The organism is Citrobacter sp. Cb031, from assembly GCF_030336725.1.
Lineage (GTDB): Bacteria > Pseudomonadota > Gammaproteobacteria > Enterobacterales > Enterobacteriaceae > Citrobacter > Citrobacter braakii.
The window spans coordinates 321,692-379,362 of sequence record NZ_JAOWDA010000035.1 but is presented as its reverse complement, the minus strand read 5'-3'; the positions used below and the strand labels follow the sequence as shown (position 1 = coordinate 379,362).

The window sequence follows — 57,671 nt, the reverse complement described above, 5'->3', positions numbered from 1 at the left end:
GAGGAGATGATGTCGTTGTCATCGATAATCTGGCGAACGCCAGCCGAATCTCGCTGGACAGGGTCGCGGAACTCACAGGAAGGGAACCCATTGTCTATATCGCTGATGTTCTCGACAGGCAGGCATTAAAAAACATTTTCGCCAACCATAACATCACCGATGTCATTCATTTTGCGGGCCTCAAATCGGTTTCCGAGTCGATAAAAGAACCCCTTGCTTACTACGAAAACAACGTCACTGGAACGCTGGTTTTACTGGATGAGATGCTGGCCGCAGGCGTTAATCGATTCATTTTTAGCTCATCAGCTACGGTATACGGTAATCCGGAAAGCGTGCCGCTGAGCGAGCAATCGCGTACGGGGGGAACCACCAATCCGTACGGTACCTCTAAATTAATGGTCGAACAGATTCTGGCCGATTTCTCCCGCGCGCAGCCCGATTTCCGCATTACCTGCCTGCGCTATTTCAACCCGGTAGGCGCCCATCCATCGGGTCGGATTGGTGAGGCTCCCAACGGTATCCCCAATAACCTGGTGCCGTACATCTCCCAGGTTGCGATTGGTAAGCTGAAAACCGTGTCGGTGTACGGTAATGACTATCCAACCCCCGACGGCACCGGCGTTCGTGATTATATCCACGTCATGGATTTGGCGACCGGCCATTTAGCCGCGCTGGATAGCCAGAATAAAGGCGCTGCCTATAAGGTGATTAATCTCGGTACCGGGGTCGGTTATTCTGTGATTAATCTGATTGATGCGTTTGAAAAAGCGGCGCAGAAAAAAATAAGCTATCAGTTTGTCGACAGAAGGCCCGGCGACATTGCCGAATGTTGGTCTGACCCGTCACTGGCATACAAAGAGTTAGGTTGGAAGGCCATCTACAACCTTGATGAAATGATGCGTGACACCTGGAACTGGCAAAAAAACAACCCGAATGGTTATAACATCTGATGTACCCGGCAACGAGCCTGAGCCTCAGGCTCTTTGCCGTGACGGGCTAGCGTGCCGTTATCGTTGATACGCGATACCAGCCGCTGCTTTGCTTTCCTTCGTTGGCAAAGTTAATTCTTGCCGCCCCGGATTTATCCAGCATCGAAACCTCAATGGCGTATTGCCCTTTCGCCAGTCGGCCCGGCATGGGCAATGCGTAGCTAACCTGATAAACGCCAGGGAGCCAACGTCGTATATCATCCGCCGCATTCCCCTGCGCCACCACCTTATTGGCGCTATCCACCACACGAAATGCCAGCGTGTAGGGCAGATAAATCGGTGCGATACCTTCGTTATACCAGGTACTGTTCAACCTCAACGTTTGTCCGCCGTCCCACACGGACTCATGGCTCAGAGACGCTAAGCGAAACCGATAGCCCAGTTTGGTCAGCGCATCATCAACAATCGGTCGATAATCGCTGGGTATCGCTCTCGATTTCAGGTTGATCGTGCTGGCGTGCTGCTTGACCGCCCAGTCAAAAATGCCCTGCACTTCGGCACGCGTATAGTGGAAGGTGTTCTTCCAGTCCTGCATATATGAACAGATTTCCAGACTGACCGGCGCACGTTTCCAGGCATCGTTAAACCCCGAATAGCTCTGCTGTGCTGCCAGTAATCGCTGCGGGTAATCATCGGCCATATGGCTCCAGGAGTCCGAAAATACGCGCAGGTCACCCCAGCAATCCGCCCGCCATCCAGCCCCTCGCGCCACCGCATTCGCCAGGCTTTGCCCACCGCTCATCAACATTATTTTCGGCGTCGAAGGGAAGGCAGAAAAGTGCATTGCGACGTAGCGGTCTAACTGCGCGGTGGTGTACTGCTCCAACAGTGGTTTCAGATCAAGGAAATTGCTGTTATGCCATTCACCCCAGGCCCCCACCATGCCGATATCCACAAAAGCGAGATTCTCATTACCGTCGTAGCGTTTTCCGAATGCGTTCAGCAGACGCTGGCTGTACTCAATAAACAGCGGGTCGCTTAAATCCGGAATAAATGTTTTATTATCGGGCGTCCAGCGGCCTTTCACGCCTTTTTTAATCAGCCAATCGGGAATTTTGGTGCCATCCCCCGGATCGGCAAGCACCATAAAGCGCAGCCCGACATTCATCGCGGGACGATGCGCTGCCGCGTATTTGAAGGCATCATCCACCAGCGCAAAATTATACTGACCTTCAACAGGTTCCAGCTCTCGCCAGTAAAATCGCTCGTATTCAAATCCGGTATTGGGATAATCCGCCAGACCCAGCGTTTCACCGTACCCCTGATGAAAACTTGCCACGCCAATCCCCGGATTGGTTAGCGGGCCCGTTAATGCTTTGGGGGTTACGGTCGTTAATGCGGACATAACCGCCAACGGAAAGGACATCAACAACAGCGCAGAAACCCATTTACACTTCATCGCAGTGACGCCCTCCACAGGTTTGTTTACGCTAGCGGTTTTTCAGACTTAACCACCAGTCCCATATACCCACATGAAAATTTTGGAACACATCAATACCTAATGCTGATTTGATCATATACAGCGTCAGCAATACGCAGCAGGTAACGAACAACACGGCTATCAGCAGCAAAAAAGTGAGCAATATTCTCGACAGGGTCGACTCCTGACGATGCTGCCGACGCAAATCTCTGCCAAACAAAAAAACCAGATAATAGCGTTTACTGAAAAAGGGAAAGCTTCGGCGAATATCGATCTGATGCCGCGAAGTCAGAGTCGAGGCCAGGATCGCTTTTTCCACCCCTTCTTTTTGTTCAGGGGTCAACCCTTGCGCAATCGGCTCGTCAAGATGAGCATAAAATCGTTCGATGACGGGAGGACGATTTTGAGGACTGGTCAAAATTAACCTATATCTTTATCAATTGAGTGATAGACGTTAATTGTCTTTTTGGCGATTTCATGCCAGTTATAGTTTTGCAAATATACACGATAGTCCACGCTATTGGTTGCCGCCCACTCGGTTAATTTTTCGGCCAGGCTGGTCACATCCCCCACCTTAAAATAGGCCTCGGACGGCAGTTGAACTTCGAGGTTAGCCGGAATATCACTGACGACGGCAGGAAGAGAAAATGACATTGCTTCCAGCAGCGCAATGGGCAATCCTTCATGGTATGAAGGCATCACAAACAGCTGTGCCTGGGAAAACACCGCCTGAAGCTCATCACCACGCAAGAACCCCGTCATCACAACGCCAGGGGTGTCCGCGGCAAGCTTTTTGAGGCGAATGCTGTATTCGGTCGGATGATCCGCATCGCCAATTAACACTAACGGCATAGTTAAACCGCTGCGCTGATAAGCGGCAATAGCATCATGCATCCCTTTTTCTTCCACAAATCGCCCAACCACCACGAGGTAGTTTTTCGGCTGCAGCCCAAAGCGGGAGAGCGTATTGTCGATGGTCAACGCAGATAACGACCGCGGCTCGTTGACGCCATTGTGAATTAAATGCGCATCATAGCGGCCATGTTTTTTCTGGATCAGTTGATTAATAACGTCTGAAATCACAATCACTTCGTTGGCATATCTCACCGCCCAACGCTCACCCAGCAGCAATATTTTTTTGGCAACGAATCCCCATTTTTGACGATCGTAATCAGGTCCATGGTGGGTGAAAACCACCTTTTTCCCTAACATACGTAATAATGGGATCACAAGCCCGGGTCCGATAGCATGGACATGCACAATATCCGAATGGTCGATACTTGTCCTAAATGCCGATAAAACAGAATGGACAATCGCTTCCAGCGAGCGCTTTTTGGGTGCCCACAGCGCGTAGGTTTCAACTTTCTTATATAACGATCGTTTGTAATTTACATACGGCGAGCGTGCAATCACGCAAATATCAACGTCCAACTGCTGCTTAATGGCAGGATATAGATTCTGACAGTGTGTCTCCACCCCACCCAATACATCGGGAATACCACGCGTACCAAAAACCGTTATTTTTTTACTCATACTATGGCCTGCTCAGCAGTTCTTTATAGAGCGCCAGTAGGGTATCCATATGTTTACTCAGCGCATATTTTTCACTCAATCGCGCACGCCCCTGTAAGCCCATGACCCGCGCCTTCTCTGGCGAGTCGGCCAGTGCATCCATCGCATTTGCTAACTCCTGCGCATTGCCAGGTTCGAATAAAATCCCTTCGATACCATCACGAATTTGTTCCGGGATGCCGCCGATGCGCGATCCAATCACTGGCTTGCCTAAGGACATCGCCTCTAATATCGCCATAGAACAGTTTTCATAGCATTCTGAAGGAAGGATCACTGCCCGTGCATGCTTAATAAGGTTATCGAGAGCTTCCCCTTGTTGCACATAACCTAAAAACTCAACGTCCGGGTATTGGGCGACTAATTCGTCGTGCAGGGGACCGTGACCCACAATTTTCAGCGGCGCTTTGTTCTGCATTTTCTCATGCGCCGCCAATAACGTTGCCACGCCCTTTTCACGGCTCAGGCGACCGAAGTACAGCATATAGCCCGCATCGCTTACCTCATCCAGAGGACGGCTGTCATCAACGCCATTGACGATGACATCAATGCGCGAATTCGGCAGCGTACGCAACAATACGCCGCGTAAAAAGACGCTCGGCGAAACGATCACATCCAGCGCCTGGTAATTTTGCGCAATATATTGCCAGGTCGCCTCTAAAGAGAGCAGGAGGCTTTTTGAAGCAGAGCCTTCCTGGCAACGATACCTGAAGGCATTGAAAACCGTCCCGGTAATACAGGAATCACACACTTTACCGTCGCGCAGCATGGAATAGGCAGGACAGACGATCTTATAGTCATGCGCGGTCAGCACCGTTTTGCAGCCAAAATTGCGGGCCACTTTAATCAACGCCGGCGTCAACTGATGGTAAATGTTATGGAAGTGGACGATATCCGGACGCTCTTTTTGTAGTAGCGCCAGCATCTTTTTGCAGGCCTGCGAATTATGAATAAAGTTAACCGCCGTTTTGAGCCCGCCCAGCAGATTGCTCTCTTGGTGGTAGTCCACATTGCCGACGAAATAATCCGCATAGTCCGAAGGGAAATTATTCTCATGCTGCATCGAGAAATCAATAACCTGTACTCCGGCCTGTTTCAGCATCTCGCGCTCTTGAAAATAAACGGTTTCCGCGCCGCCTTTAATGAAAAAAAATTTATTCACTAATAAAACTTTCATTGCGCCAGCCTTAGTTATTCATGAATGATTTTACTGTCAGGCGGAGTCAACGGATCGCGTACTGGTTTAGTCAACCCTTTAACAAGTCCCGCAGAAAGCACGGCCAGGTTCATTACGCTCTGCAATCCGTTCAATAACGATCGATTCTGCACGGTTTTCAAGATAATAAAGGCTAGCAAGGGTAGAAATGCAATATCGAAAAGTTCGAGATTGAAGGTCACCGCCGCAATAAACAAGGCAATCAGATACACAGAAAAAATCGCCTCGTTCTTAACCATTTTTAACGCTTTGCCGAAATAAGGTTTTCCCCACGCACAACGTAAAAGCTCGCCCGGTGCCTGATAGTATCCACTTTTCCAGCGGTGCTTCAGCATCTGAAAGGTCGGCATGGTATGCGAAGTATGAATAAAATACGGAATATTCAGGCGGCGTAGTTTATAACCCGCATCGAGCAAACGCAGGCCCAGTTCGGCTTCTTCATAAGCGTGCAAATTACGGTTGGTGAGATAACCAATTTTCTCAATCGCAGAGCGGCGATATAACCCACCACCGCCTAAATGGTCGCTATCTCCAAGCGGATAGATTTTACTAATACGCTGCTTACGCGATTTAAATTCATAGTTAACGGCATCGTCCATTTCAACGGTTCCCGCGACACCTGCATATTCCGGCTCAGCCTGCAAAAAAGCGACAGCCTGATCCACAAAGCCCTCTTCCAGCTCCATGTCGCCGTCCATCAGCAACAGATATTCCCCTTCACTATACAGATAACCTAACTGATGCCCGACGCCGCAGCAGCGATCGCCTGGGTCAGTTAAAGAGACCACGGTCACCCCTTTATCGATCGCAAGCTGTTGGGTGTTATCCGTTGACAGGCTATCTGCCACTATAATTTTATGTGGATAATCAACAAGCTGTCTGCGGATACTGTCTATCGTTTTCTCAATACATTCAGATTCATTGAGTGTTTTAATACTCACTGAAATAAACGGTTTTTGGTCCATACAATTACCCTACACAGCGAAGGACGGTTCGACGAATCACTAAACTTGATCCTAGTGATAAATAGAACAGGAATTGTAACATCGGTGTAATCATCAGTATCTGGCTGTAAGGTAAGCTAATTAAGCAACTGATAGCAAAAGCGTTAAACGCCGGTGCAAAGCTCAGCAACTGAAGATCCTGCTGGTCCAGTTGTTCAAGCGTCAGTAATGGCTTTGGCTGACAAACTTTCAGGATATAAATGAATAAGCTAATAAAAAGTAACGTGCCGATCACCCCGACTTCCCACAGCAGCATACTCAGGGAAGTCGAGTCGAGAATTAAGTTATAAATGATATTCAAAAAGCCCGGCGACACCGTACTCCCGCTGTTAGTGGCGTTGAGCCCGTAGCCAAATAATGTTCCTGAAAGCCCCCACAGATCGTTATTTTTCAACCAGAACAGGAACGTCGTAAAGCGCCCTAACTCCCCGGTAGACATGATGTAGTTTGGGTCAAAAATATAGCTTAAGGAGTCGATGAAAATGCTTAACGAGCTTTTCGACGGATCGCCGCCAAACGCGGAAGAATAATAGTACGCGAGGATCACTATCGACAGGCTAATAAGCAGCAGCATGCCCGCCACAATAACCAACAGCGTCTTCAGATTAACCTTACTGACGTCTTTGACGTAGCTCGGTGAGATCCACACCCACGCGAGGAACAGAGGTGACAGCAGAATAACGAACTTCACTTCACCAATAATACATAGCCCGATCCCAAGAACAATGTGCAGCGCCATGGACTTGAACGTGGTCAATCCGTGCTTATACTCAGAGACTTTTAACAACATAATCAACAAGCAAAACAGGCCCATCGCAGCAGTGTTACCGCCCCCCATGGGGTCACCGCCAAACGTACCAACCACGGAGTCCCATTTCTCATCTTCGCCACGCACTGCAACGCGCTGGGGAACGACCAGCAAAACCTGATAAATCATTACCGGGATTTGCGCGTAAAACACCCAGTACAGATAGCGCGTTGCACGGTAAATCTGCGACTCCCGGCAAAATCCCAGCAGCAAACAGATCATCACCAGTGACAATGCGATTTCATTTTTAAATGCCACAATCGCGACGGTGATCCCACCCTGAATCAGCGTCGATGTTCCGGCCAGTATCAGGAACGAAAAATACAATGCCAGGACAATCGTCTCCTGCGCATCCAGCTGCAGCGAGCCATCACGCGTCTGCATCACCAATAATCCCACCATCAACAGGGTCAGGAAAAAGGGGATCCACAGCACCGACTGCATGCCGGTAAAGTATTGCACCAGGCCACACAGGATCAGCGTGATAAAGCTAAAAACCTGTAAATAGTATCCGGTATTCAGCGTCATAGTATCACCGGCTTGTCTTTCAGAAGATTGGCTCGCTTATTCATTTTCAGATAAATGAAGGCGTAGCGAATAAATGTCAGTGAAGAAAACAGGATAACCGACGTGGCATAATCTTTATGAAAATAGGGAATGACGACAAATGCGAATAACACAATCGCCAGCTGTTCCAGTTGGATACGCAGAAAATAGCGGTGGGAACCAAAAATAAGCTCAATCACCGTCAGAGGGCTTATCGCCAGCGCCGGGAATAAATAGGGCAACATGTAGCGCGACGTCTCAATGGAGTTAATCCAGTCTTCGCTAAAGCCCAGACGCATCACTATTGGATAGAAAATAAACACCCCGAGAGTACAGACAACCCCCAGAACCAACAATAGCATCCGCACCCTGGTATATTCCTGATAATTAAAGGTGTTATTTCTGAAGTCGATAGACCACTTGGAAAAAATAGTATTGCGCACTGCGTTGCCGATGATCACCACCGGCGCCAGGCAAAAGCGGCTAACCACGGAAAAATAACCTGCCGTCAGCGCCGAGAACCAAAAGTTAATCAACATAATCGGCAAATTGCTGCTGGCCATCGCCAGCACTTCCGCACTACCGACTTTGGTAATGTGATGGATATTTTGTTTGAAAAAATGCCAGTTACTGGCAGGTCGCAAATGTCTGGCCGCCACGGAACGAATATCAAACGAATGCAAAATACAGCTTATGGTCAGCACCATCGTCGCGCAGGCCCATGACCAATAAAACAGTTGCACCTGATGCGTAACCAGAACCGAAAGTAATACCACCACAGAGACAGAGATGCGCTGGAAAATCAGAAAACGAAAATTGGCCGTGCGCAGCGACAGGTTTTCCGAGATTAAAACCCACGCCGTCGCCAGCGTCAGCAAATAAAGGAACAGGATATTCTGGTGAAACAGCCACGCTGTCAGTACGGCGTACGGTAAGGCAATGATCGTGCTTTGGAGCAGGCAAAATACGACGTTCTGTACCAGTTCGTCGTCGTGCTGTTTTGGAATTAAAAGCTGCGATGCAAAGGTACACACCTGCGCGCCCACCACGGCGATGCTGTAATTGAGCGCATAAAGCCCCACCTCAGACATATCGTACTTGTGTGAAATCAACCAGATAGACAGCGCACCAATCAACTGCGAGATGACTGATGAACCGGCTATCGTGGAAGCGCTCTTCAGTAGACTCATACCCGGCCTGGCGTCGTCATCAGTTGATCGGTACTGAAGTTAAGTGAACGCAGACCCTCCTGGGTTTCAAGATCTTTTTCTTCAACCGCATTGAGTACCGCGCCAATCACCACGCCGTTATTTTCCTCAATCTTATCCAGCGCGCTGGCGATGTGTCCCGCCGACTCCACCCCGGCTTTCACTATGAAAACAACCCCATCGACGGCACGTTTGATCAGTTGAACATCCTGACTCTGATTCACAGCAGCAACATCAATAATGATGCGCTGATAATGCGATTTCAGTTCGCGCATTAAGGGTTCAACGTGCTCCGACGACAACATCAGTAAAGAAGAGATGGTGCTCTTGCCGTGCGCAATAAAGTCGAGATTATCACTGAGCGTGATCCGCGCCTGTTCCAGCTGAGTCTCTCCGCGCAGCAGCTCAGCCAGGCCTGCGGATGTGGCTGATGCCAGTTCAGAAGAAAGCCCGCCCGTATTAAAGAAATCCGCATCAATAAGCAGCGTTTTCTGGTCAAAACTAAAGGAGTTCGCTAACAGATTCGCCAACAAAGAACGCCCATCACCGTGTTCCGTCGATGCCACGGCGAGCGTCTGTAATGGACGATTATCCAGCATAATCCGGGTACGGATACCGTGCACAATATCGGCATTCAGCGGGTTCTTCAGGATCATGTCCCGCACTTGCGCACGCCCTGAGGTTCCACTAAAACGACGGATTTCGCCCAGCGGGGTAACGTTGAGGCGCCTTTTCATGCGACTCAGGCTAGCGATTGAGTTATCCATCGCCGCTTTGACAATGAAATACATGATGCTGAACACAACCACCAGCATGACCACCATCACCAACAGCAGTGATTTATTCGGCTTCGCCGGTTTTAATGCAGGAACTGCGGGATCGTATAACACCGCATCGGCATTCACGCCGGACAGCGACAACTCCTGAGTACGCTGATAGAGCGATTTATACAGGTCTTCCATTTTATCTAACGACAGTTTTTGGCCGTTCCAGGCATCCCGTTTTGACGCCATTTTCTGGAAGATCTCTTTCTGCTGTTCCACCTGTTGCTGATAGTTCTTTTCATCCGCCAGCGCCGCCAGATATTGCTGACGTAAGCCGACTTTCAGCTCACCCAACACCCGTCCGGTTTGGCTTTGGATCGACTGAACATCGGCCTGTGCTTTTAAAATGGCGGGGTTTTTTGGCCCATAAACTTTGCGCAGTTCAGACAACGTACGCTGCGCCTGAATCAACGCAATGCGCAGATCCTGAATCTGAGCATGGTTAGAGACCGAAGGCAGCGAGATAACGCTCTCGGCGGACTTCCCTGCTCCATTCACTTCGTTATAAACGGATTCAGCGGCAACACGACGTTGGGTCGCGTCGGCCAGACGATTGGTCACGATACTTAACTGCTCGGTTTCAAAACCATCGATACCGCGAAAGGTCAACAGCCCGGCATTTTTCAGATAGCTTTCCATCTCTTCTTTTTGCTTCGCTATCGACTTCTGAATCTCTTCCATTTTTTCATAATTCAGTTCGCGGGCTTTCTCTACTTTCTGACGCTTTTGCTCCAGCGTATAGTTGATGAAAGCCTGCGCGACGCCGTTGGCGATATCAGCCGCAACCTGGGGCGAAGTCGATTCATAGGTAATAGAGGCGAGGTTCGTTGTCCGAATACCGATGACATTCAGGTTTTTCGACAACGTTTTCAGTGCCAGCTCCATTCTCAGTTGCCGACTTTCACTGCTATCAGCGCCCTGATCATCGGCTTTTTCCCCGGTAAATGCCGGATTTTCATCCAGCTTCATATCGCGAACGGCTTGCTCGAGCACAATTCGTGAATGCATCAACGCATATTGCGTTTCGTAGTAACCACTGCGCGTTGAATCGAAACCATCAACCTGTGGGAACGGAGAAACGTTATCGGCCTGCGCCTTAATCAGCACCGTCGCCGTTGATACATACTTTGAGGACATCATGCTGATTAACGGATAAGCCACGACCCCGGCAACGATACCGGCCAGCGCGATTTTCCAGGCGTTCTTTTTCAGCGCTTTGGCAAAGCGGGAGAATTCAACAGTGCTTTCTCGTTTTTTGCCGTTTTCCACTATTGATAGTTTCATCGTCAGAAGAACCCCATGCCAATAATCACGACATCCCCAGGATGAACAGAGTGCGTTAAATCAACATTCTCAAGCAGCTGATTGCTACCTGACAGGCGAATGTTGATATCTTGACGGTCAGCACGATCTGTAAATCCCCCCGCCTGCGCAATAGATTTCTCGACGGTAAGTCCTGGCTCATAAGCGAATCCATTCGGACTTTTCACCTCGCCAGAAACATAGTATTTACGGAACTCGGCAATACTCACCGTCACCATCGGAGTAGTAAAATAATCTCCAGTCAGGCGTTGAGTTAATTCGTTAGTCACCTGTTCAACAGTTTTATCTTTTAATATAAGAGCACCAACAAACGGGAAATTAATCTCCCCACTCTTATCCAAAATAAACCGCATCGTCATATCGGGTTGACCATGAACAGCGATATTGACAGTATCCCCTGCCCCAAGTCGGTAATCCTGCTGAACAGTAGCAGGATCGTCCATTAATCTCGGGCTGGACGTTGTGCATCCGACCATCAGGATACTGAATAGCAAAACCGCGCACAGTTCTATTATTTTCATTTTAGATCTGAACCTTAGCTTTAAGCATAATCATAGAATTATCATAACCCAACGTTCTGATGACTTCCTGATTGTCGTTGGGACCGATATAAAACGAATCAGTATCCTTATTCGAATTCAACGTATCTATTTGATATTTAATCTCAAAATTGACCGACGGCGTGTAGTCATAGCTCATGGTTACGCTAAATACCCCATCTTTATCATGCCGATCTTTATTCTGTTTTTTATAGTCTTCTGAAGTGTATGAGTAATCCAGCAAGGTAGAAAAACGGTTGCCTAACCAGAAGTGCTGGTAAGAAAGACCATACTGGGTGACTAAAATATATCCCCCAACTTCCGATGGGTCTTTAATGCTTTGCGCTGAGTGCACCGTGAAAACAGACTGCTGTAACGGCTTCCACTCCCCTTTTATATCCCAGTTTAGACCATTAAAATCATGCGAGTTTGCGTTGTTTTCAAATGTCTTGTACAACCATGAAATATTCATGTCGACATTGGTTTTTCCCGTCAACTGTGACTTCAGGCCATACAGTAAATAATACTCATTAGTGTCTTTTTCTGAGTTGTTATCATAGTGACGCTGGTTAGTAATAAAGCTATAGCGAAAACGCGTTCTGGATGTGTATTGGTCAAAAATTTCTGCCACCAGGCTATTTTCGTGCCATTCCTGTTCCTGAATGTAATTGTAGAAATCTTCACTACTCTCCTGGGCGTCAGACGTATTGCCGAACGTCAGTTTTTTGTATAACAACGCCAGTTCCGCTTTCCCGCGCCCATCCGGCGCGCCATAGCTGTAGCGCAATTCACTGTTGATAAAATTCGTCGTCAGCGGAGATTTAATCCCATACTGCTCGAATTGACCCGGTAGAAAACCCTCAGTGATCCCTCGACCGCGCGATTCGTGCCCAAGCGTATCCTCCAGATTGAGTGTTAAGCCGTGCTTGAGCCCATAGCGCCAGGCACCGTTAAAACGGAAAAAATGATCGTTATAGTTATCAGCGGAATCGCTTGAGTAGTTACGATAATCACCGGAGTACATCAGTAAATACTTATCCTGACCGCGCTCTCCGATCATACTCAAAACGGGCGCTGCGCTCTGAAACGAGGAACCGATAGCATCTCTGCTATGTGGCTGATAAGACACGTTATCATTATAACCATAGTCCACAGCGACCTTGCCCTGGAAGTCGATCCCCGCAAAGCCAATGTGTGATTTCGGTGTTAAATCAGCCCATACGGGCTGCGATATCACGATTCCGGTAATCACGAGTAATTTAGTATGCATTCTTACCGATAAATCCTTTGAAAATAGTTTTAATAATAATTTTTATATCCAACCATAAAGACCAGTTTTGAATGTACTCAATATCGTACTGAACCCTTTTTTCCATCTTATAAAGCGCATCGATTTCCCCGCGGAAACCGTTGATTTGCGCAAGCCCGGTGATCCCAGGCTTAACTTTATGGCGGATCATGTAATTTTCGACCTGTTTACGGTACTGCTCATTATGCGTAACCGCATGAGGTCTGGGACCGACAATCGACATACTTCCCTGCAATACATTGATAAACTGCGGCAGTTCATCCAGTGAGGTGCGGCGTAAGAAACTACCAAACTTGGTTACCCGCGGATCGTTTTTAGTGGCCTGAATAACCGTATCGGCGTTCTCCATAACGCGCATCGAGCGAAACTTCCAGACCTTAATTTTTTGCCCGCTAAGACCATACCGATCTTGTTTGAAAAAGACTGGCCCGCGGGAAGTGAGTTTGATTCCAATGGCAATGGCCAACATTAGCGAAGAAATCATCACCATAATGATGCTGCCAAGCACCAAATCTTCCGCCCGCTTGATAAACGACCCCGCCCCTTCAAACGGCGAACTAAAAATTCCAATAGTTTGCAGGTTGTGAATGGAGCGCAGCTTGGACATGTTGTTACTGTAGGTGTAGAAGTCAGGAACAATGTACGTATCTACGGTGGTGTCTGACATCATCGCCAAAAAATGACGAATGCGTTGTAAAGCTACCATCGGTAAAGCGATGTAGATTTCGTCTATATTTCCCTGCCGGGCTTCCTCAACCAGATTGATCACCGGCCCACGAAAGGGGCTTTTTACCTTATCGACGATATCGCCACAGCGGGATAAGGCGCGCTCATCATAAAAAGCCAGATCCAATGTGATATTAGCGTATTCATCCATTAACGCGTTTTCTGCAGCCAGACCATTGTCGGTCAGACCAATAATCGCCACGCGCATACTCTTTTTCGTTGAATATTTAAAAATGAAAAAGCGAATGTAATAAAGAAAAGGTAATGGGATGAAGTACCAGTAAATAATCGCTGAATAAAAGGGGGAAGGCAGTTTGTCTAAGTAGCCGAGAGACTCGGGTTCAGCCACCGTCATGCTGACCAGTTCGTTCAGAAAAATCGCCAGCAGCGTACAAAAAACCAACCGTTTTTGATTACGTAAACCGATCGTCTTAATCTTTTGTTGATAAATTTTAATGTATTCAGCAAACAGTAAGAAAAAGACTGAGAAGAGAATACTCAGAATGGCAATGGTGTTAAATGGCGCCAGACCTAACAGATGGGCGCTAAAAATTAACGTCGCATTGATTACAATGAAATCGACCAGCTTTAAAAAGACTGGATATCCCTGGCTGCTAATCTTTAGCGATTTTTTAAGCATATCTCAGCCCATTATTTATTGATCTTTAATTGTTTTTTTCTCATTTATGTTGCTAATTATATCACAAGTCTTAAAAACGCAATGGCACACTGTCAGTAAATGTAAAAAACAATGTAATACAATGTGATGGGTTTCGCACCATACAAATGCAACCCAATGATTTAGATGATTATTTATTGGTAATATTTTTTAATTTCATCCTTAAAAAACATGATTAATTGCAACATAAACGTCATTGACAGATCACAATTCATAAGCTACCAGTGGCTAGAATCACATGATGAGCGCCTGACAACGGGTTAACCTTACAAAAAGCAATACTTTGTCCAAACCTCGTTGCACTACGCTCAGTGATGAGAGTCCTGGAGAGCGACAAGAAGAAATCAATAAGTGTATTTATAATTCCCACCATAAAAATAACTTAGTAACACATTTACAAAGCAATGATTAGCAACCTTATTATAAATAAGGTATTTTACGAAGAGTCTGCGATTGCTTTCATTTTCACGCTCAAATTTCAAAAAAAAACGAATAGTAAAAAAATTTAGTTTAAATAATTGTAGCAACTCCGATGAGTAGAAGCGGCAAGCATGGCTTAAATTAAAACGATAGCCAATCATTGAGAAAATGCGTGTTACATATTACTAATGTCAACATTCTGCATGAACACACCTTTAACATCAGAGTTTACAGCGCTTACCAACACATCAATTTAAAATAAAGAGAAGAGAATAAATGACAGCATTAAAATTTTGTTAAAAGCAGCGTAAATCGCCCCAACGAATTATTGATAACAATGTATACACTTTTGTTAAGATATATATAAAAACACCTTCCAAAGCCATTCAATCATGCCAAAAAATTTTGTTTACTTATTTTTCGCAAATAAATAATATCCGCGCCGGATTACTTGTTGAGCAATTTACGCACGTTAATCATTTCTTTCAAATGAAGTCCTACATCATTTTTTGACGTTGATGAACTCCAGCTGAATCTGTGCCTCTGACAAGTACTTTTCTGGGTAAATAATAAATTTAACGGAGTTATGATGATGAAAACTGCACTTACCAGCAGTGTACTGGTCGCTTTGTTTGCCGCTAATGCTGGCGCAGCAGCGAATTACGTTACCACTGCCGCAACAGGTTCTAAAGCCACCGCGACGGTCCATTTTACCGGAGAAATTGTTGCCAGTACCTGCGTGGTGAGCACAGCAAACCAGTCAGGTAAAACAGTGGCATTGCCACAAGTTACCAACCAGCTATTTAGCGGCGCGGGCTCTAGCACCGGTAATACTCCGTTTACGTTGCAATTTAGCGGCTGTAGTGGGGTAACTGGAGGAAGCGGCTATGTGGTGGTCTTTACCGGTAAAACCCCTGGCAGTAACGCAGCACTTCTGCAAGCGACTCGTGGTTCGACTCCTGCCACCGATGTTGGCATCGAAGTGGATCAAGCGGGTCATGCCCTTAATTTCGCTTCAGGTAGTAATGAGGTGATATTAACACCAGATCATAATGGCGATGCACAAATCGATCTGGTCGCCAAATATCAGCAAATTGGCGCAGCGCTGCCTGCAGCTGGCACGATCACTGCGGATATGAATTACACCGTCATTTATAAATAACGGACGTTGATTGCTATGGATGGCACTCTTCCCTGAACCTGGAAAGTGCACCTGATGAATAAAATATTCTTTTACCTGTTGCTGTGTGTGGTTAGCACCGCTCACAGCGCAATTAATTTGGGTCAAACGCGCGTTATTTATAATGAGAACGATAAAGCGGCGATGTTTGACGTCAACAATAATACAGACAAGCCATATATGGTACAGACGTGGCTGGATAATGGTAATCCGGATGAGACGCCTGCCAATCTGCCAATGTTAATTACGCCCCCGATCCTGAAACTTGACGGCCATAAATCAGCCGTGTTGCGAGCTATTTATCAGGGCAACGGCTTTCCTGAGGATGTTGAATCTGTAGTGTGGATTAATGTGCAGGAAATCCCCACCATCGAGAATGAAGAAAATACCTTACAGCTGGCGCAGCGTATTCGCATCAAACTATTTTATCGCCCTGTTGGGCTGAATATGACGCTACCTGAAGCCGTTGAGAAATTACAGTGGCAGTGCCACGGTCATACTCTGCGGGCGGTCAATGCGACGCCGTTACATATCTCCCTGACGCAATTACATATTAACGGCCAAAACATTGATGCCGACATGATTGATCCGCATGGCGAACGCACGTTTGCGTTGCCACAGCAAAAAGTCAGCCATATCGGTTTTAGCTGGGTAGATGATTACGGCGGCACTAACTCGGTTAATAACGTCCCGGTATCTTGCAATTAAGCTGGGGTTGCACATGATGAAAAAAAATAAGCACCCGCAACGGTACACCCTCTTTACGCTGTCAACGCTGGCCGTGTGCATACCTGCATACGCCAGCAGCACGCCGCAGTTTAATACCCGTTTTGTACATGGTACGCAAAATATTACCTCCGTAGTGCAAATAGCCCGTAATGACGGACTTAGCGAAGGTACGTTTGAATACGATATATATCTTGACCATAGCTTCGTCGAAACGCGCAATGTTGACTTTAAAAGACGTCAACCACAAGGCAAGCCGCAACCTTGCCTGAGCGCGGACGATCTGCGCAAATACGGGATTAAAATCCCCGAGGGTAACGCCGATACCTGCGTGGAGCTCACGGCTCTGATCGCAAACAGCCGCCTGACGGCAGATGCAAACTACCAGCGCATTGATATTTCAGTACCAGAAGCGTTTCTGCTTTCGACTGCGCATGACGCCGTGCCTGAATCGGCCTATGACGATGGGATTAATGCCGCTTTTGTCGGCTACAACGCCAATACGACGCACCTGATTGAACAGGGCCAGGATCATGACTCTGTTTTTGCCAGTTTTGCCAACGGTATAAACCTGGCGGGATGGCATTTTCGCAACCAGTCTACTTTCAGCTATGCCAGCGGTTCAGGCCGTCAATGGCAGGCGGTTTCCACGTGGGTGGAACGTAATATTATTGCGCTGCGTAGCCGCTTGCGTTTCGGGCAAACCTATACGGACGACGATGTATTTGACAGCATCCAGTTTACCGGGGCACAGCTCACCAGCGATGAAAACATGTTGCCTGATAGCCAACGCGATTTTGCGCCAGTCGTTCGCGGCGTCGCCAATAGCAATGCCACAATCGAAATCCGTCAAAATGGCTATCTGATTTACAGTAAAAACGTCGCGCCGGGCGCATTTGACATTGATGATATCAACCCCAGCAACCAAAGCGGCGACCTGAACGTCAGCGTTATTGAAGCCGATGGCAGTCGGCGTAATTTCAGTGTGCCTTATTCGGCGGTCCCGAACATGCTGCGTGCAGGTAATAACCGCTTTCAGTTTACGGCAGGGGAATACCGCGACGGTTACAGCGGCGGCTGGCGGCCACGCTTTGTTCAAGGCACATTGAGTTATGGTCTCAGCTTTGGCTCCACGTTGTACGGTGGTTTCCTGACCGCAGAAAGCTATAATGCGATTGCCACCGGGATCGCGCAGGATCTGCACCAGTTCGGCGCGATCTCTTTCGATATCACTACCGCCAGAGCGCAGCTCGCCAGTGGAGATGCGTCCACAGGACAAAGTTATCGTTTCTTATACTCCAAATCGCTGAACCAGTACGGTACGGATTTCCGTCTGGTTGGCTACCGCTACAATACCTCCGGTTATTACAGCTTTAGCGACACCATTAACGAGCATAACAGCTGGTCCTCGGGCTATTACGACATCGCCTATGACGACCCGAATCAACAGCTGCGTTTTCCTGGCGAAGAGCACAACAAAAAGCATTACTACACCACTAACTACAATAATCGCCGCCAACGTTTTGAGGTCTCTGTTAACCAGCGTTTGTGGGATAATGCCTCTCTTTACGTCAGCGCCAGCCAGCAAAACTACTGGCACAACGGGAGTCACGACCGCACGATACAGCTGGGTTACAACGATACACTGGGGAAAATCAACTGGAGCGTTTATGTACAGGATACCCGTAACCAGTACGACTACCAGGACCGCAGTATCAACCTGACGCTTTCCATTCCATTCGATTTCATGGATAGCCGCGGCTTTGTCTCCACCAACATCATGCATAGCCAGCAGAATGGCGACAGCTACTCCACCAGCTACAGCAATACAGCATTTGACGATCGTCTGAGCTGGGGCGTTCAGGGCAGTACCACCGATCGACAGGATTCCTCTGCCGGGGTTAACGCCGCCTGGCAAGGTGACAAGATGAATGTTCAGGGGGGCTACAGCGCAGGACGCAACTACCAGAATATGAATATGGGCATCAGCGGCGGGGCAATGCTGCACGCAGGCGGCGTGACGCTCATGCACTCTCCTGGCGATACCATGGTGTTGGTCGAAGCCAAAAATGCCGACGGTGTCCATATCCAGCAACAAAATGGCGTGGCAATTGACGGTAACGGCTATGCGGTCCTTACCGCCGCAGACGCATGGCATTACAACGTGGTGAGTCTGAATACCGCTGATATTGGTGCCGGGCTGGATATTCCGCAGGCACAGAAAAAAATTGTTCCAACAGAGAAAGCCATCGGCAAAGTGGTGTTTGAAACCTTCAGCGGCCGCAACTATCTGGTCAATGCCGTCATGCCCGGCAATATTGCCCCCCCGGTCGGCGCGAACGTACGAGATACGAAAGGTCGTAGCCACGGTCTGGTCGGTATGCATGGCGCACTGTATGCCAGCGGCGTGGAGGACAATTCTCGCCTGGAAGTGCGCTGGGGCTCCCACGCAAATGAACACTGCTTTATTCAAATGCCGGATAACCATAACCAGCCGGTGAAGAAAATCGGATATACACAAATTACCGCCCAGTGCGTCGGCTCGTAAGGTGCAATCAATGAATCCGTTAAAAATAGTTAAACTCGTGGTGCTGCTTTGTTTGCCGATATTCAGTTGTGCAAGCTATGCGGTTACCTGTACAGCAAACAGCGTCTCCGTACACGTTGATCCCATTAAAATCAGCCACAGTACCACCGCTGGGGACACCGTTTGGGTGTCCAATCCACAAACCGTTAGCGTCACTTGCCGCGACACAGACTATATGCCCCACGGCGAAGCCGCCAGAATCTACATCGACCCTGATCATGAGTTTGCGCATTTTCTGCAGGGAACCAATATGAAACTGGTGGTGAGCATTGATGGTCGCCCCTACGATCAAAGCGCCCAGGCCGTCACCACCCAATATCAGGCAACGTTGCCCCGAGCAGGTTCAGACAACTACTGCAGGAGTAATAACCACAGCCATACCAGTGACTGCCAGGCGCGCCCACAAACATTTTCTTTCACCTTTAACCTCAGTCTGGTCGCTACCGGAAAACTCCCGGATCCTTTGCCTGCGCTGGCCGGTCGCACCATCAACAAAGTTTTCGTCGTCGACGGTATTGGCAGCATTAACGCCTGCGGTTCGCATTGCTCCACCAGCAATCCGGCAAAAAACTTTGGCCCCGCGCTTAATGGCCTGAATAACATCAGTTATATCAACTGCGAACCGATCGTCTCTATCAGCTCTGACAAAGGAACGGATACCGTCGAGTTTGGCAGGATCAGCATTACCGAAGCAAAAGTGGGAAAAGATAACAGCCACAGTAAACAGTTTGCCGTTATTGCCGCAGAAGCCGCCGGGAAGCATGAATGTCGCGGCATCAACTACGCGGTAACGTTTACCGGCACCACGAGCAACAGCGGCGCAGTTTTTACCGGTCAGGGTACGCCAGATATCGGCGTTACGCTCCAGGATGCTGCACACCCCGGCTCCGGGGACATTATCAGCGGCAACCGTATCGATTTTGCCAGCAGCGCGTTTACCAACCAGAGCGACAGCCGACGCAAAGAGTTCATGGCAACCCTGTTCTGGCTGAAGAATCCTCCCCAACCCGGCACATTTAGTATCCCTGTCAATGCAACGGTGACCTTTAAATAACAGGCGCAGGACGATGCTGATCGTCCTGAGCGTCTCGCACCAGGCATAAAAACCGCAGTCGTACGCTTAACCCGCCTAATGTTTCACTCCGTGATAGCTGAGGGTGCGTGCGGTGCAGACGAGCAATGTCGTTGACCAGCGCCAGGCCTATCCCGGCGCCAGGGACATTACCGACGTTATCAAGGCGATGAAACGGTAGCAGCGCCTGGTGCACCATCTGCTCATCGATACCCGGCCCGCTATCTTCAACCACCAGCACCACCGCCTCTCCTTTTCGCAGCAGACGGGCGGTTACCACACCATGCGGCGGCGTATATTTCAGTGCGTTATCCAGCAGATTCCCGCACAGTTCGCCAAGCAGGACTTCATCGCCCTCAATCCACACCGCATCCTGTTCCCCTTCATAGCCCAGATCGATCCCTTTACTGCGCGCCTGCGCCAGTCGCGTGAAACAACTGCTTTGCACCACCTCATACAAATTAACCGGCGAGAAGTGCCTTTCTCCTTGCTCTTTGCGCTTCACAGCCGACAGCTGTAACAGCCTTTCCGTCAGTTGAATGGTGTTGTCCAGCGTGGAGCTCATGGCTTGCAGACTCTCATACCATTGCTGCGGCTGCTGGCTGGCGAGGGCCACCGACGCCTGAGTTTTTAGCACCGCCAGCGGCGTTTTAAGCTGATGGGAAGCATCCGCGCTGAAGCGCTCCTGGCGAGAGATCAGGCCGCGAAGTCGGTCCAGATAACGGTTGAATGCCACAATCAACAGACGGGTTTCCGACCACGGCAGCAGCTCCGGCAGCGGCGTCAGCAGCCCAGGCTCGCGACGCACCATCAGCGATGACAGCTGGCGCATCGGGCGTAACACCCGACGCAGCAGCCAGCCGACCAGCACCAGCGTGAGCAGCACCAGCAGCCCTTGCGAAACCCACGAGGAAAACAGCAGCTGTCGCGCCAGGTAACGTCGCGATTGCAGCGTTTCGGCGACATAAATCTCGGCCATGCCGATAATGCCGCCCTCGTTGACGGGCTGCAGCAGACGCGCCACGCGAATTGCCTCCCCGCGATATTCAGTGTGATAAAACCACGCCAGCGCCGGATAAAGCCGCGTACGCGATGTCGCAGGCGGCATCGCAGGTAAATCGTCATAACCTGAGATAACCTTCCCCGCCGGATCGACCACCTTGTAATACAACCTGTCGTTCATATTCAGCTCAAAGCTGTCCAGCACCACCCACGGCACATTCACTTCCAGCTGTTTGTTGTGCACCACCAGTCGCTCGGAGACGGTTCTGGCAGACGAGAGCAGCGTCCGGTCATACGCCTGCGTCGCCGCCTGTAGCGCGCTGACATAGCTGTTAAATGCCGACAACCCCCACAACAACATGAGCGGCAAACCCAGAAACATCAGCAGTTGCAGGTACAACGATTGGGGTTTAACCCACTTCATCGCTACGCTCCAGCACATAGCCCAGCCCGCGCAGCGTGGCGATGCGCACATCGCTTCCCTGTAGCTTTTTACGCAGACGATGGATGTACAATTCAATGCTTTCGGGGCTGACCTCATCGTTTAGACTGAAGACCTGTTCAAACAACTGCTGACGCGAAACCGGTCGCAATCGACGGTACATCAGCACCGTCAGCAATGCCTGTTCGCGCGGCGTGAGCGCCAGCGGCTGCCCCTGCAACAGAAAATAGCCCTCATCGTGAAACGCCAGTTCGCCCAGTTGCTGTATGCCCTGCACCTGCCCCGCACTGCGGCGTAGCAAAGCCCTCAGCCGCGCATCCAGCTCCTCGATTTCAAACGGTTTTGCCAGATAATCATCGGCCCCGACGTTCAATCCTTTCACCCGATCGGCCACCGCGCTGCGCGCCGTCAGCAGCAGAACAGGAAGCGTCTGCCCGCGTTTGCGCAGGCGCTGAACGACGTCAAGACCATCCAGTCCCGGCATATTGATATCCAGCACCGCCAGCGCGTACGTTTCGCTATGTAAAAGATGGTCGGCCGCCAGCCCATCAAAAACGCAGTCGACGGCAAAACCGTTTTGCACCAGCGCTTTCTCCAGCCAGTGAGCTAACTCACGGTTATCTTCCGCTAATAAGAGACGCATATCACATCCTGTAAAGTTTCTGCCGCATTGAAAGGGAATTGAAAGGTTAATGTTTTAACAATCATGCAACCGAACTGCTACACATCGGCTCACATAATCACAAAAATCTTCTTCCGTACCCGAAAATCCGGTTTTCCGGCGTGAGGATAAACAATGAAAAAACAGTTACTTCGTACCCTTACTGCAAGCATTTTACTGATGAGTACCTCTGTTCTGGCGGAACAAGCGCCATCGCGCACAGAATGTATCGCCCCTGCTAAACCTGGCGGTGGTTTCGATCTCACCTGTAAGTTGATTCAAGTGAGCATGATGGAAACCGGCGCTATCGAAAAACCGATGCGCGTAACCTACATGCCCGGCGGCGTTGGCGCCGTGGCCTATAACGCGATCGTCGCGCAACGTCCGGCTGAAGCGGGTACCGTAGTGGCATTCTCCGGCGGCTCGCTGCTGAACCTGTCACAAGGGAAGTTTGGTCGCTACGGCGTTGATGATGTCCGCTGGCTGGCAAGTGTGGGCACTGACTACGGCATGATTGCCGTACGCCAGGACTCACCATGGAAAACGCTGAAAGATCTGCTGACGGCTATGGAGAAAGATCCTAACAGCGTGGTCATTGGCGCAGGCGCCTCTATCGGTAGTCAGGACTGGATGAAGTCGGCGCTGCTGGCGCAAAAAGCCAACGTCGATCCACACAAGATGCGCTATGTGGCCTTTGAGGGCGGCGGCGAACCGGTCACCGCGCTGATGGGGAATCACGTCCAGGTGGTTTCCGGCGATCTCAGCGAGATGGTGCCTTATCTTAGCGGCGACAAAATCCGCGTGCTCGCCGTGTTCTCTGATCAACGTCTGCCAGGCCAGTTAGCTAACGTGCCAACCGCCAAAGAGCAGGGTTATGACCTCGTGTGGCCCATCATTCGTGGTTTCTACGTTGGACCAAAAGTCAGCGACGCCGAGTATCAGTGGTGGGTTGATGCCTTTAACAAACTCCAGCAGACCGATGAGTTTAAAAAGCAGCGCGATCTGCGCGGCCTGTTTGAATTCAACATGAGCGGTAAGCAGCTCGACGAATACGTGAAAAAGCAGGTCACGGATTACCGTGAGCAGGCGAAAGCCTTCGGTCTGGCGAAATAAGCGCAGAGGCAAAGATGATGAGCGATCGTATTTTTGCAGGTATCTGGCTGTTGCTCTGCATAGCCGGGCTGTTCGTGGCCTGGCAAATCACCAGCGAATACAGCTATGAGCCGGTTGGGCCGCGTCCCTTTCCGCTTGGCATTATCAGCCTGATGCTGGTATGCGCCGTGGCGCTGCTGTTGCGCCATCCCGACACCATCAGTTGGCCCCGCCGTCACGTGCTGCAAAAGCTGCTGACGATGGTGATTGTTCTGTTGATGTACGCCTGGGGTTTCGAATGGCTCGGTTTTCCCATCTCCACCGCCATTCTCACCGTGGTAATTGGCATGCTGTTCGGCGCAACCATTCCGGCTGCGGGTATTTCCGGCGCGGTACTCGGCATTCTGCTGTGGTATGCCTTTGACCGACTGCTTGACGTCACCTTACCACTCGGCGCCTGGCTGGGTTAACGGAGAAACGATGGATACCTGGATTTATCTTTCTCAGGGTTTCGCGGTGGCCATGACGCCGGAAAACCTGGTCATCGCCCTGATTGGCTGTTTTGTCGGTACCATTGTCGGACTGTTGCCTGGTCTTGGACCCATTAACGGCGTGGCGATCCTCCTGCCTCTGGCCTTCGCTTTGCATCTGCCTGCAGAATCTGCGCTGATCCTGCTGGCTACGGTCTACATAGGTTGCGAATACGGCGGACGTATCTCCTCCATCTTGCTGAATGTTCCCGGCGATGCGGCGGCGATTATGACCGCGCTGGATGGCTACCCGATGGCGCAGCAAGGCCGCGGCGGCGTTGCGCTCTCTATCTCGGCGGTCAGCTCTTTCATTGGTTCGCTTATCGCTATCGGCGGCATCATTCTGTTTGCCCCGGCGTTAGCCCAATGGTCGCTGGCCTTCGGTCCGGCGGAATACTTTGCCTTAATGGTTTTCGCCATTGCCTGCCTCGGCAGCATGATGGCGCAAAACCCGCTGAAATCATTTCTGGCAGCGCTTATCGGTCTCGGCCTTGCGACCGTCGGCGTAGACGCCAATACCGGGGTTTATCGCTTTACCTTTGACAGCGTTCATCTCTCCGACGGTGTGCAGTTTATCGTGGTAGTGATTGGGCTGTTCTCAGTCTCTGAAATACTGTTAATGCTGGAACATACCAGCAGTGGCCAGACGCTGGTGCGTAAAACGGGCCGCATGTTATTTAACGCCAAAGAAGGTGCGCAGTGCGTTGGCGCAACCCTGCGTTCATCGGTGATTGGCTTTTTCGTCGGCGTCCTGCCCGGCGCGGGCGCAACCATTGCCAGCGCTATCACCTATATGACCGAGAAAAAGCTCAGCGGCAATAGCGAAAGCTTCGGCAAAGGGGATATACGCGGCGTGGCGGCCCCCGAAGCCGCCAACAACGCCTCGGCCTGTGGCTCCTTTATCCCGATGCTGACGCTCGGCGTACCGGGCTCCGGCACCACGGCGGTGATGATGGGCGCGCTGACGCTGTACAATATCACCCCGGGTCCGGCCATGTTCACCGAACAGCCGGACATCGTCTGGGGGCTGATTGCGGCGCTGCTGATTGCTAACGTGATGCTGCTGGTGATGAACATCCCGTTGATCGGCCTGTTTACCCGTATGCTGACCATCCCCTTGTGGTTTTTGGTACCGGCTATCGCGGCAGTCTCCGCGGTGGGCGTGTATGCCGTCCACAGCACCACTTTCGATCTGGTGCTGATGGTTGCCCTCGGCGTGCTGGGCTACATATTGCGCAAAATGCACTTCCCGATGTCGCCGTTGATTTTAGGCTTCGTTCTCGGGGAAATGCTGGAGCAGAACCTGCGTCGGGCGCTGTCTATCAGTAACGGTAATATGGATATTCTGTGGGCCAGCGGCGTGGCGAAAGTGCTGCTGGTGATGGCGGTACTGGTTATCGTGGTCCCACCAGTGCTACGCCTGATTCGTAAACGTAACAGCAAACCGCAGGTGGATATCAGTTAATAATATGCCGGATAGCGGCGCTGACGCGCCTTATCCGGCATTTTCATCTTAATTCCTGAACGGCACTGAGTACATGCTCAACAAACCGCGTCAGCTTAGGCAGCGGACGCAAATCTTGTCGCCACAGTAGATGAATCGGCCGCGGCTGCGGCGTAAACTTTTCCAGTATCCGAATCAGTTTCCCGGTAGCCAACTCTTGCGCCAGCAGCACCTCCGGTTGCAATAACAGTCCGGCCCCCGCTACCGCCGCCATACGCAGGCCATGACCATCGTTACAGCGCAGGATCGCATCGCGCTTCCATCTGACTTCGCCCGTCACGCCAGGCAGTATCCATTCGTTGCGAGCCGTCCACACGGTATGGGACAGGCACAGATGATCCACCAGATCCGCAGGCGTAAGGGGCGTGCCATGACGGGCAAGATAATCCTTTGATGCACAGATCGCCATACGGTAAGGACACAGGTATTTCGCCACCACATCAGTCTGATGGATATCGCCAATACGGATCGCCAGGTCGACGCCTTCATTCACCAGATCAACCATCCGGTTGGTCAGATCCAGCTCAATGCGCACGTCTGGCCAGGCCTGTAAAAACGCAGCGGCCAGCGGCGAGATAACGCAAGCGCCAAAAGAAGTAGGCGCGCTAATGCGCAGCGTCCCCGCAGGGGCCAGCCGCAGACGCTCTACCGAACGCTCGGCTATCGACACCTGCTCCAGCACGCGGCGGGCTTCTTCAAAATAGACACGCCCGGCATCGGTCAGGCTCTGGCGGCGAGTATTGCGCTCCAGCAGACGCGTGCCAAGCTGTGCTTCCAGTTGGGTGATATATTTTCCCACCATCACCGCAGACATCTCGAGTCTTGTTGCCGCGGAGGTAAAGCTTCCGCTCTCCACCACGGCGATAAACGTTTCCATGCCGCGCAGCTTATCCATATTACAAACCTCTGGTTAGTAATCATCTAACTTATAGCCAGTTTATCCGATTTCATTTTCATTAAAGAATAGCGGCTCACACTATTCTGGAGGTGGTTATGAAAATCGTCATTATTGGTGCCAGCGGTACAGTGGGGCGCGCAGTCACAGAAACGTTAAGCCGTAAACATGAGGTGATCCGCGTAGGTCGCACGCAGGGAGATTACCAGGTCGATATCACCTCGCAGGAGAGTGTCGAGGCATTGTTTGAAAAAGTCGGTCGGGTAGATGCGATCGTTTCCGCCACCGGCAACCTGTTCTTTGGCCCGCTGTCGACAATGACCGACGAGGACTTTAATCAGGGATTACAGGATAAGCTGTTAGGCCAAATACGTCTGGCATTAACCGGGCAACATTTCCTCAATGATGGCGGCTCGATTACGCTAATTAGCGGCATTATCGCCCATGAACCCATCGCACAAGGGGCGAATGCGGCAACGATCAATGCCGGACTGGAAGGATTTGTGCGCGCTGCTGCCTGTGAGCTAGGTCGTGGTCAGCGCATAAACCTGATAAGCCCAACCGTACTCAGTGAATCCGCCGAAGCATACGATGGTTTCTTCCCAGGCTTTGAAAGCGTCCCCGCCGCTACCGTTGCCAATGCCTATCGCCGCAGCGTGGAAGGCATCCAAACCGGACGCATTTATAAAGTCGGTTACTGATTTTGCTGCTGCCGTTGAGTTACCCTCAGCGGCAGAATAATTAACTCTTTGTTTTAAAATAACATTACCTGTCCTCCCTTTTCCTCTCCGTACTTAACCTCACTTTTTATAATGTTAAATAATTGTTGTTTTTGATCACAAATAATAAACAAACAAGCCCATTCTGTGCGCGTTTTTCAAAAATGTAGATATTTTTAATTTATGGCTACGAAACGAGCTGCGCCATATCTCCCTGACAATCTACTGAGAGGAACGATTTGATGAACGCACTGACTGCCGTAAAACCGAACGCTGATGATCCAGCCCAGCACTACAGCGGTTTCACGTTGAAACCATCAGCCCAGTCCCCACGCCTGCTGGAGCTGACTTTTTCCGCTGAAACCACTGAGCAATTTCTGAAAGCCGTAGCGCAGTGGCCGGTGCAGGCACTGGAATACAAATCCTTCCTGCGCTTCAAAGTGGGCAAGATCCTCGACGACCTGTGCGGCAATCAGTTGCAGCCTTTGCTGCTGAAAACGTTGCTCGATCGTGCCGAAGGCGCACTGCTGATCAACGCTGTTGGCGTAGATGATGTGGCACAGGCTGAAGAGATGGTCAAGCTGGCGACGGCGGTAGCGCATCTTATCGGGCGCTCCAATTTTGATGCGATGAGCGGTCAATACTATGCCCGTTTTGTGGTGAAAAACGTTGATAACTCAGACAGCTATCTGCGCCAGCCGCACCGTGTAATGGAGCTGCATAACGACGGAACCTACCTCGAAGAAATCACCGACTATGTGCTGATGATGAAGATTGACGAGCAGAACATGACCGGCGGTAACTCGCTGCTGCTGCACCTCGACGACTGGGAACATCTGGATCAGTACTTTACCCACCCGCTGGCGCGTCGCGCCATGCGCTTTGCCGCACCGCCAAGCAAAAACGTCAGCCAGGAAGTGTTCCATCCGGTGTTTGACGTTGACCAGCAGGGCCGCCCGGTGATGCGCTACATCGACCAGTTCGTCCAGCCTAAAGATTATGAAGAAGGCGTCTGGCTGAGCGATTTGTCCGATGCGTTGGAAACCAGCAAGGCCATTATTTCCGTTCCGGTTTCAGTCGGTAAATTCCTGCTAATCAACAACCTGTTCTGGTTGCACGGTCGCGATCGCTTCACCTCGCATCCTGACCTGCGCCGCGAACTGATGCGCCAGCGTGGTTATTTCGCTTACGCGACAAACCACTACCAGACCCATCAGTAAGCGCGAAGGAAAAAAGCGGATGTATGATTTTGTGATTATTGGCGGCGGCATTATCGGCATGTCGACCGCCATGCAGCTGATTGATGTCTATCCGGACGCCAGAATCGCGCTGCTGGAAAAAGAGTCCGGCCCGGCCTGTCACCAGACGGGCCACAACAGCGGCGTAATTCATGCCGGGGTCTATTACACCCCCGGCAGCCTGAAGGCGCAGTTTTGCCTGGCCGGAAATCGCGCCACAAAAGCCTTTTGCGACCAAAACGGCATCCGCTACGACGTCTGCGGAAAAATGCTGGTTGCCACCTCCGAACTGGAAATGGAGCGCATGCGCGCGCTGTGGGATCGCACCGCCGCTAACGGCCTTGAGCGCGAATGGCTGAATGCGCAGGAGCTTCGCGAGCGTGAACCCAACATCACCGGGCTGGGCGGTATTTTTGTTCCGTCGAGCGGGATCGTCAGCTACCGCGAAGTCACCGCCGCGATGGCGAAAATATTTCAGGCCAAAGGCGGTGAGATTATCTACAACGCTGAGGTCAGCGCGCTAAAAGAGCACGCTGCGGGCGTTGTCGTACATACCCGTCAGGGTCAGGAATTTGAGGGAGCGACGCTGATTAGCTGCTCTGGCCTGATGGCGGACCGACTAGTGAAAATGCTCGGCGTTGAACCCGGATTTATCATCTGTCCGTTCCGTGGCGAATATTTCCGTCTGGCGTCAGAACATAACCAGATAGTCAACCATCTGATCTACCCCATCCCCGACCCGGCGATGCCGTTTCTCGGCGTTCATCTGACCCGGATGATTGACGGCAGCGTCACCGTGGGCCCCAACGCGGTACTGGCATTTAAACGTGAAGGCTACCGTAAACGCGACTTCTCGCTCAGCGATACGCTGGAGATCCTCAGCTCTTCCGGCATTCGTCGCGTGCTGCAAAACAACCTGCGCTCAGGACTTGGCGAAATGAAGAATTCGCTGTGCAAAAGCGGTTATCTGCGGCTGGTACAAAAGTACTGCCCGAGTCTGACGCTCAAGGATCTGCAGCCCTGGCCTGCAGGCGTGCGGGCACAGGCTGTGTCGCCGGACGGCAAGCTAATCGACGATTTCCTGTTTGTCACCACGCCACGCTCAATTCACACCTGTAACGCGCCTTCTCCGGCAGCAACGTCAGCGATCCCTATCGGCGCGCATATTGTCAGCAAAGTTCATGCGCTGCTGGAGAACCAGAGTAATCCCGGACGCACGCTGCGTGCGGCACGTAGCGTGGAAACATTACACGCCGCATTCACCCGTTAAAACGATTTAGACAGGACGCAATTATGCAACTTAACGATCCAACCTTATTTCGCCAGCAGGCACTGATCGACGGCAACTGGCGTGACGCCAACAGCGGCGAGACCATCGCGGTGACCAACCCCGCCAACGGTCAGCAATTAGGTAGCGTACCGAAAATGGGGGCGGATGAAACCCGCGAAGCGATTAACGCCGCTAACCGCGCTCTGCCCGCCTGGCGTGCGCTGACCGCCAAAGAGCGGGCCAACATCCTGCGCCGCTGGTTCAACCTGATGATTGAGCATCAGGACGATCTCGCCCGTCTGATGACCCTGGAACAGGGTAAACCGCTGGCAGAAGCCAAAGGTGAAATCACCTATGCCGCTTCCTTTATTGAGTGGTTTGCCGAAGAGGGCAAACGTATCTATGGCGATACGATCCCCGGCCACCAGGCCGACAAACGCCTAATCGTCATCAAACAGCCGATCGGCGTTACCGCCGCGATTACGCCGTGGAACTTCCCCGCGGCGATGATTACCCGCAAAGCTGGTCCGGCGCTGGCGGCTGGTTGCACAATGGTGCTTAAACCGGCCAGCCAGACCCCCTACTCCGCACTGGCGCTGGCAGAGCTTGCCAATCGCGCCGGGATCCCGGCAGGCGTTTTCAGTGTGGTGACCGGTTCAGCGAGCGCGGTCGGCAACGAGCTGACTGGCAACCCGCTGGTACGCAAGCTGTCATTTACCGGCTCAACCGAAATTGGCCGTCAGTTAATGCAGCAGTGCGCCAAAGACATCAAAAAAGTGTCGCTGGAGCTGGGCGGCAATGCGCCGTTTATCGTCTTTGACGATGCCGATCTTGATAAAGCCGTGGAAGGCGCACTGGCATCGAAGTTCCGTAACGCAGGCCAAACCTGTGTCTGCGCCAACCGCCTGTACGTGCAGGACGGCGTGTATGACCGTTTTGCCGAAAAACTCCAGCAGGCAGTGAGCAAACTGCACCTCGGTGATGGTCTACAGCCTGACGTCACCACCGGGCCGCTGATCGACGAGAAAGCGGTAGCCAAAGTGCAGGAACACATCGCCGATGCTCTGGATAAAGGCGCGCGCATTATCGCGGGTGGCAAACCTCACGCACTCGGCGGCAACTTCTTCCAGCCCACCATTTTGGTGGATGTGCCTGACAACGCGAAGGTCGCCAAAGAAGAGACGTTCGGCCCGCTGGCTCCGCTGTTCCGGTTTAAGGACGAGGCTGACGTCATCGCTCAGGCTAATGACACTGAGTTTGGTCTGGCCGCCTATTTCTACGCCCGTGATTTGAGCCGCGTCTTTCGCGTTGGCGAAGCGCTGGAATACGGCATTGTCGGGATTAACACCGGCATTATCTCCAACGAAGTCGCCCCGTTTGGGGGAATCAAAGCCTCCGGTCTTGGCCGTGAAGGATCGAAATACGGCATCGAAGACTACTTAGAAATCAAATATATGTGCATCGGCCTTTAATAAAATAAATACTGGAGAACACCTGATGAGCACCAACAAAGAACTTATGCAACGTCGCAGCAACGCCGTTCCCCGTGGCGTAGGACAAATCCACCCTATTTTTGCCGAGCGTGCAGAAAACTGTCGAGTCTGGGACGTTGAAGGCCGTGAATTCCTCGATTTTGCTGGCGGTATTGCGGTGCTGAACACCGGCCACCTGCACCCGCAGATCGTCTCTGCGGTAGAAGCACAGTTGAAAAAGCTGTCCCATACCTGTTTCCAGGTGCTGGCCTATGAGCCGTACCTGGAGCTGTGCGAAATCATGAATAAGAAAGTGCCGGGCGATTTCGCCAAAAAAACCCTGCTGGTGACAACCGGCTCGGAAGCGGTGGAAAACGCGGTGAAAATCGCCCGCGCCGCCACCAAACGAACCGGCACTATCGCCTTCAGCGGCGCTTACCACGGTCGAACCCACTACACCCTGTCGCTGACCGGGAAAGTAAACCCGTACTCTGCAGGAATGGGACTGATGCCGGGCCACGTGTACCGTGCGCTTTATCCTTGCCCGCTGCACGGCATCAGTGAAGACGATGCTATCGCCAGCATTCACCGTATCTTCAAAAATGATGCCGCTCCGGAAGACGTTGCCGCCATCGTGATTGAGCCCGTCCAGGGCGAAGGTGGTTTTTACGCCGCCTCTCCTGCTTTTATGCAACGTCTGCGCGCTATTTGTGACGAGCACGGCATCATGCTGATTGCCGATGAAGTACAGAGCGGCGCGGGCCGTACCGGTACGCTGTTCGCTATGGAGCAGATGGGCGTTGCGCCCGATCTCACCACCTTCGCCAAATCTATTGCCGGTGGCTTCCCGCTGGCGGGAGTGACCGGGCGCGCCGAAGTCATGGACGCTATCCCACCGGGCGGTCTGGGCGGTACCTATGCCGGTAACCCGATTGCCTGCGCCGCCGCACTGGCGGTACTGAATATTTTCGAACAGGAAAATCTGCTGCAAAAAGCCAACGAGCTGGGTCAAACCCTGCGCGAAGGCCTGCAGGCTATCGCGGAAAGCCACCGCGAGATTGGCGATGTACGCGGGCTGGGAGCGATGATCGCAATCGAACTGTTTGAAGACGGCGATCACACGAAACCAGACGCCAAACTGACCGCGGAAATCGTCGCGCGTGCGCGCGATAAAGGGCTGATCCTGCTCTCCTGCGGACCTTACTACAACGTACTGCGCATTCTTGTCCCACTGACCATTGAAGATGCCCAAATCCGCCAGGGGCTGGACATTATCGCTCAGTGTTTTGCCGAAGCGAAGCAGGGTTAACACCGCATTCGACCAATAAAAAACGCAATCCTCAGGCCGGATAAGGCGGAGCCGCCATCCGGCAGACAGGGTCAATAACAATAAATACGCGTGCCCCGGCGCGGGAATGCCGGGGTGCTCTCCCAAGTGAAATACTTTCGAGAGGTTTAAAAGATGGGGCAAGTGTCACAATCACATGATTTAGGGGGCGGGCTGAAATCACGCCACGTCACCATGCTGTCTATTGCCGGGGTTATCGGCGCAAGTTTGTTTGTGGGTTCAAGCGTGGCGATTGCAGAAGCCGGTCCCGCAGTATTACTGGCCTATCTGTTCGCCGGATTGCTGGTGGTGATGATTATGCGCATGCTGGCCGAAATGGCCGTTGCCACCCCGGATACCGGTTCCTTTTCCACCTACGCCGATAAGGCCATCGGGCCGTGGGCGGGTTATACCATCGGCTGGCTGTACTGGTGGTTCTGGGTGTTGGTTATCCCGCTGGAAGCGAATATCGCCGCCATCATTCTGCACTCCTGGGTTCCAGGCATTCCTATCTGGCTGTTTTCTCTGGTTATCACGTTGGCATTAACCGGCAGTAATTTGCTGAGCGTCAAAAATTACGGTGAGTTCGAGTTCTGGCTGGCGCTGTGCAAAGTGATTGCCATTCTGGCGTTTATCACTCTCGGCGCGGTGGCGATTAGCGGTTTCTATCCCTATGCCGAGGTCAGCGGAGTTTCGCGCCTGTGGGATCAGGGCGGCTTCATGCCCAACGGCTTTGGCGCGGTGATCAGCGCGATGCTAATCACCATGTTCTCCTTTATGGGCGCAGAGATTGTTACCATCGCCGCCGCCGAGTCCGATACCCCGGATAAGCACATCGTCCGCGCCACCAACTCGGTTATCTGGCGTATCTCCATCTTCTATCTGTGCTCTATTTTCGTGGTCGTCGCGCTGATTCCGTGGAACATGCCGGGACTGAAAGAGGTGGGCTCTTACCGCTCGGTGCTGGAGTTACTGCATATCCCACACGCGAAGCTGATCATGGACTGTGTCATATTGCTGTCGGTAACCAGTTGTCTGAACTCCGCGCTGTATACGTCCTCGCGTATGCTTTACTCCCTGAGCCGTCGTGGCGATGCTCCCGCCTTTATGGGTAAAACGAACCGGAGTAAAACGCCTTATGTGGCGGTGCTGCTGTCTACGGGGGCCGCGTTCCTCACCGTGGTGGTCAACTATTACGCCCCGGCCAAGGTGTTCAAATTCCTGATCGACAGCTCCGGCGCCATCGCCCTGTTGGTTTATCTGGTGATTGCAATTTCCCAACTGCGGATGCGCAAAATCCTGCTGGCGCGAGGCGGTGAAATTAAACTGAAAATGTGGCTCTATCCGTGGCTTACCTGGCTGGTAATCGCCTTTATTATCTTTGTGCTGGTGGTGATGCTCTTTCGCCCGGCTCAACAGCTGGAAGTTATCTCTACCGGGTTGTTAGCCATAGGAATTATTTGCACCGTGCCTATTATGTCACGCTGGAAAAAACTGCTATCGTGGCAAAAAGCACCGTTGCAAAATACGCATTAAACCTTTTCCCGGCGCAGGCCGGGAAAACCGTTCAGGAGTAAGACCATGACCGCCATTCCCCAACCGACGGCCATTGATGGATACCGCTGGCTGAAAAACGACATCATCCGCGGTGTGTATCAGCCTGATGAAAAACTGCGTATGAGCCTGCTGACCTCACGCTATGAGCTTGGCGTGGGACCGTTACGCGAAGCGCTTTCGCAGTTGGTTGCCGAGCGGCTGGTCACGGTGGTCAATCAGAAAGGGTATCGTGTCGCCCCAATGTCCGAACAGGAGTTGCTCGATATTTTCGATGCCCGCGCCAATATGGAAGCCATGCTGGTCGCGCTGGCCATTGAACGCGGCGGCGACGCCTGGGAAGCTGAAATTCTGGCGCGGGCGCATATGCTCGGCAAGCTTGAAGCCGTTGACGCCAGTGAACAGATGCTCGACGAGTGGGATCAGCGCCATCAGGCTTTTCATTCGGCAATTGTCGCTGGCTGCGGTTCACAGTATCTGCTGCAAATGCGCGAACGGCTATTCGATTTGGCGGCGCGCTACCGGTTTATCTGGCTGCGAAAGACGGTGCTGTCGGTGGAGATGTTGGAAGATAAACACGATCAGCACCAAACGCTGACCGAAGCAATTCTGGCACGCGATGCTGCACGTGCCAGCGAATTAATGCGCCAGCACCTGCTGACGCCCATTCCGATTATTCAACAAGCGATGTCCGGCAAATTGCTGACGCAATAAGCCTGAACATTCTTATTGTTCTGGAATACGTAAAACCTGCCCTGGATAAATTTTATCGGGGCTTTTCAGCATCGGTTTATTCGCTTCAAATATCTGGTTATACAGGTTGGCGTTACCGTATACCTGTTTGGCAATAGCGCTCAGGGTATCCCCTGATTTTACGGTATAAAACTGGCTTTCACTCGCCGGTGCAGAAGTTTTTACCTGATCGTCGACGCTGGCAATACCAGAGATATTACCAATCGCAATCAGGATTTTTTCTTTCGCTTCCTGACTTAATCCATCGCCAGAAACGGTGGCTTTACCTTCGTTAATTTGGACGTTCACTTTATCCGCATCCGGGATGCCCGTTTTGTTCAGGTGTTCCTGTACCTTTTTTGCCAGATCGGCAGTGTCATGGTTGCCAGTAACCGCATCCCACAGTTTTTCACCCGCATCTTTTACAAAATTAAAGAGTCCCATATCCACCTCGGTAGTTAACAATCAACACCAGGAAGTGTAGCAGAGGAGAAAGAAGCGCAAAGAAAACGGCGCCAGAGCGCCGTAGTAGAAAAGTAATTAGTTACGCGTTTGTATCCAGAAGGCGTGGATCAGACCCGGGATGTAGCCCAGCAGCGTCAGAACAATATTGAGGATAAATGCCCAGCCGAACCCCTTCCCCAGCAGCACGCCAAGCGGGGGCAGAATAATAGTAAAAACGATTCTCCAGAAACCCATACACACTCCATACAAGCAAAAAGTTACTCATTGTTTAAAAAGAGATTTTATCTCTAAGCATAGTCAGTGTACCTAACTCTGCCAGCCTTCCCCTGCTGTTTTACCCTCCTTTACGCTCTTTACGCTGGCGTACGTTGACCGCTTATTTTAGAATAAGCTTAATTTAGAACATACTTAAATACATATGACTGAACTTGAACAACTCCAGGCCAGCGCTGAGCAGGCTGCCGCCCTGCTAAAAGCGATGAGTAACCCGAAAAGGTTGCTGATTTTGTGCATGCTCTGCGGCTCACCCGGTACCAGCGCGGGCGAATTAGCCCGTGTTACCGGCCTGAGTCCTTCCGCCACTTCGCAGCATCTGGCGCGTATGCGTGAAGAGGGCCTGATAGACAGCCAACGCGATGCCCAGCGTATCCTGTACTCCATCAAAAATGCGGCCGTGAATTCACTGATTGCCACATTAAAAACACTGTATTGCCCATAAGGAGCCATCATGACCATTGGGACGATTTCCCCGCGCGAGGCGCAGACGCTGGTCGCACAAGGCGCAAAACTGATTGATATCCGCGATGCTGACGAGTATCTGTACGAGCATATTCCGGAGGCGCATCTGGCGCCATTACCTACGCTTGAGCAGGGATCGCTGCCTGCGAATTTACGCGCCGGGCAGGTGATTTTTCACTGCCAGTCAGGCAAACGTACACAAAACGCGGCGACAAAACTGAACGCTATTGCCGCGCCTGCGCAGGTCTGGTTGTTGGAAGGTGGCATTGACGGCTGGAAAGCCGCAGGTTTTCCGGTGGCAAAAGATCGTTCACAACCGTTACCACTGATGCGCCAGGTGCAGATAGCCGCCGGCAGCCTTGCCTTACTCGGCGTCATTCTGGGCTACACCGTTAGCAGCGCCTTCTTCCTGCTGAGCGGTTTTGTGGGCGCCGGGCTAATACTCGCTGGCGTGACCGGCTTTTGCGGCATGGCGCGATTGCTGGATATCATGCCCTGGAACCGACGTACTCATTAAGCGGTAATCATTGAAACTGCACTGTACCCGCTGATTGACGTGATCTATGGTGAGTTCTGCGATAAATAAAGGAGAGCAATATGTTTAAACCTGGCGATCTGGTTCAACCACGCATGGGTGGACCTAAACTGAAAGTTGTCGAAGTCAATGGCGATCACATTGTGGCGGTACACGCCAGTAATGAAAGCGGCGAAAAATTCACGCTGAAAGCAGCTGACGTGACGCGATATACCGAAGAGGGTGATTTTGGCGTTTGCTGAAAATAAGCGGTGAGGTCGCCCTCACCGCATTAATAATCAGATCAAAAAGTCATCAAGAGATTTACCGGCAGCCAGTGCCTGGGCAATTGGCTTCGGTGTGCGACCTTGTCCGGTCCATGTTTTTGTTTCACCATTGAGATCGGTAAAACGATATTTCGCCGGGCGCGGCTGACGTTTTTTAACTGAACCTGCCGTCGCAGGCGTCATGCTCAGTAGCTCTTCCGGATTGATCCCGTCTGCCTGCATCAGCGCCAGCAAAGTATTAATTTTTTCCTGCTGTTCTGCACGTTGGCGCTGTAGTTGTTCTTCTTCATCGCGGCGTTCTTTGGTCACTACCCTGAATTTTTCAAGCATATCTTCCAGCACATCAACGGAAAATTCACGAGCCATTGCACGCAGCGAGCGGATATTATTTAAGTTTTTTAACATTGAACTCATATTAACAAAACCTCCTTAACGTAAAACATAAAAACGGTATTACCCTAAATATTGTATGCAACTGCTTATTATATTTCCAGTCTAATTTATTCGCATATTACTAATCAAAAAAGCTAATTCGTGTATTTATTGCATCCATTTTGATATCGCCTATGCGATATATTCTATTCCTCTGCTAGTCGCTATAAATATACCTGCAAGGAGTCTCAGGGTATCAGTCGAGAAACAGGCCACAACATCGCGCGGAGCCGGTGCGTATACATATTGCACATTAGTCAACATTGAGAAAAGGAGCGCAAAAAATTCAGAAAAACAAGTTTCCATAACCCATTGATCTAAAATGCCTTTAATTAAATCAGCAACGAAAATACCAAAACGAACAAAAAACAAACCACTGCAGAGCATTTTATCGACAAAAAGGTAATAAATAAAAATTTTAAGCTAGTTGCTAGTTATTATCCAGGCAGATATCCTATTCAAACGCGAAAGCAGCAAGACAAATCACTAGCAAGAAGGTATTCAAAACCTTTTTTTCCCTTTTTACAAGGAGCATTAACATGTTCTCTCCGCAGTCACGCTTGCGTCATGCAGTAGCAGACACGTTCGCGATGGTTGTTTATTGTTCTGTCGTGAACATGTTGATCGAAATATTCCTTTCAGGAATGAGCTTCGAACAGTCTCTGTACTCCAGACTGGTGGCTATCCCCGTCAACATCCTGATCGCGTGGCCATACGGCATGTATCGCGATTTGTTTATGCGCGCGGCGCGTAAAGCCACGCAAGCAGGATGGGGGAAAAACCTGGCGGACGTGCTGGCTTATGTCACCTTCCAGTCACCAGTGTATGTGATTATTCTATTGACGGTTGGCGCAGACTGGCACCAGATTACGGCTGCAGTAAGTTCGAACATCGTGGTATCAATGCTGATGGGCGCGGTCTATGGCTACTTTCTTGATTATTGCCGCCGCCTGTTTAAGGTCAGCAGCTATCACCAGGCTAAAGCCTGACAGATCTCTTCGCGACTGGCCCTGCCAGTCGCATTATTAGTTTGAACTAACGTCGCCAAACAACCCACTCAGATAACGCTCAAGCGCAATTCGCGAACTGAAGCCGTGCGGAATACCATAATGTTCGTGAGTCTCTCCGGCTAAATATAGCGGGAATTGCTGGTAGTGATCGCAGGTTTTAATATCCGTCGCAGGTTCCGCCAGCGAAGAGCTGCGCTCTTTTAGCGTGGGATGGATAACTAATGCGGTACGTCCCATACGTGCTTCACGGTTAACGTACACATAATTTTCGCCACGACGATAGCCGTACGTTTTTTGCGTCACTACATCGACGGTAAAGCCCACTTTTTCAAGTACGCGCGCCACCTCATCAGGTCGTAAATACATATATTTTCCTCGTTATCTTTTTTACTGCGGGCTTACCTTACCTGATTCAGCATTAGCAACGCTTTCAGAAAAGTCCATAAACGAGTGGCGATGGTGGGACGAATATCTTAAGAACCGCGCAGATTTATGTCAGCGCCATCCGCAGTTGATACGCTGCCTGCTGCGCCATTTCCACCGAGCTGATGTTGGTAAACGACAGCAATATTCCCCCCTTTCCTGCTGAAGTTATTCGCCAGCGGCTTAACGCCTGAACCGCCAGCCCGGCCTGATTCACTTTGCGCACTAGCGCAACATCATCTCCGTCGACAGTTATCACCAGCTGAATCCCTCCTTCCTGAGGAATGACGTTAAATCCTTGTTCGCTCAGCGCGTTTTCCATCCATTGACGTCGCAGGGCATAATTCTGGCGCATACGTTTTAAGTGCCGCCAGAAGTGGCCATCTTGCATAAAATCCGCCAGCGTTTGCTGCCATAAAACCGGAACGCTACAGGCCGTTAGCGCCGCCTGCTGACGAAAATGTTCGACCTGAGTCAGGGGTACCACCAGCCATGCCGTGCGCAAAGCAGGAAACATTGATTTGCTGAACGTTCCGGCATAAATCACCCGCTGGGGCGCATCCAAACTTTTTAGCGGCGGCAACGGTTTACCGTGGTAGCGAAATTCACTGTCGTAATCATCTTCAATGATCCACGCCTGCGCCCGAGTCGCCCATTCAAGCAGTTGGTGGCGACGGTCTAATGACAGGGCGACGCCCAGCGGACTTTGGTGTGCGGGTGTGAGCAGCACAAAACGCGCCTGCGGGTAGTCACGGATCCCAGCACAGACATCCAGACCATCGGCATCAACCGACACCGGCATCAGCTCAATGCGTTCCTGAGCCACCACAGGGTGAATCAACGGAAAGCCAGGATCTTCGACCCACATCCCCTCACCGGGTTGAGACAGAGCGCGCAGGATTAACGTCATTGATGCCGCGTAGCCTGAAGTAATAAAAATCTGCTCCGGCTGGCACTCAATACTGCGTGAGACGCGCAGGTAATCGACAATCGCCTGACGTAACACCCGTTCGCCGCAAACATCGCCCACGGCCAGGTCAAAACGCGTTTGGGTGCGTAAACGCCGCCCCATCACCCGCGCCCAGACGTCCCGCGGGAAGAGATCGAGTGCGGGTAATCCCATCTGAAAAGGCTGCGGCCTGGGGTTTTCTCCGGCGAAGATGGCGGGAGACACAGGTGCGTTTTCCGGTCGCAGTTGCTCACTGACAAATGTTCCTGCCTGCCCGCGTCGCGCGAGCCAGCCCTGCGCCACCAGATCTGCATAGGCATTTTCCACCGTCGAACGTGATACCCCCAGCTCCTGGGCCCAGGTCCGACTGGAGGGCAATCTTGTGCCTGGCTTTAGTTCACCTTTCTCAATGGCGTTTTTTAACTGACGGGCGATTTGCTGATAGCGTGGCATTTATGGTCTGCTTTTTTGGCAACAATATGGCTCTCTGTAGCAGTCCATTATAGTGCTACATTGCGGGTCATCCAAACGAGGAGAAATACCATGACAATGTTACGCCAGCCCTATTATGAACTCAGTCCTGAAATCTATAACGCTTTGGTTCAGGCCAGCAAAGCGCTGGAAAACTGCGCGCTGGAACCTACGCTGACGGAACTGATTTACCTGCGAGTCTCGCAAATCAACGGCTGCGCCTTTTGCCTGGAAATGCACAGTAAGGCGCTGCGCAAATCCGGTGTTGCGCAGGCCAAACTGGACGCGCTGGCAGGCTGGCGGGTGAGTCATCACTTCAGCGAGCAGGAGCGTGCAGCACTGGCGTGGGCCGAATCCGTCACCCATATAGCCAGCACCCATGCCGAAGATGACGTTTATCTGCCGCTGCTCGACCATTTTAGCGCGAAAGAGATTAGCGATCTGACGTTTGCTATTAGCCTGATGAACTGCTTTAACCGTCTGGCGGTAGGGATGCGCATGTGATTCTGCGCTGCCGGATGGCGACTTAAACACCATCCGGCAACCTGCCATAGTTTCTATCACTTCCTCCGTCACGCTCATCACCCATGCCCTCATCAATCTAAAATTACCATATCTTGTATGGTTGAATCTTTTTAAAACTACATCTAGTATCTCCTCTATCAAGACACACACAACCTGACGCCCTCTATCGCGTCATTCTTTTACTTTTAGATGGAAATACGAATCATGCGCATTGTTATTTACACTCGTAACAACTGTGTTCAGTGCCACGCCACTAAGCGGGCGATGGAAAGCCGCGGGTTTGACTTTGAGATGGTAAACGTCGATTTACACCCCGATATGGCTGATCGCCTGCGCGATCAAGGCTTTCGTCAGTTACCGGTCGTGGTCGCAGGGGAAACCAGTTGGTCAGGATTTCGCCCGGACATGATCAACCGTCTGCGCCCGGCTCCTCAAGTGGCCAGCGCATGAGTCAGCTCGTCTACTTTTCCAGCAGCTCCGAAAATACGCACCGCTTCATGCAGCGTCTGGGGCTGCCTGCCATCCGCATTCCGCTTAACGAACGCGAGCGGATCCGGGTAGACGAACCTTACATTTTAATCGTGCCCTCCTACGGTGGCGGCGGTACAGCTGGCGCGGTCCCGAGACAGGTGATCCGCTTTTTAAACGATACGCACAACCGGGCGTTAATCCGTGGAGTGATCGCCTCCGGCAATCGCAATTTCGGGGACGCCTACGGTCGCGCGGGTGATGTCATCTCACAAAAATGCGGCGTGCCGTGGCTCTATCGCTTTGAGCTGATGGGCACCCAAAGCGATATCGACAACGTGCAAAAAGGAGTGAGCGAATTTTGGCAACGACAACCACAGAACGTGTAGAACAGCAGACGCTGGATTATCACGCCCTGAACGCCATGCTGAATCTGTACGATAAGGCCGGGCGCATTCAGTTCGACAAAGACCATCAGGCGGTGGAGGCATTCTTTACCGCCCACGTCCGCCCCAACTCGGTGGCGTTTGCCAGCCAGCAGGCGCGTCTGGACACGTTGGTGGATGAAGGCTATTACGATTCCAGCGTGTTAGCCCGCTACGATCGCGCGTTTGTGCTGAAGCTATTCGCCCACGCCCACGCCAGCGGATTTCGTTTCCAGACGTTCCTCGGGGCATGGAAGTTCTACACCAGCTATACGCTGAAAACGTTCGACGGGAAGCGCTATCTCGAAGACTTTGAGGATCGCGTAACGATGGTGGCGCTCACGCTGGCGCAGGGCGATGAAGCGCTCGCTCTGCAACTGACCGATGAAATGCTCTCCGGGCGTTTTCAACCCGCCACGCCAACCTTTTTAAACTGCGGTAAACAGCAACGCGGCGAGCTGGTCTCCTGCTTCCTGTTACGCATTGAAGACAACATGGAGTCAATTGGACGGGCGGTCAACTCGGCGCTGCAACTCTCCAAACGCGGCGGCGGCGTGGCATTTTTGCTCTCTAACCTGCGTGAGGCGGGTGCGCCCATTAAGCGCATTGAGAACCAGTCCTCTGGGGTGATCCCGGTAATGAAAATGCTGGAGGATGCGTTTTCTTATGCGAATCAATTAGGCGCACGTCAGGGTGCGGGCGCGGTGTATCTGCACGCGCATCATCCGGATATTTTGCGTTTTCTCGATACCAAACGTGAAAACGCCGACGAGAAAATCCGTATCAAAACGCTCTCGCTTGGTGTGGTGATCCCGGATGTCACCTTCCAGTTAGCCAAAGAAAATGCCCAAATGGCGCTGTTTTCACCGTATGACGTGGAACGCATTTACGGCAAACCATTCGGTGATATCGCCGTAACTGAACGGTATGACGAACTGGTTGCCGACAAACGAGTGCGCAAAAAATACATTAACGCCCGCGATTTCTTCCAGCGGCTGGCCGAGATCCAGTTCGAGTCCGGCTACCCTTACATCATGTTTGAAGACACGGTGAATCGCACCAATCCGATTGCCGGTCGTATCAATATGAGCAACCTGTGCTCGGAGATTTTGCAGGTTAACAACGCTTCCACCTACGATGAAAACCTCAATTACGCGCAAACAGGGCACGATATCTCCTGCAACCTCGGCTCGTTGAATATTGCTCATACCATGGATTCGCCAGACTTTGGGCGCACCGTGGAAACGGCGGTTCGCGGTTTAACGGCCGTTTCGGACATGAGCCATATCCGCAGCGTACCCTCAATTGAGGCCGGAAACAGCGCATCGCACGCCATCGGTCTTGGGCAGATGAACCTGCACGGGTATCTGGCACGGGAAGGTATCGCCTACGGCTCACCTGAAGGGCTGGATTTCACCAATCTCTATTTCTACACCATCACCTGGCATGCGCTGAATACGTCGATGAAGCTCGCCCGGGAACGCGGCAAAACCTTTGCCGGATTCAGACAGTCCCGCTACGCCAGCGGTGAGTATTTTAACCAGTATCTGCAGGGCGACTGGCAGCCAAAAACCGCCAAGGTTCGCACACTGTTTGCCGCCAGCGGCATTACGCTGCCAACGCGCGAAATGTGGTCGCAACTGCGTGAAGATGTCATGCGCTACGGCATTTATAACCAGAATTTACAAGCGGTTCCGCCAACGGGTTCTATCTCCTACATCAACCATGCGACATCAAGCATTCACCCGATCGTGTCAAAAGTGGAGATTCGCAAAGAGGGCAAAACCGGGCGCGTTTACTACCCTGCCCCGTTTATGACCAATGAGAATCTGGCCTTGTATCAGGATGCCTACGAGATTGGTCCACAAAAAATCATTGATACCTACGCTGAAGCAACGCGGCATGTCGATCAGGGGCTTTCACTGACGCTCTTTTTCCCCGATACCGCCACCACTCGCGATATCAACAAAGCGCAGGTTTACGCCTGGCGTAAGGGCATCAAATCGCTGTACTACATCCGACTACGCCAGTTGGCGCTGGAAGGAACCGAAATCGAAGGTTGCGTGTCATGCGCGCTGTAAGGAGGACAACATGACATTATCCCGCGTGAGTGCCATCAACTGGAACAAGATTGAGGATGATAAAGATCTCGAGGTTTGGAATCGCCTGACCAGTAACTTCTGGCTACCGGAAAAGGTCCCGCTCTCCAACGATATCCCGGCCTGGCAAACATTGAACGCCGCCGAACAGCAGCTGACTATCCGCGTTTTTACCGGGCTGACGCTGCTCGACACTATTCAGAACATAGCCGGTGCGCCAGCATTGATGGCCGATTCGTTAACGCCGCATGAAGAGGCGGTGCTATCGAATATCAGCTTTATGGAAGCGGTGCACGCCCGTTCGTACAGCTCAATTTTCTCCACTCTTTGCCAGACCAAAGACGTGGATGCGGCTTACGCGTGGAGTGAAGAAAATACCCCACTCCAGCGCAAGGCGCAGATCGTTTTGACACATTACGCCAGCGACGAACCGTTGAAGAAAAAAATTGCCAGCGTGTTTCTGGAATCCTTTCTGTTCTATTCCGGCTTCTGGTTGCCAATGTATTTCTCCAGCCGCGGAAAACTGACCAATACCGCCGATCTCATTCGTCTGATCATTCGTGATGAAGCCGTTCACGGGTATTACATTGGTTATAAATATCAAAAAGGTCTGGAGCACATTTCTGAATCCGCACGTGAGGAGTTAAAGAATTTTGCCCTCGACCTGCTGATGGATTTGTATGATAACGAAGCGCGTTATACGGAAGAATTGTATGCAGAAACCGGCTGGGTGGATGACGTCAAAGCCTTCCTTTGCTACAACGCCAATAAGGCATTAATGAATTTGGGGTATGAGGCATTATTCCCGCCAGAAATGGCGGAGGTTAACCCGGCAATCCTTGCCGCGCTGTCGCCCAACGCTGACGAAAACCACGATTTCTTCTCGGGTTCCGGCTCATCATACGTGATGGGAAAAGCTGTCGAAACCGAAGACGACGACTGGAATTTCTAGCGCTCATTCCCGCGGAAAATACCGTACATTTTTCGCGGAAATATTTTAACAGGATCACACTTTTGTCGTGCAAATATAATTGTGTGATCTACACTCAATATCAGCCGCATTATTCGCCTGCATTTCAGCAATTCAGGCGACTTTTCATTGCCATTTACAAAAAATATTACCCCATTCACATTCGCGCTCAGCCCTTATATCACGGGAAGTCCCGCCACATGGCCTTCAGCAATATTCGTGCCACAAACAAATTCAGGGTTGTCTCAGATTCTCAGTATGTTAGGGTAGAAAAAGGTCACTATTTCCATCAGGTAATATATCGATATAAACAAATAACAGGAATCATTCTATTGCATGGCAATTAAATTAGAAGTTAAAAATCTCTATAAGATATTTGGAGAGCATCCGCAGAGAGCCTTCAAATATATTGAAAAAGGACTTTCAAAAGAGCAGATTCTGGATAAAACAGGGCTATCGCTTGGCGTTAAGAACGCCAGTCTGGCCATTGAAGAAGGCGAGATATTTGTCATCATGGGATTATCCGGTTCGGGTAAATCCACAATGGTACGCCTTCTCAATCGCCTGATTGAACCCACCCGCGGGCAAGTATTGATTGACGGCGTAGACATCGCCCGGATATCCGATGCTGAGCTTCGCGAGGTGCGCAGAAAAAAGATTGCGATGGTTTTCCAGTCCTTTGCCCTGATGCCGCACATGACGGTCCTGGACAATACGGCATTCGGCATGGAATTAGCCGGTGTTGGCGCGGATGAACGTCGTGAAAAAGCGTTAGATGCGCTGCGTCAGGTTGGTCTGGAGAATTATGCTCACGGATACCCGGATGAACTTTCCGGAGGGATGCGCCAGCGTGTGGGCCTCGCCCGTGCATTAGCCATAAACCCTGACATCTTATTAATGGATGAGGCCTTTTCTGCCCTCGATCCGTTAATTCGTACCGAGATGCAGGATGAACTGGTAAAACTACAGGCGAAACATCAACGTACCGTGGTCTTTATTTCCCACGATCTCGACGAAGCTATGCGTATTGGCGACAGAATTGCCATTATGCAAAACGGTGAAGTGGTCCAGGTCGGCACGCCAGATGAAATCCTGAATAATCCGGCCAATGATTATGTACGCACCTTCTTCCGCGGCGTTGATATTAGCCAGGTCTTTAGTGCCAAAGATATTTCACGTCGTAGCCCTGAAGGTTTAATTCGTAAAACGCCCGGGGTCGGTCCACGTTCAGCGCTGCAATTATTGCAGGACAAAGATCGCGAATATGGTTACGTGATCGAGCGCGGCAATAAATTCGTCGGCGTTGTCTCTATCGACTCTTTAAAAACAGCATTAAGTCAGGCGCAAGGTATTGAAGCGGCATTGATCGATGAGCCGCTAGCCGTGGATGCACAAACTCCTCTCAGCGAGTTGCTTTCTCATGTCGGCCAGGCCCCGTGCGCGGTGCCGGTTGTTGATGAGGAACAACAGTATGTGGGCATCATTTCAAAACGCATGCTGTTACAGGCTTTAGATCGTGAGGGGGCAAACAATGGCTGATCAAACCAATCCGTGGGATACCACACCTGCGGCCGACAGTGCCGCACAAACCACCGATGCCTGGAGTACGCCATCAGGCGCGCCAGCTGACGGCGGTAGCGCAGACTGGCTGACCAGCGCACCCGCGCCGGCGCCAGAGCATTTCAATATTATGGATCCGTTCCATAAAACGCTGATCCCGCTGGATAGCTGGGTCACAGAAGGGATCGACTGGGTCGTTACCCATTTCCGTCCGGTCTTCCAGGGCATTCGAGTCCCGGTGGATTATATTCTCAACGGCTTCCAGCAGCTTCTGTTGGGTATGCCTGCCCCGGTGGCGATTATCCTGTTCGCTCTGATTGCCTGGCAGATTTCCGGCGTTGGAATGGGCGTTGCTACGCTGATTTCATTGATTGCAATCGGGGCCATCGGCGCGTGGTCGCAGGCCATGATCACCCTGGCGCTGGTACTAACCGCGCTGCTGTTCTGCGTGGTGATCGGTCTACCGATGGGGATCTGGTTGGCGCGCAGTCCACGGGCGGCAAAAATTGTTCGTCCGCTGCTGGACGCCATGCAAACCACACCGGCGTTCGTCTATCTGGTGCCGATCGTCATGCTGTTTGGTATCGGCAACGTCCCGGGCGTGGTGGTGACGATTATCTTCGCCCTGCCGCCAATCGTGCGTCTGACCATTCTGGGGATTAACCAGGTGCCAGCCGACTTGATTGAAGCCTCGCGCTCATTTGGCGCCAGCCCGCGTCAGATGCTGTTTAAAGTGCAGCTCCCGCTGGCGATGCCTACCATTATGGCCGGGGTCAACCAGACGCTGATGCTGGCGCTCTCAATGGTCGTCATCGCGTCGATGATCGCCGTCGGCGGACTGGGTCAGATGGTTCTGCGCGGAATCGGTCGTCTGGATATGGGGCTTGCCACCGTCGGCGGGGTTGGGATCGTGATCCTCGCCATCATTCTCGACCGCCTGACGCAGGCTGTCGGTCGTGACGCCCGTAGCCGTGGTAACCGTCGCTGGTACACCACCGGTCCCGTTGGGCTTATCACTCGCCCATTCACGAAGTAATTCACCCGTTGCCCGGTGGCGCATTGCTTACCGGGCCTATACGTCCCTCCAATAATTAAGGAACAACGATGCGACAGAACGTCATTATTGCCACAGCGTTTGCCACCCTTGTCTCCACCAGCACTTTCGCTGCCGATCTGCCTGGCAAAGGCATCACTGTACAGCCAATCCAGAGCACTATCTCTGAAGAATCCTTCCAGACGCAACTGGTCGCCCGTGCGCTGGAGAAACTGGGTTATACCGTTAACAAAACAAGCGAAGTTGACTACAACGTCGGCTATACCTCCATTGCCTCTGGCGATGCAACTTTTACCGCTGTGAACTGGCAGCCGCTGCATGATGATATGTATGCCGCAGCGGGCGGAGACAAAAAGTTCTATCGCGAGGGGGTATTCGTTACGGGTGCCGCGCAAGGTTATCTGATCGATAAAAAAACCGCTGAGCAGTATAAAATCACCAACATTGCCCAGTTAAAAGATCCGAAGATCGCCAAAATCTTTGACACCAACGGCGACGGAAAAGCAGACATGATGGGCTGCTCGCCAGGCTGGGGCTGCGAAGCGGTGATCAACCACCAGAACAAAGCCTTCGATCTGGAAAAAACCGTCGAGGTCAGCCACGGTAACTATGCGGCGATGATGGCTGACACTATTACCCGCTTTAAAGAAGGCAAACCCATTCTTTACTACACCTGGACACCGTACTGGGTGAGCGACGTAATGAAACCGGGTAAAGATGTGGTCTGGCTGCAGGTGCCGTTCTCTTCCCTGCCAGGCGAGCAGAAAGACATTGATACCAAGCTGCCAAACGGCGCCAACTACGGCTTCCCGGTGAACACTATGCATATCGTCGCCAACAAAGCCTGGGCGGAGAAAAACCCGGCTGCGGCGAAACTGTTTGCCGTCATGAAGCTGCCGCTGGCGGATATCAACGCGCAGAACGCGATGATGCACGACGGGAAAGCATCTGAAGCCGACGTGCAGGGTCACGTTGACGGCTGGATCAAAGCCCACCAGCAACAGTTTGATGGCTGGGTGAAAGAAGCGCTGGCTGCGCAGAAATAACCCCCTCGTAAGTCTGATAAGCGTAGCGCCATCACACCAATGCCGGATGGTGGCGCGATGCGCCTTATCCGGCCTACACGCCCTCCTCCCAACCGCACAATCCATCACCCAACAAATCAGCAACATTTAATCACTTACGTTATGATTGTTTTCTGCAACCCATTTTTCAGTTGAAAACCATGACGAAAACCACTCAGGGACTTAGCCCTTCGCTGATCCTGTTAATGTCTATCGCCACCGGCCTCGCCGTCGCCAGTAACTATTACGCACAGCCGCTGCTCGACACCATCGCACGTAACTTTTCGCTATCGGCCAGTACCGCTGGCTTTATCGTCACCGCGGCCCAGCTCGGCTATGCCGCCGGCCTGCTGTTTTTAGTACCGCTTGGCGATATGTTTGAACGTCGGATGCTGATCGTCTCCATGACGCTGTTAGCGGCAGGCGGCATGCTTATTACCGCCAGTAGCCAGTCGCTGGGCATGCTGATCCTCGGCACCGCCCTTACCGGATTGTTCTCGGTAGTGGCACAGATTCTGGTTCCGCTGGCGGCGACGCTTGCCACGCCGGATAAGCGCGGTAAAGTTGTCGGCACCATTATGAGCGGCCTGCTGCTGGGTATCCTGCTGGCGCGCACCGTGGCGGGATTACTGGCCAATCTTGGCGGCTGGCGCACCGTATTTTGGGTCGCATCGATATTAATGGCGCTGATGGCGATTGCGCTGTGGCGCGGTCTGCCGAAGATGAAATCAGATACTCATCTCAACTATCCGCAACTGTTAGGCTCCGTATTCAGCCTGTTTATCCATGATAAATTGCTGCGTACCCGCGCGATGTTGGGCTGCCTGACCTTTGCCAATTTCAGTATTCTCTGGACCTCTATGGCGTTTTTGCTCGCCGCGCCGCCGTTTAACTACTCCGAAGGAACGATCGGGCTGTTTGGCCTGGCAGGGGCCGCAGGGGCGTTAGGCGCGCGTCCGGCAGGTGGTTTTGCCGATAAGGGAAAATCACATCTCACCACGACCACAGGTCTGTTATTACTGCTGCTCTCCTGGTGGGCTATCTGGTTAGGGCATAGTTCCGTACCAATGCTGATTATCGGTATCCTGGTCCTGGACCTCACCGTTCAGGGTGTGCATATCACCAACCAGACGGTTATCTATCGCATTCATCCGAACGCGCGTAATCGCCTGACCGCCGGATACATGACCAGCTATTTTATTGGCGGGGCTGCTGGTTCGCTGATTTCGGCCTCCGCCTGGCAGCATGCCGGTTGGGCTGGCGTTTGTCTGGCCGGTACGACCGTTGCCCTACTCAACCTGTTGGTCTGGTGGCGAGGATATCACCGTCAGGAAGCCGTAAATTAAGCATATAGCGTATGTTTACCGCTGATTGGGCTCCGCAGGGTGTTAAGGAGCCCATCAGTCTGCTAAGGTTATAACTCATTGAACCAAGTTATATTAATTTCGGTAATGAAACCTATAACCCTATGGAAAGCCCGATATCCCAGTCTGAACCCAGTTCTGCGACGCTAACTGAAGGATTCAAAGATAGCCTGCCAATAGTCATCAGCTATATTCCGGTCGCTTTTGCATTTGGTCTCAATGCCACTCGCCTTGGCTTTACTCCGGTTGAAAGCGTGTTTTTCTCCTGCATTATCTATGCGGGAGCCAGCCAGTTTGTCATCACCACAATGCTCGCCGCAGGCAGTTCTTTGTGGGTCGCCGCACTGACCGTCATGGCCATGGATGTACGCCATGTTTTGTACGGACCTTCCCTGCGTAGCCGAATCGCCCAGCGACTGAGTAAACCCAAAAGCGCGCTGTGGGCCTTTGGCCTCACCGATGAAGTCTTTGCCGCCGCCACGGCGAAGCTGGTACGGGATAACCGGCGCTGGAGTGAAAACTGGATGATCGGCATTGCGCTATGCTCCTGGGCCTCCTGGGTGTTTGGCACGGTGATCGGCGCGTTTTCCGGCAGTGGTTTACTCAAGGATTACCCGGCAGTTGAAGCGGCGTTGGGCTTCATGCTCCCTGCGCTGTTCATGAGCTTCCTGCTCGCCTCTTTCCAGCGTCAACAAGCACTTTGTGTGACTGCAGCACTGGCCGGCGCGCTGGCTGGCGTCATGCTGTTTTCCATTCCTGCCGCCATCCTTGCAGGCATTGTTTGCGGATGCCTGACGGCTCTTATCCAGTCATTTTGGCAGGGAGGTCCCGATGAGCTATGAGGTCCTGCTGCTTGGCCTGTTGGTCGGCTGCGTTAACTACTGTTTTCGTTATTTGCCGCTCCGTCTTGGAGTGGGGAATGTTCGCCCGACGAAGCGCGGCGCGACGGGCATATTACTCGACACCATTGGCATTGCATCAATTTGCGCCCTGTTGGTGGTGTCTACCGCGCCAGAAGTGATGCACGACTCTCGTCGGTTCGTGCCTACGCTGGTGGGGTTTGTCATACTGGGCGCAAGCTTCTATAAGACCCGCAGCATCATCATTCCAACCTTACTGAGTGCTCTGGGCTATGGATTAGCCTGGAAAATGCTGATTGTCTTATAGATAAAAACAATCATTTTAAATAAATAATACATTTACTTTATTTGTCACTGTCGTTACTATATCGGCTGAAATTAATGAGGTTATACCCAAATGGATAGTTCGTTTACGCCCATTGAACAAATGCTAAAATTTCGCGCCAGCCGCTACGAAGAGTTCCCTTATCAGGAAGTGCTTCTGACTCGTCTATGCATGCACATGCAGGGCAAGCTGCTGGAAAACCGCAATAAGATGCTGAAAGCTCAAGGGATTAACGAGACATTGTTTATGGCGTTGATTACGCTGGAGTCTCAGGAAAACCACAGTATTCAGCCTTCTGAACTGAGTTGCGCGCTTGGCTCGTCACGCACTAACGCAACCCGCATTGCGGATGAGTTAGAAAAACGTGGCTGGATCGAACGTCGCGAAAGCGATAACGATCGCCGCTGTCTGCATCTGCAATTGACCGAGAAAGGCCACGCATTTTTGCAAGAGGTGTTACCGCCTCAGCATAACTGCCTGCATCAGCTTTGGTCATCTCTCAGCACCACCGAAAAAGATCAGCTTGAGCAAATTACCCGTAAACTTCTGACCCGTCTTGACCAGATGGAACAGGATGGCGCGGTATTAGAAGCGTTGCGCTAACGCGCCGACTCGCTCAGAAATCCAGATTTATAAATGAAAAAACCGACAGGCCAGCACGCATACTGCTGGCCTGTCTGATAAACAGGTCGGCTCAGCCGATGTGAAAAAAAAGAAGATCGTGGAGAACAACATGAGCGTAAATGCGGAGACTCAAACCCCGCAGCAACCGGTCAAGAAGAATGGCAAACGTAAAAGTATGCTGCTCCTTCTGACCTTGCTCTTTATTATTATTGCCGTGGCATATGGGATTTATTGGTTTTTAGTACTGCGTCATGTCGAAGAGACAGACGATGCGTACGTGGCAGGGAACCAGGTTCAAATCATGGCGCAGGTATCAGGCAGCGTGACGAAAGTCTGGGCTGATAACACTGACTTTGTAAAACAAGGCGATGTGCTGGTCACCCTCGACCAGACGGACGCAAAGCAGGCATTTGAAAAAGCCAAAACTGCGCTGGCTTCCAGCGTGCGTCAGACGCACCAGTTGATGATCAACAGCAAGCAGTTACAGGCAAGCATTGAAGTGCAGAGAACCGCGCTGGCGCAGGCACAAAGCGACTTTAATCGCCGTGTCCCGCTGGGCAACGCCAACCTGATTGGCCGCGAAGAGCTGCAACATGCGCGTGATGCCGTCGCCAGCGCTCAGGCTCAGCTTGATGTGGCTATCCAACAATATAATGCCAACCAGGCGATGATTCTCGGCAGTAAGCTGGAAGACCAGCCCGCCGTGCAACAGGCTGCCACTGAAGTGCGCAATGCCTGGCTGGCGCTGGAACGAACCAGAATCGTCAGCCCAATGACTGGCTATGTTTCCCGTCGTTCCGTGCAGCCGGGAGCGCAAATTAGCCCGACCACGCCGCTGATGGCGGTCGTTCCAGCCACAAACCTGTGGGTGGATGCCAACTTCAAAGAAACACAGCTCGCGCACATGCGTATCGGTCAACCGGCGACCGTTATCAGCGATATTTACGGCGATGACGTGAAATATACCGGTAAGGTTGTCGGGCTGGATATGGGTACGGGCAGCGCCTTTTCCCTGCTGCCAGCACAAAACGCAACGGGTAACTGGATCAAAGTCGTCCAGCGTCTGCCGGTGCGTATTGAACTGGATGCACAGCAGCTGGCGCAGCATCCGCTGCGTATCGGTTTATCTACGCTGGTTACGGTAGATACCTCAAATCGTGACGGACAAATTCTGGCAAGCCAGGTTCGCACCACGCCGGTATCAGAAAGTAATGCACGGGAAATCAACCTTGCTCCGGTCAATAAGATGATCGAAGAGATCGTGCAGGCCAACGCGGGCTAATTCAAAGGTGCGTGTGATGCAACAGCAAAAACCGCTGGAAGGCGCGCAGCTCGTCATTATGACGATCGCGCTGTCCCTGGCGACATTCATGCAGGTGCTGGACTCCACCATTGCTAACGTGGCGATCCCCACTATCGCCGGGAACCTCGGCTCTTCACTGAGCCAGGGAACCTGGGTGATCACCTCATTCGGGGTGGCGAACGCTATCTCGATTCCGATCACCGGCTGGCTGGCAAAGCGTTTTGGCGAAGTAAGGCTATTCATGTGGTCAACTATCGCCTTCGTCATTGCGTCATGGGCATGCGGGATGTCCACCAGCCTGAACATGCTGATTTTCTTCCGCGTAATCCAGGGGATTGTCGCCGGTCCATTAATTCCGCTGTCACAAAGCTTGTTGCTGAATAACTATCCTCCCGCCAAACGTTCCATCGCTCTGGCGCTATGGTCGATGACGGTGATTGTTGCCCCGATATGTGGCCCTATTCTTGGGGGCTATATCAGCGACAACTATCACTGGGGCTGGATATTTTTCATCAACGTGCCAATCGGTGCTGCGGTGGTATTGATGACTCTGCAAACCCTGCGCGGTCGGGAAACCAAAACCGAGCAGCGGCGCATCGATGCCATTGGTCTGGCCCTGCTGGTCATTGGTATCGGCAGTTTGCAGATCATGCTCGACCGCGGCAAAGAGCTGGACTGGTTCGCCTCTCAGGAGATTATCATCCTGACGGTGGTCGCCGTTGTCGCCATCAGCTTCCTGATCGTCTGGGAGCTTACCGACGAGCACCCCATTGTCGACCTCTCACTGTTTAAGTCGCGCAACTTTACCATCGGCTGTCTGTGTATCAGTCTGGCCTATATGCTCTACTTCGGCGCAATCGTCCTGCTGCCGCAGCTGTTGCAGGAGGTATACGGCTATACGGCAACCTGGGCCGGTCTGGCGTCAGCGCCGGTTGGGGTGATTCCGGTGATCTTATCGCCGATTATCGGCCGCTTCGCGCACAAGCTTGATATGCGTCGGTTAGTCACGTTCAGTTTTATTATGTACGCCGTCTGTTTCTACTGGCGTGCGTGGACGTTCGAACCAGGTATGGACTTTGGCGCATCGGCCTGGCCACAGTTTATTCAGGGTTTCGCGGTAGCCTGCTTCTTTATGCCGCTGACGACTATCACGCTGTCCGGCTTACCACCTGAGCGTCTGGCCGCGGCATCAAGTTTGTCGAACTTTACGCGAACGCTGGCCGGCTCTATTGGTACATCAATTACGACGACGATGTGGACTAACCGTGAGTCACTTCACCATGCGCAGTTAACGGAATCCGTTAATCCCTACAATCCAAACGCGCAGGCAATGTACGATAAGCTGCAGGATTTAGGGATGACGCACCAGCAGGCGTCAGGCTGGATAGCCCAGCAGATCACCAATCAGGGGCTGATTATTTCCGCCAACGAAATCTTCTGGATGTCGGCGGGGATCTTCCTGGTCTTGCTTGGCCTGGTGTGGTTTGCCAAGCCACCCTTCGGTGCGGGCGGCGGCGGCGGTGGCGCGCACTAAATATCTGATAAAAGGGATCTGCGGATCCCTTTTTTATTGCCCCGTAAACCACCTCCCAGGGATATGGTTGAGGGGAGGCAATAAAAAACCCCGGTTATAAGCCGGGGTTAATTTAAATACTGGAACAACTAATCAGTATGACTAAATATGCAGTTCCTGCAGTTTCTCTTTCGGCAGCGCCAGCTCTTCATTGCTGTTAACGCGTACATCATGCTCCAGAATATGACGTGCGATATCCTGTGCTTCGCTAAGAGAGTGCATCTGATACGTGCCACACTGGTAAACGTTCAGCTCCGGGATCTGGTTTTGATCCTGCACTTTCAGCACGTCCGCCATCGCCGCTTTCCACGCGTCGGCAACACGCTGCTCGTCTGGCGTACCAATCAGGCTCATGTAAAAGCCAGTGCGGCATCCCATCGGAGAGATATCGATAATCTCCACGCCGTTGCCGTTGAGATGGTTACGCATAAAACCTGCAAACAGATGTTCCAGCGTGTGGATACCTTTTTCAGGCATCACTTCTTTGTTCGGAATGCAGAAACGCAGATCAAACACGGTGATTGCGTCGCCATGCGGGGTGTTCATCGTTTTTGCAACCCGGACCGCGGGAGCTTCCATCCGGGTGTGATCGACAGTAAAACTATCTAACAACGGCATTTAGCCACCTCCGATAAATTTTTTGAAAATAATCTGAACTCTTTGTTCCGGGGCGAGTCTGAGTATATGAAAGACGCGCATTTGTTATCATCATCCCTGTTTTCAGAGATGAAATTTTGGCCACTCCCGAGTGGCCTTTTTCTTTTGTATCAAGCGTGCTTTTCCAGCCACACGCTAAACGGCTCAGTATCAGCCGCTTCGATCTCCTGCTGACGACGCTTTGAAGCCTTGGTTTCAGCAATAAATTCCGCTTCCTGCAATATTTCTAACGGCTCTTCACGCAGCAGATTTCGGTAAGCCTCACCCAGCGCTTTACCCGTGCCGCCAATGCCTTCATCAATCATAGACCGTAGGATGCGGGCAGAGAAAGTCAGTTCTGGGTTGTCAAAACAGGCAACCAGTTCATCACAGACCTTTTGATACTCCTCTCCCCCATCGATGCTGTCCAGCGTTTGTGCCACGCGTTTCAGATCACGGAACAGATCTTTCCCTACCTTAGGCAGCGGGAACTGGGCTGTTTCACAGCCAATACCTAACGTCAGCCCAGGCTTACGACCTTCAAGAATCACCCGATTCCAGTTTTTACGCGTACACAGCAATTCATCGCTGCTCATTTCCGGGGCATCGGCCAGCGCACACCAGACCATAAACAGATCGAGGAAACGCACCTGCTGCTCGTCCACACCGATCGGTGAGAACGGGTTGATATCCAGTGAGCGAACTTCAATGTACTCAATACCGCCACGCAGAAGCGCGTCAGAAGGCGTTTCGCCACGACGAGTGACGCGTTTCGGGCGAATAGGCGCATACAGCTCATTTTCAATCTGCAGAACGTTGCTGTTGATTTGCAGACGCTTACCGTCCTTCTCCAGACCAATCGCCGCGTACTCCTCGGAAGGGGTTTTAATCGCGCGCTTTAATCCTGCCACATACTCATGCAAATCGTTAAACGTAATTCCGAGATTGCTTTGCGACTTATTGGTATAGCCCAAATCACTCAGACGCAGCGACGTCGCATACGGCAGGTAATACATCCCACAGTCGGTTTTTTCAAACGGCAGGGTTGTCGGTTTTCCTTGCAGGAAAGAGGAACAAATGGCCGGAGAGGCGCCAAACAGATACGGGATCACCCAACCAAAACGGTAGTAGTTGCGGATCAGACGGAAGTAACCCGCGGAGATTTTCTCTTTAGCATCTTCGCCGTCCGTTACGCCACATTTCGCCTGCCAGAAAGCCATCGGCAATGAGAAATTGTAGTGTACGCCGGAGATAGTCTGCATCAGCGCGCCGTAACGGTTTTTGAGGCCTTCACGGTACAGCGTTTTCAGACGACCGGTATTCGACGTACCGTACTGCGCCAGTTCGATATCCTGGCCTTCGGCAATATAGCAAGGCATGCTCAACGGCCACATACGCTCGTCGCCCAAATTCCTGGCGGTATACCGATGCAGGTCGCGCATGAACGTGAGCATTTTCTCAATGTCGTCGCCTGGAGGCGTAATAAACTCCAGCAGCGCTTCGGCAAAGTCAGTGGTTATCCATTTATGCGTTAGCGCTGAGCCTAACACCTCAGGATGGCCTGTCGTTGCTAATGACCCATCTGCATTAACGCGCAGCGTTTCGCGCTCCAGCCCACGTTGAATCCCCTTTAACGCCTGAGGATGGTTTTCCAGCCAGGCCAGCGCCTGTGATACGTCCGGGATCAAATTGACCTCCCGCCTGTCAAAATCGTTTTAATTAGCATAATGGTATTGGTTACCCTGAAGGCTATCTCACAACACAATTAGTGCCACCACATAATGCCTTGCGTCGTAACCGCTGCGACAACTACATAGCGCAGCGCCTTGCCAAGGCATAAGAAAAAAAGTACTGGACCCCACGAGATGCGCATCCATCCAGCTAACAGGCACAGTAAATCACCCACAACCGGCATCCAGCTTAATAATAGTGTGACAGCGCCATAGCGCCGCAGCCAGCCAGTGGCTTTTTCTTGCCAGCGCGATGTTTTACGCAATGGAAAGAAACGCCCAAGGATAACGTTAGTTAACCCTCCAAGGCTATTACCCATTGTTGCTGTTAAGACTAAGACCCAGGGATGACTTACCCCAGAGACCAGCAAAGCAACTAAAACAACTTCAGAATTGCCGGGTAATAGCGTAGCGCTGAGAAAACTGCTGGCAAACAGTGACAGGAGCGATAGTCCATCACTCACAATAACCGGACATCCACCGCGTCCATTCCTGCGGCACGCGCCGCCTGCAGCCCAAAATCGGCATCTTCAAATACGACACAGCGCGCCGGAGCAACACCCATACGTTCGGCACAGAGCAAAAACGTATCAGGAGCAGGTTTATGGTGTTGTACGTGATCGGCTGCGACTACAGCATCAAAATAGCGACGCAGCCCAAGGTGTGCGAGCAGAGCTTCCGCAATCGCGCTTTCACTCCCCGTACCTACCGACATAGGACGACGACCATGCCAGGCTTTCACGACGTCAACCAATGGCAAAGGCTGGACGCTATCCAGCAGCATGCTTCTCACGTTGTCGGTTTTTTCACGCGCCAAGGCATGAGGGTCAAGATCGGCATGATTCAATTCAATTACCGACTGGGCAATACGCCACGTTGGGGAGCCATTGAGGGCGACCATGGCTTGTTCATCAAAACGTAATCCATAATGCCCCAATACCTCATGCCACGCCTTACGGTGCGTTGGCTCGGTATCCAGGATGGTGCCATCCATATCAAAAATCAAACCCGCATAACGTTCGTACATCGTCTTCTCACAAGCCGAATGACCAGACGTTATTTTATCGTAATTGATTGATTTTGTCGCTGACAGCGAATTAAGGGGTGTTCCGGGAGTATGTGGAATGATTCAAAGGAGAGAAGATGGTGCATCCGGGAGGATTACTCGGCTGCGCCTCGCCCTGCGGGCCGTTGCTGAAGCAACGTTATCCTCCCTGGT

At 51.7% G+C, this 57,671-nt stretch carries 56 protein-coding genes (1 of these 56 cut by a window edge); 33 read left to right on the top strand and 23 right to left on the bottom strand.

Annotation, left to right across the window (positions count from 1 at the left end; genetic code table 11):
• A protein-coding gene (gene galE / locus OGV93_RS23550) for a UDP-glucose 4-epimerase GalE (RefSeq protein WP_287110247.1) crosses the window boundary here: on the top strand, nucleotides 1–950 show its 3' portion. 67 nt of this gene lie to the left of the window's left edge; 950 of the gene's 1,017 nt are visible here — the last part of the coding sequence; its start codon lies beyond the left edge, outside the window; its stop codon occupies nucleotides 948–950.
• A gap of 46 nt (nucleotides 951–996) precedes the next feature.
• On the opposite strand, the gene OGV93_RS23545 is transcribed toward galE, so the two are convergent.
• The 11 genes from OGV93_RS23545 to OGV93_RS23495 are packed head-to-tail and all read right to left on the bottom strand — an operon-like array spanning nucleotide 997 to nucleotide 14,121.
• The gene (locus OGV93_RS23545) at nucleotides 997–2,388 is read right to left on the bottom strand and encodes a DUF4832 domain-containing protein (protein ID WP_287110246.1); all 1,392 of its coding nucleotides are present in this window, start codon (nucleotides 2,386–2,388) and stop codon (nucleotides 997–999) included.
• Nucleotides 2,389–2,419: 31 nt separating this feature from the next.
• Nucleotides 2,420–2,827, bottom strand: coding sequence for a hypothetical protein (locus OGV93_RS23540; RefSeq protein ID WP_016154111.1), 408 nt, complete (start codon nucleotides 2,825–2,827; stop codon nucleotides 2,420–2,422).
• A gap of 2 nt (nucleotides 2,828–2,829) precedes the next feature.
• Nucleotides 2,830–3,942 carry a glycosyltransferase family 4 protein gene (locus tag OGV93_RS23535; protein ID WP_287110245.1) on the bottom strand — a complete coding sequence of 371 codons (1,113 nt, stop codon included), beginning with the start codon at nucleotides 3,940–3,942 and terminating at the stop codon, nucleotides 2,830–2,832.
• Nucleotide 3,943: 1 nt separating this feature from the next.
• Complete coding sequence (locus OGV93_RS23530; protein WP_287110244.1) at nucleotides 3,944–5,155, bottom strand: glycosyltransferase family 4 protein; 1,212 nt, start codon at nucleotides 5,153–5,155, stop codon at nucleotides 3,944–3,946.
• 14 nt (nucleotides 5,156–5,169) lie between these two features.
• Nucleotides 5,170–6,159: a glycosyltransferase family 2 protein gene (locus OGV93_RS23525; protein WP_016154114.1), complete on the bottom strand. Its 990-nt coding sequence runs from the start codon at nucleotides 6,157–6,159 to the stop codon at nucleotides 5,170–5,172.
• Nucleotides 6,160–6,163: 4 nt separating this feature from the next.
• A complete protein-coding gene (locus OGV93_RS23520; protein WP_047358832.1) occupies nucleotides 6,164–7,534 on the bottom strand; it encodes a hypothetical protein in 1,371 nt (456 codons plus the stop codon).
• A complete protein-coding gene (locus tag OGV93_RS23515) occupies nucleotides 7,531–8,742 on the bottom strand; it encodes a lipopolysaccharide biosynthesis protein (RefSeq protein WP_287110243.1) in 1,212 nt (403 codons plus the stop codon). The genes OGV93_RS23520 and OGV93_RS23515 overlap by 4 nt, the downstream gene beginning before the upstream one ends.
• Entirely contained in the window at nucleotides 8,739–10,868 is a 2,130-nt protein-coding gene (locus OGV93_RS23510; protein WP_287110242.1) for a GumC family protein, read from the bottom strand. The genes OGV93_RS23515 and OGV93_RS23510 overlap by 4 nt, the downstream gene beginning before the upstream one ends.
• A gap of 2 nt (nucleotides 10,869–10,870) precedes the next feature.
• Nucleotides 10,871–11,428, bottom strand: coding sequence for a polysaccharide biosynthesis/export family protein (locus OGV93_RS23505; protein WP_016154118.1), 558 nt, complete (start codon nucleotides 11,426–11,428; stop codon nucleotides 10,871–10,873).
• Between the two features lies 1 nt (nucleotide 11,429).
• Complete coding sequence (locus OGV93_RS23500; RefSeq protein WP_046274862.1) at nucleotides 11,430–12,716, bottom strand: outer membrane beta-barrel protein; 1,287 nt, start codon at nucleotides 12,714–12,716, stop codon at nucleotides 11,430–11,432.
• Nucleotides 12,706–14,121, bottom strand: a complete 1,416-nt coding sequence (locus tag OGV93_RS23495) for an undecaprenyl-phosphate glucose phosphotransferase (protein WP_287110241.1) — start codon at nucleotides 14,119–14,121, stop codon at nucleotides 12,706–12,708. Before OGV93_RS23495 ends, OGV93_RS23500 begins: the two co-directional genes overlap by 11 nt.
• 1,048 nt (nucleotides 14,122–15,169) lie before the next feature.
• Between OGV93_RS23495 and OGV93_RS23490 the strand changes: the two genes are divergently transcribed.
• Genes OGV93_RS23490 through OGV93_RS23475 form a run of 4 tightly spaced genes read left to right on the top strand, consistent with a single transcriptional unit; the run spans nucleotide 15,170 to nucleotide 20,127 of the window.
• On the top strand, nucleotides 15,170–15,742 hold the full coding sequence (locus tag OGV93_RS23490; RefSeq protein ID WP_434532900.1) for a fimbrial protein: 573 nt from the start codon (nucleotides 15,170–15,172) through the stop codon (nucleotides 15,740–15,742).
• 54 nt (nucleotides 15,743–15,796) lie between these two features.
• Nucleotides 15,797–16,468: a fimbrial biogenesis chaperone gene (locus OGV93_RS23485; protein WP_287110239.1), complete on the top strand. Its 672-nt coding sequence runs from the start codon at nucleotides 15,797–15,799 to the stop codon at nucleotides 16,466–16,468.
• A 13-nt stretch (nucleotides 16,469–16,481) separates the two neighbouring features.
• Nucleotides 16,482–19,034 (top strand): fimbria/pilus outer membrane usher protein, encoded by a 2,553-nt coding sequence (locus tag OGV93_RS23480; protein ID WP_049270964.1) that lies wholly within the window; start codon nucleotides 16,482–16,484, stop codon nucleotides 19,032–19,034.
• A 10-nt stretch (nucleotides 19,035–19,044) separates the two neighbouring features.
• Complete coding sequence (locus OGV93_RS23475) at nucleotides 19,045–20,127, top strand: fimbrial protein (RefSeq protein WP_103284135.1); 1,083 nt, start codon at nucleotides 19,045–19,047, stop codon at nucleotides 20,125–20,127.
• On the opposite strand, the gene OGV93_RS23470 is transcribed toward OGV93_RS23475, so the two are convergent.
• Nucleotides 20,120–21,571, bottom strand: coding sequence for a sensor histidine kinase (locus tag OGV93_RS23470; protein WP_016154125.1), 1,452 nt, complete (start codon nucleotides 21,569–21,571; stop codon nucleotides 20,120–20,122). The two genes, OGV93_RS23475 and OGV93_RS23470, sit on opposite strands and share 8 nt — an antisense overlap.
• Nucleotides 21,558–22,232 carry a transcriptional regulator TctD gene (tctD, locus tag OGV93_RS23465; RefSeq protein ID WP_016157281.1) on the bottom strand — a complete coding sequence of 225 codons (675 nt, stop codon included), beginning with the start codon at nucleotides 22,230–22,232 and terminating at the stop codon, nucleotides 21,558–21,560. Before tctD ends, OGV93_RS23470 begins: the two co-directional genes overlap by 14 nt.
• Before the next feature lie 153 nt (nucleotides 22,233–22,385).
• Here tctD and OGV93_RS23460 point away from each other — a divergent pair, with 153 nt between their 5' ends.
• The 3 genes from OGV93_RS23460 to OGV93_RS23450 are packed head-to-tail and all read left to right on the top strand — an operon-like array spanning nucleotide 22,386 to nucleotide 25,337.
• The gene (locus tag OGV93_RS23460) at nucleotides 22,386–23,363 is read left to right on the top strand and encodes a Bug family tripartite tricarboxylate transporter substrate binding protein (protein ID WP_016154127.1); all 978 of its coding nucleotides are present in this window, start codon (nucleotides 22,386–22,388) and stop codon (nucleotides 23,361–23,363) included.
• A gap of 14 nt (nucleotides 23,364–23,377) precedes the next feature.
• Entirely contained in the window at nucleotides 23,378–23,812 is a 435-nt protein-coding gene (locus OGV93_RS23455) for a tripartite tricarboxylate transporter TctB family protein (protein ID WP_016154128.1), read from the top strand.
• 10 nt (nucleotides 23,813–23,822) lie between these two features.
• Complete coding sequence (locus tag OGV93_RS23450) at nucleotides 23,823–25,337, top strand: tripartite tricarboxylate transporter permease (RefSeq protein ID WP_047414797.1); 1,515 nt, start codon at nucleotides 23,823–23,825, stop codon at nucleotides 25,335–25,337.
• Nucleotides 25,338–25,380: 43 nt separating this feature from the next.
• On the opposite strand, the gene OGV93_RS23445 is transcribed toward OGV93_RS23450, so the two are convergent.
• Nucleotides 25,381–26,271: a LysR substrate-binding domain-containing protein gene (locus tag OGV93_RS23445; RefSeq protein ID WP_046274856.1), complete on the bottom strand. Its 891-nt coding sequence runs from the start codon at nucleotides 26,269–26,271 to the stop codon at nucleotides 25,381–25,383.
• 98 nt (nucleotides 26,272–26,369) lie between these two features.
• On the opposite strand from OGV93_RS23445, the gene OGV93_RS23440 reads away from it, so the two are divergent.
• From OGV93_RS23440 to csiR, 7 genes are all read left to right on the top strand, one after another.
• On the top strand, nucleotides 26,370–26,972 hold the full coding sequence (locus OGV93_RS23440; RefSeq protein WP_047414795.1) for a short chain dehydrogenase: 603 nt from the start codon (nucleotides 26,370–26,372) through the stop codon (nucleotides 26,970–26,972).
• A 260-nt stretch (nucleotides 26,973–27,232) separates the two neighbouring features.
• Nucleotides 27,233–28,210: a glutarate dioxygenase GlaH gene (glaH, locus tag OGV93_RS23435; RefSeq protein WP_016154132.1), complete on the top strand. Its 978-nt coding sequence runs from the start codon at nucleotides 27,233–27,235 to the stop codon at nucleotides 28,208–28,210.
• A gap of 19 nt (nucleotides 28,211–28,229) precedes the next feature.
• Nucleotides 28,230–29,498: an L-2-hydroxyglutarate dehydrogenase gene (lhgD, locus tag OGV93_RS23430; RefSeq protein WP_016157289.1), complete on the top strand. Its 1,269-nt coding sequence runs from the start codon at nucleotides 28,230–28,232 to the stop codon at nucleotides 29,496–29,498.
• Between the two features lie 23 nt (nucleotides 29,499–29,521).
• Complete coding sequence (gene gabD, locus OGV93_RS23425) at nucleotides 29,522–30,970, top strand: NADP-dependent succinate-semialdehyde dehydrogenase (protein WP_016154134.1); 1,449 nt, start codon at nucleotides 29,522–29,524, stop codon at nucleotides 30,968–30,970.
• A gap of 25 nt (nucleotides 30,971–30,995) precedes the next feature.
• Nucleotides 30,996–32,279, top strand: coding sequence for a 4-aminobutyrate--2-oxoglutarate transaminase (gene gabT / locus OGV93_RS23420; protein WP_287110238.1), 1,284 nt, complete (start codon nucleotides 30,996–30,998; stop codon nucleotides 32,277–32,279).
• A 153-nt stretch (nucleotides 32,280–32,432) separates the two neighbouring features.
• On the top strand, nucleotides 32,433–33,833 hold the full coding sequence (gene gabP, locus OGV93_RS23415) for a GABA permease (protein ID WP_016154136.1): 1,401 nt from the start codon (nucleotides 32,433–32,435) through the stop codon (nucleotides 33,831–33,833).
• A 45-nt stretch (nucleotides 33,834–33,878) separates the two neighbouring features.
• Complete coding sequence (gene csiR, locus OGV93_RS23410) at nucleotides 33,879–34,565, top strand: DNA-binding transcriptional regulator CsiR (protein ID WP_047358821.1); 687 nt, start codon at nucleotides 33,879–33,881, stop codon at nucleotides 34,563–34,565.
• Nucleotides 34,566–34,577: 12 nt separating this feature from the next.
• On the opposite strand, the gene lysM is transcribed toward csiR, so the two are convergent.
• Together lysM and OGV93_RS23400 are read right to left on the bottom strand one after the other, a co-directional pair.
• Nucleotides 34,578–35,027: a peptidoglycan-binding protein LysM gene (lysM, locus tag OGV93_RS23405; RefSeq protein WP_016154138.1), complete on the bottom strand. Its 450-nt coding sequence runs from the start codon at nucleotides 35,025–35,027 to the stop codon at nucleotides 34,578–34,580.
• A gap of 96 nt (nucleotides 35,028–35,123) precedes the next feature.
• Entirely contained in the window at nucleotides 35,124–35,282 is a 159-nt protein-coding gene (locus OGV93_RS23400; protein ID WP_003037242.1) for a YqaE/Pmp3 family membrane protein, read from the bottom strand.
• A gap of 184 nt (nucleotides 35,283–35,466) precedes the next feature.
• Between OGV93_RS23400 and OGV93_RS23395 the strand changes: the two genes are divergently transcribed.
• From OGV93_RS23395 to OGV93_RS23385, 3 genes are all read left to right on the top strand, one after another.
• Nucleotides 35,467–35,766 (top strand): ArsR/SmtB family transcription factor, encoded by a 300-nt coding sequence (locus OGV93_RS23395; protein ID WP_016154139.1) that lies wholly within the window; start codon nucleotides 35,467–35,469, stop codon nucleotides 35,764–35,766.
• Nucleotides 35,767–35,775: 9 nt separating this feature from the next.
• Nucleotides 35,776–36,303: a rhodanese family protein gene (locus OGV93_RS23390; RefSeq protein WP_016154140.1), complete on the top strand. Its 528-nt coding sequence runs from the start codon at nucleotides 35,776–35,778 to the stop codon at nucleotides 36,301–36,303.
• A gap of 80 nt (nucleotides 36,304–36,383) precedes the next feature.
• Nucleotides 36,384–36,563: a GDFGVC terminal motif YodC-like protein gene (locus tag OGV93_RS23385; RefSeq protein WP_016154141.1), complete on the top strand. Its 180-nt coding sequence runs from the start codon at nucleotides 36,384–36,386 to the stop codon at nucleotides 36,561–36,563.
• 36 nt (nucleotides 36,564–36,599) lie between these two features.
• On the opposite strand, the gene stpA is transcribed toward OGV93_RS23385, so the two are convergent.
• A complete protein-coding gene (gene stpA / locus OGV93_RS23380; protein WP_016154142.1) occupies nucleotides 36,600–37,001 on the bottom strand; it encodes a DNA-binding protein StpA in 402 nt (133 codons plus the stop codon).
• 557 nt (nucleotides 37,002–37,558) lie between these two features.
• On the opposite strand from stpA, the gene alaE reads away from it, so the two are divergent.
• The gene (gene alaE / locus OGV93_RS23375) at nucleotides 37,559–38,008 is read left to right on the top strand and encodes an L-alanine exporter AlaE (protein ID WP_016154144.1); all 450 of its coding nucleotides are present in this window, start codon (nucleotides 37,559–37,561) and stop codon (nucleotides 38,006–38,008) included.
• Between the two features lie 36 nt (nucleotides 38,009–38,044).
• Here the strand turns inward: alaE and OGV93_RS23370 are convergent, their stop codons facing one another.
• Together OGV93_RS23370 and pdxR are read right to left on the bottom strand one after the other, a co-directional pair.
• The gene (locus OGV93_RS23370) at nucleotides 38,045–38,395 is read right to left on the bottom strand and encodes a DUF2002 family protein (RefSeq protein ID WP_016154145.1); all 351 of its coding nucleotides are present in this window, start codon (nucleotides 38,393–38,395) and stop codon (nucleotides 38,045–38,047) included.
• 124 nt (nucleotides 38,396–38,519) lie between these two features.
• A complete protein-coding gene (gene pdxR / locus OGV93_RS23365; protein WP_115190312.1) occupies nucleotides 38,520–39,854 on the bottom strand; it encodes a MocR-like pyridoxine biosynthesis transcription factor PdxR in 1,335 nt (444 codons plus the stop codon).
• A 90-nt stretch (nucleotides 39,855–39,944) separates the two neighbouring features.
• Here pdxR and OGV93_RS23360 point away from each other — a divergent pair, with 90 nt between their 5' ends.
• The 14 genes from OGV93_RS23360 to emrB all read left to right on the top strand — a co-directional run bounded on the left by OGV93_RS23360 (nucleotide 39,945) and on the right by emrB (nucleotide 54,047).
• Complete coding sequence (locus tag OGV93_RS23360; protein ID WP_016154147.1) at nucleotides 39,945–40,376, top strand: carboxymuconolactone decarboxylase family protein; 432 nt, start codon at nucleotides 39,945–39,947, stop codon at nucleotides 40,374–40,376.
• Nucleotides 40,377–40,601: 225 nt separating this feature from the next.
• On the top strand, nucleotides 40,602–40,847 hold the full coding sequence (gene nrdH / locus OGV93_RS23355) for a glutaredoxin-like protein NrdH (RefSeq protein ID WP_016157297.1): 246 nt from the start codon (nucleotides 40,602–40,604) through the stop codon (nucleotides 40,845–40,847).
• Complete coding sequence (nrdI, locus tag OGV93_RS23350) at nucleotides 40,844–41,254, top strand: class Ib ribonucleoside-diphosphate reductase assembly flavoprotein NrdI (protein ID WP_016157298.1); 411 nt, start codon at nucleotides 40,844–40,846, stop codon at nucleotides 41,252–41,254. Before nrdH ends, nrdI begins: the two co-directional genes overlap by 4 nt.
• On the top strand, nucleotides 41,227–43,371 hold the full coding sequence (gene nrdE, locus OGV93_RS23345) for a class 1b ribonucleoside-diphosphate reductase subunit alpha (protein WP_287110237.1): 2,145 nt from the start codon (nucleotides 41,227–41,229) through the stop codon (nucleotides 43,369–43,371). The genes nrdI and nrdE overlap by 28 nt, the downstream gene beginning before the upstream one ends.
• A gap of 10 nt (nucleotides 43,372–43,381) precedes the next feature.
• On the top strand, nucleotides 43,382–44,341 hold the full coding sequence (gene nrdF / locus OGV93_RS23340) for a class 1b ribonucleoside-diphosphate reductase subunit beta (protein ID WP_287110236.1): 960 nt from the start codon (nucleotides 43,382–43,384) through the stop codon (nucleotides 44,339–44,341).
• A 354-nt stretch (nucleotides 44,342–44,695) separates the two neighbouring features.
• On the top strand, nucleotides 44,696–45,898 hold the full coding sequence (gene proV / locus OGV93_RS23335; protein ID WP_016157301.1) for a glycine betaine/L-proline ABC transporter ATP-binding protein ProV: 1,203 nt from the start codon (nucleotides 44,696–44,698) through the stop codon (nucleotides 45,896–45,898).
• On the top strand, nucleotides 45,891–46,955 hold the full coding sequence (gene proW, locus OGV93_RS23330; RefSeq protein ID WP_016154153.1) for a glycine betaine/L-proline ABC transporter permease ProW: 1,065 nt from the start codon (nucleotides 45,891–45,893) through the stop codon (nucleotides 46,953–46,955). Before proV ends, proW begins: the two co-directional genes overlap by 8 nt.
• A 68-nt stretch (nucleotides 46,956–47,023) precedes the next feature.
• A complete protein-coding gene (gene proX, locus OGV93_RS23325) occupies nucleotides 47,024–48,019 on the top strand; it encodes a glycine betaine/L-proline ABC transporter substrate-binding protein ProX (RefSeq protein WP_016154154.1) in 996 nt (331 codons plus the stop codon).
• A 179-nt stretch (nucleotides 48,020–48,198) separates the two neighbouring features.
• Complete coding sequence (locus tag OGV93_RS23320) at nucleotides 48,199–49,383, top strand: MFS transporter (RefSeq protein WP_016157303.1); 1,185 nt, start codon at nucleotides 48,199–48,201, stop codon at nucleotides 49,381–49,383.
• A 122-nt stretch (nucleotides 49,384–49,505) separates the two neighbouring features.
• Nucleotides 49,506–50,243, top strand: a complete 738-nt coding sequence (locus tag OGV93_RS23315; protein ID WP_019077531.1) for an AzlC family ABC transporter permease — start codon at nucleotides 49,506–49,508, stop codon at nucleotides 50,241–50,243.
• Nucleotides 50,233–50,568 carry an L-valine transporter subunit YgaH gene (gene ygaH, locus OGV93_RS23310; RefSeq protein ID WP_016154157.1) on the top strand — a complete coding sequence of 112 codons (336 nt, stop codon included), beginning with the start codon at nucleotides 50,233–50,235 and terminating at the stop codon, nucleotides 50,566–50,568. The genes OGV93_RS23315 and ygaH overlap by 11 nt, the downstream gene beginning before the upstream one ends.
• A 90-nt stretch (nucleotides 50,569–50,658) precedes the next feature.
• On the top strand, nucleotides 50,659–51,189 hold the full coding sequence (gene emrR, locus OGV93_RS23305; protein WP_003037300.1) for a multidrug efflux transporter EmrAB transcriptional repressor EmrR: 531 nt from the start codon (nucleotides 50,659–50,661) through the stop codon (nucleotides 51,187–51,189).
• Nucleotides 51,190–51,319: 130 nt separating this feature from the next.
• Nucleotides 51,320–52,492, top strand: coding sequence for a multidrug efflux MFS transporter periplasmic adaptor subunit EmrA (emrA, locus tag OGV93_RS23300; RefSeq protein ID WP_016154158.1), 1,173 nt, complete (start codon nucleotides 51,320–51,322; stop codon nucleotides 52,490–52,492).
• A gap of 16 nt (nucleotides 52,493–52,508) precedes the next feature.
• Nucleotides 52,509–54,047, top strand: a complete 1,539-nt coding sequence (gene emrB, locus OGV93_RS23295) for a multidrug efflux MFS transporter permease subunit EmrB (RefSeq protein WP_016154159.1) — start codon at nucleotides 52,509–52,511, stop codon at nucleotides 54,045–54,047.
• 141 nt (nucleotides 54,048–54,188) lie between these two features.
• Here emrB and luxS read toward each other — a convergent pair whose 3' ends face one another.
• The 4 genes from luxS to yqaB form a co-directional block, all read right to left on the bottom strand.
• A complete protein-coding gene (gene luxS / locus OGV93_RS23290) occupies nucleotides 54,189–54,704 on the bottom strand; it encodes an S-ribosylhomocysteine lyase (RefSeq protein WP_016154160.1) in 516 nt (171 codons plus the stop codon).
• 149 nt (nucleotides 54,705–54,853) lie between these two features.
• Nucleotides 54,854–56,410 (bottom strand): glutamate--cysteine ligase, encoded by a 1,557-nt coding sequence (gshA, locus tag OGV93_RS23285; RefSeq protein ID WP_094168697.1) that lies wholly within the window; start codon nucleotides 56,408–56,410, stop codon nucleotides 54,854–54,856.
• Between the two features lie 77 nt (nucleotides 56,411–56,487).
• Entirely contained in the window at nucleotides 56,488–56,916 is a 429-nt protein-coding gene (locus OGV93_RS23280) for a YqaA family protein (protein WP_003825961.1), read from the bottom strand.
• Complete coding sequence (yqaB, locus tag OGV93_RS23275; protein WP_286482847.1) at nucleotides 56,913–57,479, bottom strand: fructose-1-phosphate/6-phosphogluconate phosphatase; 567 nt, start codon at nucleotides 57,477–57,479, stop codon at nucleotides 56,913–56,915. The genes OGV93_RS23280 and yqaB overlap by 4 nt, the downstream gene beginning before the upstream one ends.
• Nucleotides 57,480–57,671: the final 192 nt, after the last annotated feature.

Coding starts and splice junctions, on each gene's coding strand:
- OGV93_RS23545 (WP_287110246.1), bottom strand. CDS start 2,388: ATGAAGTGTAAATGGGTTTCTGCGCTGTTGTTGATGTCCTTTCCGTTG.
- OGV93_RS23535 (WP_287110245.1), bottom strand. CDS start 3,942: ATGAGTAAAAAAATAACGGTTTTTGGTACGCGTGGTATTCCCGATGTA.
- OGV93_RS23530 (WP_287110244.1), bottom strand. CDS start 5,155: ATGAAAGTTTTATTAGTGAATAAATTTTTTTTCATTAAAGGCGGCGCG.
- OGV93_RS23525 (WP_016154114.1), bottom strand. CDS start 6,159: ATGGACCAAAAACCGTTTATTTCAGTGAGTATTAAAACACTCAATGAA.
- OGV93_RS23520 (WP_047358832.1), bottom strand. CDS start 7,534: ATGACGCTGAATACCGGATACTATTTACAGGTTTTTAGCTTTATCACG.
- OGV93_RS23515 (WP_287110243.1), bottom strand. CDS start 8,742: ATGAGTCTACTGAAGAGCGCTTCCACGATAGCCGGTTCATCAGTCATC.
- OGV93_RS23510 (WP_287110242.1), bottom strand. CDS start 10,868: ATGAAACTATCAATAGTGGAAAACGGCAAAAAACGAGAAAGCACTGTT.
- OGV93_RS23505 (WP_016154118.1), bottom strand. CDS start 11,428: ATGAAAATAATAGAACTGTGCGCGGTTTTGCTATTCAGTATCCTGATG.
- OGV93_RS23500 (WP_046274862.1), bottom strand. CDS start 12,716: ATGCATACTAAATTACTCGTGATTACCGGAATCGTGATATCGCAGCCC.
- OGV93_RS23495 (WP_287110241.1), bottom strand. CDS start 14,121: ATGCTTAAAAAATCGCTAAAGATTAGCAGCCAGGGATATCCAGTCTTT.
- OGV93_RS23490 (WP_434532900.1), top strand. CDS start 15,170: ATGATGAAAACTGCACTTACCAGCAGTGTACTGGTCGCTTTGTTTGCC.
- OGV93_RS23485 (WP_287110239.1), top strand. CDS start 15,797: ATGAATAAAATATTCTTTTACCTGTTGCTGTGTGTGGTTAGCACCGCT.
- OGV93_RS23480 (WP_049270964.1), top strand. CDS start 16,482: ATGATGAAAAAAAATAAGCACCCGCAACGGTACACCCTCTTTACGCTG.
- OGV93_RS23475 (WP_103284135.1), top strand. CDS start 19,045: ATGAATCCGTTAAAAATAGTTAAACTCGTGGTGCTGCTTTGTTTGCCG.
- OGV93_RS23470 (WP_016154125.1), bottom strand. CDS start 21,571: ATGAAGTGGGTTAAACCCCAATCGTTGTACCTGCAACTGCTGATGTTT.
- tctD (WP_016157281.1), bottom strand. CDS start 22,232: ATGCGTCTCTTATTAGCGGAAGATAACCGTGAGTTAGCTCACTGGCTG.
- OGV93_RS23460 (WP_016154127.1), top strand. CDS start 22,386: ATGAAAAAACAGTTACTTCGTACCCTTACTGCAAGCATTTTACTGATG.
- OGV93_RS23455 (WP_016154128.1), top strand. CDS start 23,378: ATGATGAGCGATCGTATTTTTGCAGGTATCTGGCTGTTGCTCTGCATA.
- OGV93_RS23450 (WP_047414797.1), top strand. CDS start 23,823: ATGGATACCTGGATTTATCTTTCTCAGGGTTTCGCGGTGGCCATGACG.
- OGV93_RS23445 (WP_046274856.1), bottom strand. CDS start 26,271: ATGGATAAGCTGCGCGGCATGGAAACGTTTATCGCCGTGGTGGAGAGC.
- OGV93_RS23440 (WP_047414795.1), top strand. CDS start 26,370: ATGAAAATCGTCATTATTGGTGCCAGCGGTACAGTGGGGCGCGCAGTC.
- glaH (WP_016154132.1), top strand. CDS start 27,233: ATGAACGCACTGACTGCCGTAAAACCGAACGCTGATGATCCAGCCCAG.
- lhgD (WP_016157289.1), top strand. CDS start 28,230: ATGTATGATTTTGTGATTATTGGCGGCGGCATTATCGGCATGTCGACC.
- gabD (WP_016154134.1), top strand. CDS start 29,522: ATGCAACTTAACGATCCAACCTTATTTCGCCAGCAGGCACTGATCGAC.
- gabT (WP_287110238.1), top strand. CDS start 30,996: ATGAGCACCAACAAAGAACTTATGCAACGTCGCAGCAACGCCGTTCCC.
- gabP (WP_016154136.1), top strand. CDS start 32,433: ATGGGGCAAGTGTCACAATCACATGATTTAGGGGGCGGGCTGAAATCA.
- csiR (WP_047358821.1), top strand. CDS start 33,879: ATGACCGCCATTCCCCAACCGACGGCCATTGATGGATACCGCTGGCTG.
- lysM (WP_016154138.1), bottom strand. CDS start 35,027: ATGGGACTCTTTAATTTTGTAAAAGATGCGGGTGAAAAACTGTGGGAT.
- OGV93_RS23400 (WP_003037242.1), bottom strand. CDS start 35,282: ATGGGTTTCTGGAGAATCGTTTTTACTATTATTCTGCCCCCGCTTGGC.
- OGV93_RS23395 (WP_016154139.1), top strand. CDS start 35,467: ATGACTGAACTTGAACAACTCCAGGCCAGCGCTGAGCAGGCTGCCGCC.
- OGV93_RS23390 (WP_016154140.1), top strand. CDS start 35,776: ATGACCATTGGGACGATTTCCCCGCGCGAGGCGCAGACGCTGGTCGCA.
- OGV93_RS23385 (WP_016154141.1), top strand. CDS start 36,384: ATGTTTAAACCTGGCGATCTGGTTCAACCACGCATGGGTGGACCTAAA.
- stpA (WP_016154142.1), bottom strand. CDS start 37,001: ATGAGTTCAATGTTAAAAAACTTAAATAATATCCGCTCGCTGCGTGCA.
- alaE (WP_016154144.1), top strand. CDS start 37,559: ATGTTCTCTCCGCAGTCACGCTTGCGTCATGCAGTAGCAGACACGTTC.
- OGV93_RS23370 (WP_016154145.1), bottom strand. CDS start 38,395: ATGTATTTACGACCTGATGAGGTGGCGCGCGTACTTGAAAAAGTGGGC.
- pdxR (WP_115190312.1), bottom strand. CDS start 39,854: ATGCCACGCTATCAGCAAATCGCCCGTCAGTTAAAAAACGCCATTGAG.
- OGV93_RS23360 (WP_016154147.1), top strand. CDS start 39,945: ATGACAATGTTACGCCAGCCCTATTATGAACTCAGTCCTGAAATCTAT.
- nrdH (WP_016157297.1), top strand. CDS start 40,602: ATGCGCATTGTTATTTACACTCGTAACAACTGTGTTCAGTGCCACGCC.
- nrdI (WP_016157298.1), top strand. CDS start 40,844: ATGAGTCAGCTCGTCTACTTTTCCAGCAGCTCCGAAAATACGCACCGC.
- nrdF (WP_287110236.1), top strand. CDS start 43,382: ATGACATTATCCCGCGTGAGTGCCATCAACTGGAACAAGATTGAGGAT.
- proV (WP_016157301.1), top strand. CDS start 44,696: ATGGCAATTAAATTAGAAGTTAAAAATCTCTATAAGATATTTGGAGAG.
- proW (WP_016154153.1), top strand. CDS start 45,891: ATGGCTGATCAAACCAATCCGTGGGATACCACACCTGCGGCCGACAGT.
- proX (WP_016154154.1), top strand. CDS start 47,024: ATGCGACAGAACGTCATTATTGCCACAGCGTTTGCCACCCTTGTCTCC.
- OGV93_RS23320 (WP_016157303.1), top strand. CDS start 48,199: ATGACGAAAACCACTCAGGGACTTAGCCCTTCGCTGATCCTGTTAATG.
- OGV93_RS23315 (WP_019077531.1), top strand. CDS start 49,506: ATGGAAAGCCCGATATCCCAGTCTGAACCCAGTTCTGCGACGCTAACT.
- ygaH (WP_016154157.1), top strand. CDS start 50,233: ATGAGCTATGAGGTCCTGCTGCTTGGCCTGTTGGTCGGCTGCGTTAAC.
- emrR (WP_003037300.1), top strand. CDS start 50,659: ATGGATAGTTCGTTTACGCCCATTGAACAAATGCTAAAATTTCGCGCC.
- emrA (WP_016154158.1), top strand. CDS start 51,320: ATGAGCGTAAATGCGGAGACTCAAACCCCGCAGCAACCGGTCAAGAAG.
- emrB (WP_016154159.1), top strand. CDS start 52,509: ATGCAACAGCAAAAACCGCTGGAAGGCGCGCAGCTCGTCATTATGACG.
- luxS (WP_016154160.1), bottom strand. CDS start 54,704: ATGCCGTTGTTAGATAGTTTTACTGTCGATCACACCCGGATGGAAGCT.
- yqaB (WP_286482847.1), bottom strand. CDS start 57,479: ATGTACGAACGTTATGCGGGTTTGATTTTTGATATGGATGGCACCATC.